A 57671-nucleotide genomic window follows, 5' to 3' on the forward strand; every position below is an offset into this window, starting at 1 on the left:
CGCAGGCTGCAAAGTGATCCGGGCGAGCGGTTCCACCGCCGCCGGATCGGCAAGCCGTACGCGGAAGCGGGGCACGAGGATCGCCAGGACGGTCAGGATTTCTTGCAGGGCAAAGCGCTGGCCGATGCAGATACGCGGCCCCAGCCCGAACGGCAGGAAGGCGCTGCGCGGGATCGTCTTGGCGGCCTCCGATAAGAAGCGCTCGGGACGGAACTGGTCCGGATCGTCCCACAGGAGCCGATGGCGATGGACAATCCAAGGCGAGATGACGAGCTGGCTGCCCTTGCGCACCTGGTGGCCGGCGACCTCGTCCGATGCCAGCGCCTCCCGGCCGATGAACGGGGCGGGCGGATACAGCCGCATCGCTTCGTCGATCACCGCCTTGGTGAAGGTGAGCCGGTCGAGCGCTTCGCGCGACACCGGGCCGTCGCCGATCACCTCGTCGATTTCCGTGCGCGTCCGCGCTTCGCTCGCCGGGTCCAGCCCCATCAGATAGAAGATCCAGGCCAGCGCGTTGCCCGTCGTTTCGTGGCCGGCGGCCAGAAAGGTCAAGACATTGTCGGCGATCGCGTCGGCATCAAGCTTGCGTCCGCTGGTCGGGTCGCTGGCGTGCATTAGCCGATCCAAAAGGTCCCCCGACACCGCACTTCCGTCCGACCCTTCGAGCCGGCCTTTGACGACGGTGTCGACCACGGAGCGAAAGGTGCGCAAGGAGGTCCGCGCTTTCACCTTCGTCGCACTCGGCCACCATTCCGGCAGATCGAAGAACGACGAAAGATCGATCCGTCCAAGGGTGTCGAAGTAGATCGCCATGTGGGCGTGGATCTGCGCCCGGTCCTGATCGAGGGCGCCGGAGAATATCGTGCGCGATACGATCTCGTAGGTCAGACGTTGAAATTCGGCGGCCAGATCGACCGCCTGGTCGGGCGCGATGGCGGTCTGCCAACGCATCGCCATCTGGCGAGTTGCCGCTGCCATGTCGTCGAATAGATGACCGACTGCGGCCGGGCTGAACAACGGCGCGGCAAGCCGGCGCGTGGAGCGCCAGACTTCGCCTTCGGAGGTGAGAAGGCCGCTCCCGAGGGCCGGCTGAAGCCGTCGTTGCTGCTGACGGCTCTTGCGATAGTTGCCGGCATTGTGAACCAGGATATGCTCGATCGCCTCGGGATCGCTCACGAGCAGGGCGCGGCCGGGCCGGATCAGGGAAACGATCGGCTCGTTATAGGCGCGCTCGGAAAAGGCGGTGATCGGGTTGCGGTTCAGCGCGCGGTAGGCCGCGATAAGGCCGGGACGCGATGTCCGTGGCGCCGGGGCTGAGGGCACGGGCCGGCCGATTGATGTAGGGTTCGCTGCGTCTGAGGCGGTGGACGACATGACGTCTTCCCAAAGCTTCGAATTCGTTTGCGAGAGCGTTTCCTGGCGAGATGGCAACCGGTTCCCCTCCGGAAACGCCCTTCGGTTCGCGCTGCGTCGCACCGGCACAGTGTGACGCGAGCATGTCAGCCCTCTGTGGTCGTGATACATCGCTCCGTCGCACACGGTCACGCGAACGTAACGGTGTGTCATCCGAGACGTTTCCACTTGCGCGCCCGACGGCGATCTCGGACAAGATCCTCATGAGCGCCGTCGGAACCACCCTCCTGATCGTCGAGGACGACCCGGAAATCCGGGGCATGGTCGTCGAGATGATGCGGCGCGAGGGCTATACGGTGGAAGAGGCGGAGGATGCCGCCGGGCTCGATGCCGTGATGTCGCGCTGCCGTCCGGATCTTCTGATCTTGGACATCATGCTGCCGGGAGAGGACGGGCTCTCGATCTGCCGGCGCATCCGCAATCGCGAAACGATGCCGATCCTGATGCTAACGGCCAAGAGCGACGAAATCGACCGGGTGGTCGGGTTGGAACTCGGTGCCGACGATTATCTCGTCAAGCCGTTCGGGCCGCGGGAGCTTCTGGCACGGGTGCGGGCGCTGTTGCGGCGCAATCAGAGCAACGGGCTTCAGCCGCAGAACCGTCGCTATGCTTTCGACGTGTTCGTGGTCGATCTGGATGCGCGCCAGCTTGCGCGCGAGGACGGACCTCCGGTGGTTTTGACGACCGCCGAGTTCGATCTGCTCGCCTGCTTCGTCCAGCGCCCGCGCCGGGTTCTGACCCGTGATCAGATCCTGGAATGGACCCATGGCCGGACCGCCGATCCCTACGATCGCACCGTCGACATGCTGGTTTCCCGGCTGCGTCGCAAGCTCGATGCGGAACATCCTGGCGCCGATCTGATCTCCACCGTGCGCAATGGCGGCTATCTGTTCGTCCCGCAGGTGAAGGCGGTGAGTTAGAGCGTTTCGGAGAAACGCGTCAAAACAAGAATTTGGAGCCGTCTAGAGGCTGTTACGAACTTCGAATAGCCTCGAGGGTTCTGCAGAACGGACGGGTTTTCACGGTGCGCCCCAGTCTTTCCGGCCGGATAACAGCCACGGTTCTGATCGCGCTTTTGATCAGTTGGATGGTGGCGGTCGCCTCCTACTACTACAACACCCGGGACTCGCGCCTTGAGTCCCTGATCGAGCCGGATGCCCTGGCGGCATTGATCGAGCTGGTGGAGACCGTTTCGTCCGACGAACGTGCACTGATTGTGCAGGCCATCGATACGCGCGGGCTGCAGGTCCATTTTCAGTCGCCGCGGGCAATCGGTTCCTCGACCGTCGCTCCGTCGATCGTGGCGCGCTACGAAGCCGCTTTGAAGGACTATCAATTCTCCATCGAACGGCGCCCGGCCGACGCGGTTGAAGTGCGCTTTCCGGCCATCTTCCTGGGTGCCATCAATGCGCTGCAGTTTCGGATCCGATTGAGCGACGGCGAAGTGCTCGTCGTCGATACGCGCAGTCCGCTCCTGGTTTCCCGTATCGGGCTTCCAATCGGGTTTGGGGCCGGAATGATCGGGTCGGTGATCGCTCTGATCGCGCTTTTGATCATGCATCGCGAAACGCGGCCTTTGAAACGACTGGCCGCTGCGGCCGATCGCATGGATCTCTCCGGAGATCCGATCGAGCTGCCCCAGGCGCGGTCGAGCGCGCCGGAAATCCGCTCGTTGATCGATTCCTTCGATCGCTTGCAGCGTCGTCTCTCCAACCTTCTGCGCGCGCGCATGGCCATGATGGGCGGCATCTCGCACGATGTGCGGACGTTTGCGACCCGGTTGCGTCTGCGGCTGGAGGACCTGCCGGAAGGGCCGCAACGCGAGCGGGCAATCGCCGACATCGCGGACATGATCCACCTGCTCGACGACGCGCTGCTCTCCAGTCGCGCGGGCGCGGGCGAACTATCGGAACAGCTTGTCGAGTTCGACGAGCTGGTGGTCGCCGAGGTGGACGACCGCAAGGCGACGGGGGCGCCGATCGACTTGGTGATTGCTCCAAACGCTGAGGGCGCGACGGTGCTCGGGGATCGGCTGGCGCTGCGCCGGATCGTCGCCAACCTGTCCGACAATGCGCTGCGCTATGGCTTCGTTGCGCATCTCCGCCTGGAGGTGGAGGGAGACCAAGTGGCATTACTGGTCGACGACGAGGGCACCGGGGTGCCGGAAAATCTCCGGGAAGTTCTGCTGGAACCGTTTGTGCGGATGGAGTCCTCCCGCAGCCGGCTGACCGGCGGCGCCGGGCTTGGCCTGGCCGTTGTCGTCAGTCTCGTCGGCGCGCACCGCGGGACCTTGGTGATCGGAGATGCGCCGTCGGGCGGCGCCCGGTTCGCCGTCCGTCTGCCCTTGTTTCGTGCTCGAAGCGGACCGGACGCCTGATCGAAGCGGCACAAAAAACGCCCCAGCCATGCAGACCGGGGCGCACTTTGGAAGGAAGGGCGGTTTGGCCGCCGCCACCGGCTATCGACACGAGATCGGAAGTCACCGATGACGGCGCCGTCAGGCTCCCCTCGGCCGACTGCTATTTTCCGAGCGCTTCGCTGAGCTTGGTCTTGCAGCCGCTCGACAGCTTGTCGGCGTTCTGCTGCAGGCATTGACCGACCCGGCCGCCGCCAGGCTGAACGCCGGAGCACAGGCTCTGAATGTCGGCCTTGCAGGCCTGGCCGACGGCGCGCATCTGGGACTGGCTGAGCTGCTGGGCCTGGGTGAGCCCGGCGCCGGCGATAAGGAGCGACCCGGCCAAAGCGGCGATGGCGGTGAACTTCAGGGTGGAAAGCTGCATGCTGTGTCTCCTTTGGGGTTATCCTCGGGGCATCCTGCCGCTCTGGCGCCGGCGAGCCTCGGTTCGGACAGACGGCGACGGGTCGGCTGGATTCGGGGGTGACTACCGGTGGAACGACCAGGACCGGCTTGCGCTGTTTCCGCGCGGTCCGGTGACGGTGCGGCTGCCGGAGCAGCCGTTGCGGCAGCCATAGTAGGGAGCTGGCGCCCGGTAGGCGCGCGGCGCGGGCCTATAGTAAGCGGGGCCGCGGGCGTACCACGGATAGGCCGTATAGTAGCGATTCCAATAGGTCGTCGGCGCGTAGGTGACCACCGGGAAGCCGACCGTCGGCGAGACGACGACCGTGGCGCCGCGCACGACGGTGGTGAGGTAGGACGCCGAGACCCATCCCCGAGCGCCGCCATATCCGACATCGCACCAGGAATAGTCGGCGACGCATCCATAGCTTGCCACGTTGGCGCCGGCCGGCACGATGCGAACGACCGGATAGGATGTGCTCGGACCGGCTCGCATGTTCACATTAGCGGTCGCGATAGCCGTGTTCGCTGCGCTGGCCGCGCCGGCAAAGCCGAGCGTTGCGATCGCAAGGGCAATGGCGGCGATAGACGATCGACGGGTCATCGCTGTTGCTCCAGGTACCATGGGACCCTGTTGCTCCCGCGCGCGCCAGGATCCGTCTGGGGCAACGGGTCCCGACGGCGCGCGGTCGATCGGTGCGTTGATCGTCACCGACGATGGAGAAGGTGGGCGATGAATGTCGCTGCGGTGTCGCTGCTGATTTTCGACGGGTCGCAGCTTGTCGGCGGCCTGTAACGAATTGTCGTCGACCTGCCGCGATTGCGGCCATCGGCCCCTCGGCAGCGGACCGGCTTTCGTCCTATAGAGGTGAACAACCGGTTCGACCGACAAAGGATTTGGAGGGGACGCAATGGAAGCGATCAGCGGAGGTGAGGCACTCGTTCGCGGGCTCGAGGCGCAAGGGGTTGATACCGTCTTTGGCTTGCCCGGGGCCCAGATCTACGGGCTGTTCGATGCGCTGGCGCGCTCCAACCGGATCCGGGTGATTGGCGCTCGCCATGAGCAGGCCTGCGGCTATATGGCCTTCGGCTATGCCCGGGCGAGCGGCCGCCCAGGCGTCTATTCGGTCGTGCCGGGCCCGGGCATCCTCAACACCGGGGCGGCGCTGATCACCGCGCTCGGTGGAAACGAGCCGGTGCTGTGCCTAACCGGGCAGGTGCCGAGCCCATTCCTGGGCAAGGGACGTGGCCATCTGCACGAAATGCCGGATCAGCTCGCCACCTTGCAGGGCCTGACGAAGTGGTCCGGCCGCGTCGATCACCCAAGCGCCGTACCCATGCAGATGGGCCGAGCCTTTCAGGAGATGATGTCGCTGAGGCGTGGTCCGGCCGCGCTGGAGATGCCTTGGGACCAGTTCACCGCCCGCGCGCCGGTCGCTTTCACCGAGCCGCCGGCCCTCTATCCGGAACCGCCGATAGATATCGACAAGGTCAAGGATGCCGCGGCGGCCATGGCGGCCGCCAAGGCGCCAATGATCTTCGTGGGCTCCGGCGCGATTGAAGCGGCCAAGGCCGTCCGGGCACTTGCCGAGCGGATCGGGGCGCCGGTGGTCGGCTTTCGCTCCGGCCGCGGCATCGTTTCCGAGCGCGAACCGCTGGGGCTCACCATCGCCGACGCCTACGAGCTGTGGGCGGAGACCGATCTGGTGATCGGAATCGGCACGCGGCTGGAGGTTCCGGGCTGGCGCTGGTCCTGGCGCCCCGATGGCCAGAAGACGATTCGAATCGAGATCGATGCTGCCGAGCTGCGCCGCGCGCCGGGCGACGCCGACATTCTCGGCGGCTCGGCGGCCGCGATTGCGGCGCTTCACGCCGAACTCGACCGGGTGGGGGCCGAAAGGGCGCGCCGGGACGACGCCATCGCGGCGGCCAAGGCAAAAGCGGCAAAGGAGATCCAGGAGATCCAGCCGCACTACGACTATCTGCGCGCGCTGCGCGATGTGCTTCCCGACGACGGCATCGTCACCGACGAGCTCTGTCAGACCGGTTTCGCGTCCTGGTACGCCTATCCCGTCTATAAGCCGCGCACCTTCCTCTCCTCCGGCTACCAAGGCACGCTCGGTTCGGGCTTTGCGACCGCGCTGGGCGCCAAGGTGGCCCAGCCGGATGCGCCGGTCGTGTCCATCTGTGGGGATGGCGGCTTCATGTTCGCCGTGCAGGAACTTTCGACCGCTGTCCAGTACGGTATCGCGGTAACGGTGCTGGTCTTCAACAACAGCTCCTACGGCAATGTGCGCCGGGACCAGCAGCAGCAATTCGAGGGTCGGGAGATCGCCTCGGCGCTAGAGAATCCGGACTTCATGAAGCTCGCCGAATCCTTCGGCGTGGACGGTGCGCGAGTCGAAACGCCGGATGCCCTTAAGCCGATCTTGGAGCGGGCGCTCGCGAGCGGGCGGCCAAACCTGATCGAAATCCCCCTCGATCTGAAGGACGAAGTGAGCCCTTGGCGGTTCATTCACCGCTGAGGTTCTGGTCCATCGAGAGGCTTGTGGAAATTTCCCACGATTAAAGTGGGAATCATTTTCTTTGACATTCCCACCGGCCGCGCGCTCAACTCAGCAAAACACTCCAGCCTGACGGGTCGCAAAATGCGCGCTATCTCGCGCCCCCAAAGGCTCAGGCGGCGCAGGGCGTGTGCCGCCCGCAAAGACGCTCGATCGGTGAGGAATGCGCTGAGGTGGACACGGACACCCTTGTCTCCGAGATCACCCGATTCTGCCGTGCCCACGAAATGGCGGAGTCCACGTTTGGCCGGGTCGTCGCCAACGACGGCAAGTTGGTCGCGCGCCTGCGCGGCGGAAAGAGCATCACCCTCAAGACGCTGAAGAAGGTCGAGGACTACATCACCGCGCACGATACGAGCGGTGACGTGATCGACTTTTCGGCGCTGAATGGCCTTCCACCCCGCTACAGCGAACGCATCACGGTTCATGCCCCGGCCGTCGATCCCCACGCCAGCGACCCGGCGCGCAATTTCCGCTTCTTCGACAACCGGCAGAAATATCTCCTGTTCGTAAACACTTGCAGTGAGAAATGGGTGGTCGCCAACCGCGTCTCGATGGAGCTCGCCAATATCCATCCCACGCCGCCGGCGATTCGCCTGTTCGATGCCGGCGTGGGCGACGGCACTGTGCTGACCCGGGTCATGCGGGCCATGCATGCGCGTTATCCCACCATGCCGCACCTGATTGCCGGCAAGGAAATCAGCCTGGAGGACATCCGGCTGACCATTGAGAAAATGCCGGACCGGTTCTACGAGCATCCGGCGAGCGTCGTCGTGCTCACCAACATGTTCTATTCCGAGGCACCTTGGCTACGGGTTCGCAATCCCGCGGCCGCCAACAGCCTGGTTTGGGAGGAGGTGGCGCTGCGCGGGTCGTCGGCCTTCGAGTTCGAGGAGCAGTTGACGGCGCTGCAGCCTTTCCTGGCGGAAAATTGGAAGGCGAAGGCGCATCCGGTCACCGGCAACCCGATCTATGAGCGTCCGGTCGTGCTGGTGCTCTACCGCGAAGACCACCGCTTCCTGCTGGATTCGGTGATCCCGCGCCAAGGCGCGATGCGGGCGGATTATGATCTGGTGCTCGCCTCGCAGCCCTATCGCTTGCGTGTTCCGGCCGCCTACAAGGCGGAAAAGGTGGTCGCGCCGCTTGCCCGGGCGCTCGGGCCCGGCGGGCGGCTGATCGGTATTCACTCCCATGGCGACGACCCCGGCCTGGAGATCATCCAGGGCGTTTGGCCGGGGGAGGTGCCGTTCGTAAACGACCGCCACGACATTCTGAAAGCGGCCAAGGAGATCCTCGGCCCGGCCGGGCGCGAGCTGAAGTTCAACGCCTACGCGGATTCACGCGCAATCTTCCGCTACGACATGCACACCCTGCCCAATGAGCTGGAAGGCCCGATTGGGACGTCGACATTGTTCGCTGCCTGGAACGCGGCGATCTATGTCAACCAGATCGAGGACGAACGGCTGAACGAAGCCGTGCGCTCGGGCGCCTATCTCGACGCCACCCGAGATGTTTTGAAGAAGCATGGCGGGCTCTGGTTCAACGACGAAAGCTACGTGATCTCCCGCAAGCTCGGGTAGCCTCCTCTCCGACGTAGCGATCTCCGCGTCATCGTAACGGAAGGGCAATCGCCCGCGTCTTTTCGCGAGCGCGAAGTGCTATGTCGCGGCGTGCACGTTAAAGATGTTTCTTTTTCAGGTTGTATGTTCTGAGCTTGTCGGGTTGAAATGGAAAGTCCACTGCGGCTGGGGGAATCTCGTTTGACCGCAGGCGCTTGTGCAATGGCCGTCGGCATTGGGGAGGCCGAAGCCAGGGTGGTGTGCCTGTCGTTTGGAGTGCCCACGAATGGTGCGGCTCAACATTCGAACCATGCTTTTGATCGGCGCCCTGGTGGTGACGGTCACGCCCGCCTTCATCGTCGGCTTGGGCTCCGGGCTCTCCATGCGCCGGCTTTTGCTCGAGGAGACGCTGGATCGATACCGCTCCGATGCCGATCAGCTAGCGCAGGCCTATGACGCCTTTCTCGGCGAACAAAGGCGTTTGATTTCGACTACCGCCCGCCAACTCGCCGCCATGAACTGGGACGACCGAGCCGCCGTTTCCGCGTTTCTTTCGCGCCAAAGTGCAGCCTACCCCGAACTCAACAACGGTCTTTGGGTGGTTTCGCCTGTAGGCCGACTGGTGGCGACCTCCGCGACCCGGCTTCAGCCGGCCTCGTTCGATGTTTCCAATCGCGCATGGTTCCATCGGGCGGTAAGGACGGGGGAGTCCGTTTGGGCGGACCGTCTCTATGCCTCGGTCGTCAATGGGGAACCGACCGTATCGGTCGCCGAGCCGATCCTGACACCACAAGGCGATCTCAGAGGGCTGGTGACGGCCGAGATCACGCTCGACACGCTGACCAAGCTTGCCGATCGGCTGGCCGCCTCCGGGCCTGGTTTCGTCATTGTGGCCTCGCGCAACGCTGGCGCGATCGTGGATCCGGAACGCAACCGGGCCTCTGAGAATTTCAACTACGGCTCCTCGGAGGTCTGGCAGGCCATGAGCGGGCGGACCTCCGGTACGGTGTCCGACTATGTCGGGACCGGCGGACGTCATCGACTTGCGGGTTTTGCCACGGTGGAGGCGACGGGATGGAAAGTGTGGGTCGGGCAGAACCGCTCGGACCTGGACGCCATTGTCGACCGGCCTTTCCGGATTTCGGCGATCTGGGCGGGCGTTGGGGTTCTCGGCGGTCTGGTGTTGGCCGTTCTGGCGTCGATTCAGTTGACGCGGCCGCTCGATCATGTCCGGCAGGTGGCGTTGGCTGTCGCCAACGGCGACTTCGGGCGGACGGCGAAGCCGTCTGGCCCGCGCGAACTCTCGGAGCTGGCAGGCGCGGTCAATCGCATGTCCGAGGCACTCCGCGTCCGCTTCGACAGGGAGCGGGCGGAGCGACAGGCTTTGAGCGACACGGTTGCCGAATTCGGCGAGCTTGCCCGTCGGGTCGCCGCCGGCGACCTGTCGGTTCGGGTCGAGCGGGCCGATGTTGCCGAACTCGACGTGCTGGGTGCCGCGCTCAACGAAATGACCGCTGCGTTGGAAGTGATGGTGCGCAACATTGCGGAAGCGTCGGCCGATCTCGATTCGGCGTCTTCCGAAATCCTGGCCGCGACCAGCGAGCAAGTGACGGCTACCTCCCAGGAGGCGTCTGCGGTTCGCGAAACCGTAGCGACAGTCTTCGAAGTGAAGCAGACGGGATCGCTGGCGATGGAAAAGGCGCGTTCGATGTCCGATGCCGCTTCTCATGCCTCGGAGGTTGCGCGCTCCGGACGCGAGGCGGTGGAGGCTACGATCGAGGGAACGCAAGAATCGAAGGAGCGCATGGAGACGCTTGCTCAGAAGATCCTGGGCTTCACTGAACAGGCGGAATCGATCGCGGAGATCAACGCCTCCGTCAACGATCTTGCGGAGCAATCGAACCTGTTGGCCGTCAACGCAAGCATCGAGGCGGCGCGAGCCGGCGAGGCGGGGCGCGGTTTTGCGGTGGTCGCAAGCGAGATCAGGGCGCTGGCGAGCCAGTCGAAGGCGGCGACCGCACGGGTACGGGAAATTCTGGCGGACATCCAGAAGGCCTCCCAAAGCGCGATGCTTGCTGCAGAACAGGGGGTGCGGGCCGCCGACGACGGCGTCGAGGTCGCCAATCGCTCCGGCGATGCCATTGCCAAGTTGGCCGCGAGCGTGACCGAGGCCACTCAGGTGGCGCAGCAGATCCTGGTGACGAGCCAGGAACAGCTCGCCGGCATGGATCAGATCGGCCAGGCGATGGAAAATATCGAACTGTCGTCGAACCAGACCGCAAGCGGCACACGGCAGGTGGAACGGGCGGCGCAGGATCTTAACGATCTTGCCAAACGGCTCGGGATGTTGGTCGATTTTTCCGGATCGTCGGAGATAGTCTGAGCGAGCAGGAAACGCGGGAGGGCGCGCTGCAGGAGATCGTATTCGGTATGGGAGGGGGGCAAGCGACATCTGATTACGGCTGCAGACCTTTGAGCGGTCCAGCCGGTTGGTGCGCATGATCGCCAGACAGCAAGGCCAGCCGATCACGGTTCTGGTTGCCGTTCGCGCGGACGCGGTTCGTGCCGAACTGGCGGATATGATCGATCGCGAGCCGGATATGCGGGTCGTGTGTCGCACTGGAGACGGATTGGCCGTGGTCGGGTTGGCGGAGGTGGAGCGTCCCGATGTGATCCTGATGGATGCCGCTTTGCCGGGCGTGGATGGGTTTCGCGCGACGCGCCGGATTATGGAGACGTGCCCGACTCGGATAATCATCATCCGCGACGCCTACGATCCGGCCGATCTGGAAACGACGATGTCGGCTCTTGCCGCCGGCGCTCTGACGGTCGTCGGCGATCCGACCAAGGCGGAAGCAAGCGCGCGCTCCGCCGCCAAAGCTTCGCTCGCCGGGCTGGTCCGGGCGTTGAGCGAGGTGGCCGTGGTCCGCCGCTGGGCCGCGCGCCCGACGATGACGGCTCGCGCGGAGCCTTCACGCCCTCCCGCCGACCGGATTCGTATGGTCGCGATCGCCGGTTCGACCGGAGCGCCAAAGGTGCTCGGCTCTCTTCTGGGGCGGCTCGGGGAGGGAATTTCGTGCCCGATACTGGTGGTCCAGCATATCAGTTCCGGGTTTGTGGAAGGGTTTGCCGCCTGGCTGTCGAGCCTGACACCGCTTCCGGTGACCGTTGCCCGTGATCGCGAACTCGCTCAGGCGGGCCACATCTATCTCGCGCCGGAAGGGCGGCATCTCAGGATCGATCGTGCCGGCCTGATCTGCTTGGGAAACGATCCGGCGGTCGGGGGCTTTCGTCCCTCGGCGGATTGCTTGTTCGAAAGCGTGGGAAACGCGTACGGTCGGTCTGCGGCCGGCGTGTTGCTGACAGGCATGGGACGCGACGGGGCGGAGGGGCTCGCCCGTCTGGGGGCAGAAGGGGGGACGACAATCGTTCAGGATCCGGCGACCTGTGTGGTGCCAGGCATGCCGATGGCCGCAATCAAGACGGGCTATGTTCAGCATATTCTAGCGGGAGATGCGCTCGGCGATTTTCTGATGGCATTGCTGAAGAGGCGAAGGGTGGAGATGCGCGATGACGCCGGACGATAGCGGTCGCGATGGCGTCCGGCGCATCCTGATTGCCGAGGATAGTCCGACGCAGCGTCAGCAGCTTGAGATCCTCCTGGAGGATGCGGGCTATCAGGTTTTCACGGCGGAAGACGGCACGGCCGCGATCGAAAAGGCCCGCAGCCTGCACCCGGATCTTCTGATCAGCGATGTCGTGATGCCCGGTCGCGACGGCTACGAGGTCTGTCAGACGCTGAAAGAGGATCCCGCGACGGCTTCGATCCCGATCATCCTGGTGACGGGACTGTCGAGTGCCGAGGATGTTTTCAGGGGGCTCAATTGCGGGGCCGACAACTTCATCACCAAGCCCTATGACGAACGCTATCTGATCTCGCGGATCAACTATCTCTTCACCAACCGCGTCTTGCGCGAAAGCGGCAAGCTCCAGGCTGGCGCGGAGATCGAACTCCACGGCAAGCGCCACTTCATCTCCGCCGATCGCCAGCAGATCCTGGATCTCCTGATCTCCACCTACGGCGAAGCGGTGCATCTGAATGGCGAGCTGCGCGAGCACCAGGAGATCCTGCAAGGCACTCTGGAATCGCTGAATGCGATCACGTCCGTCACCGAGGCGCTCAATCGCTGCACCACCCGCGATCAGGTGTTGAGCGAGGCGCTGGGCCAGGCCGCTGCGATCGTCCCGTCAGATGCGGCGTGGCTGTGTATGCGCCCTGCCTCGTTGGACGACGACGACATCGAATTTATCGATCTTCCGATGCTACAGCGTGGAGCGTCCGCTTCGCGGCCCCCGACGGAACAGTGCGCCTGCGGCGATCCCCAGCGGTGGTCGACCATCGAGGCGGCCACATTCGAGCCGAACTGCGAGCTTGCTCGCGAAATCCAAGATCGCGCCCCGAGCGGTCACGTGCTGGTGCCCTTGCGCGCCGACGAGGAGGTCCACGGCACGCTCGATCTCTTGTGGCAGAAAGCGGAGCCGCCGGAACCCAGCCTGTTGCGGCTTCTGACGGCGATCGGTCAGCAGGTCGGGATCGCGCTTGAACGGGCAGCGCTCCACCGGGAGCTGGAGCGCAAGGTGGCCAAGCGGACCGCCGCGCTGACGGAAGAAATCCGCCATCGCCAAATGGCCGAGACCGCATTGGAACACCGGCGCAGGGAACAGTCGGCGATCGCCCAGCTCGGTCAGGCCGCGCTGGAGAGTAGCGGAACGGAAGCGCTGTTCACGCAAGCCGTCGATCTTGTCCACGCCACCCTCAGGGTCGATACGACGACGCTTATCCTCAAGACCTTGGACGACGGCTTTCGCGTCGCGGCCGGGGCCGGGCTGATGGCCGGCCGGGAGGGCTCCTACGTCACGCGGGCCTATCAGGGCTCATTTCCCCAATTTGTCCTCGGTGTCGTGGAGCCCGTCCTGGTTCCCGACTGGCGGGTCGAGGATCGCTTCGACCCGACCCCGCGCATGCGCGAAGACGGCATCGTCAGCAGCCTCGCGATTGCGGTGCGCGGGGCGGATCGCATGATCGGAATGCTGTCGGTGCACACGGTCGCGCCGCGCACGTTCGATCCCGAAGAGATCGCGTTCGTGCGCGCAATCGCAACGACTTTGAGTGCCTCCAGGGCCCGCGAGGAAACCTTGAAACGGCTCAGGGAAAGCGAGGAGGAATTCCGCGCCACCTTCGAGCAGGCGGCCGTCGGGATCGTCCATGCGGAGCTGGACGGCTCTCTCTTGAGAGCCAACAGGCTGCTGTCGGAGATGCTGGGCTATAGCGACAGCGAACTGCTGGGCATGTTGCCCTCTCAAGTCACTCACCCGGACGAAATCGCCGCGGAAGCCCGCGGTATGGGTCGGCTCAAAGACGGGGAAATCGAAGTTTTTCGGCGCCAGAAGCGCTTCATTCGCAAAGACGGTTCGACCTTTTGGGCGCATGTGACGACCAGCCTCAAGTTCGATACCTCCGGGTCGGCGCAGTATATGATTAGCGTCGTTCAGGATATTACGGATCAGAAGCGCTCCGAGGAGCAGATCGGGCATCTGCAGAAACTGGAAGCCGTGGGGCGCCTGACGGGCGGGATCTCCCACGACTTCAACAATCTTCTTATGATCATCATCGGGAACCTGGAGTTGCTGGCGGAAAACGTCGAGAGCGATCCGGAGAACGCGGAATTGGTAGGTGCGGCCCTGTCTGCGGCAACGCGCGGATCTGAGCTGACCCGCAAGCTTCTGACCATGTCGCGCCGTCAACCGCTGGACCCGAAGGTGCTCAACCTCAATGAGCTGGTGGAAAGCCTTGCGAAGCTTTTGTCGCGCACGATCGGCTCGAGCATCCAGATCAAGATCGAACCGGTGAAGGGTTTGTGGCCCTGCCGGGCAGATCCCGGTCAGTTGGAATCTGCGATTGCCAATCTGGCGCTCAATGCCCGCGATGCGATGCCGAACGGTGGCACGCTCACCTTCGTGACGACGAATGTTCGTCACGAGGCCGAGGTCGATTCGGTGCGGCCGGGGCTTGCCTCGGGGGATTATGTCTGCCTTTCCGTCAGCGACACGGGCACTGGCATTCCGGCCAACGTGCTGCCGATGATTTTCGAACCCTATTTCACCACCAAGGAAAGCGGGAAGGGGACCGGCCTGGGACTCAGCACGGCCTATGGCTTCGTTCGCCAATCCGGTGGCGAAATTACCGTCTATTCGGAGGAGGGGTTGGGGACGACCTTCCACATCTACCTGCCGCGCGACAACGGCTCCGGCGACAGTGGCGCGAACGAAGAGGAACTCTCTGAGACGGCAGCGAATTTTACCGGACGGACGGCGCTTCTGGTCGACGACGACGCGGAGATTCGCCGCGTTATGCATCGTCACCTACAGGATCTCGGCTTCGAGGTCGTCGAGGAAGCCGATGGCGAATCGGCGCTTGCCGCGCTCGAACAACGGAGTTTCGACGTGGTTGTGACGGACTATTCTCTCGGCGGGGGTATCAGTGGCGCCGAATTGGTGACAAGATGTGAAGAAAATTGGCCTGGCATGGCCGAAGTAATGTGTTCTGGATTACCGGAAGTCGCTGGCCTAGGAGATGGCGCTCGCAGATCAAATTTTGCGTTCCTCCTAAAACCGGTCACACGTCAGAGCCTTGGGACGGCTCTGCAGCGGGTTCTGGATGGAGTCCGTTATGGTGACAAACCGTCTGCTGATCCTTGATGACGAAGCGGCGATCGGCACCTTGGTCGCCACAGTTGCACGCAAGGTCGGGTACGAGGCCGAGGCGACGACCGATTTCGGCTCCTTCAGGGAAGCTTTTGATCGGATCGAGCCGACCCATGTCGTTCTCGATCTGCAACTTCCCGATACCGATGGGGTCGAGGTCCTTTCCTATCTGACGGCGCGGGGGGCGAACGTTCGCGTTCTCCTGATGAGCGGGTTCGACGCGCGTGTCCTCGATATGGTTGGGCAGGTCGCCCGCGACCGTGGGTTCGATGTCATCGCAACGTGCCGCAAACCGCTCCGGGTGCCGGAACTCCGCGACATCCTGCGGCGCAACGCGCATGAGCAACCGCTCGCGCTGGAGCCGGAAGCGCTCGATCAGGCGCTCGACGAGGGCCAGATCTTCGTGAATTTCCAGCCGCAATGTCGTCTGTCCGACGGTGTCATCGTCGGGTTCGAGGCGCTGGCGCGATGGCGGCATCCCGATCTCGATCTGATTGCGCCGGACAAGTTCATTCCGCTTGCCGAGCGCAGTGGACGCATTGCCCGGCTGACGCACTATGTCTTCGATCAGGCGACCGATGCGGCGGTGCGGTTCGCCGCGTGCTCCCCGAATTGCGGAGTTGCCGTCAACGTCTCGCCGCTCGACCTGTCCGATCCGCACCTTGCCGACAAGTTCGCCCAGGTATGTCGCGACAAGGGTGTGGCGCCCGACAAGGTGACGTTGGAGATGACAGAGTCGGCGGCCATGTCCGATCCGGTATCGGCCAAGGAGGCGCTGGTCCGGCTGCGGCTGAAGGGCTTCCGTCTGTCGCTCGACGATTTCGGAACCGGCTATTCCTCGCTCGTCCTGCTTCGGCAAATGCCGCTGTCGGAGCTGAAGATCGACCGTAGTTTCGTGACCGATTGCACCACGTCGCACGATTCCGAAGCGATCATGGAGGCGGTCGTCGCAATGGCCCATGCGCTCGGGCTGAGTGTGGTCGCCGAAGGCGTGGAGACTCAGGAAGTCCTCGGCCGTCTGGCACAGGCGGATGCCGACCTTGCCCAGGGTTATCTGATGTCCCGTCCGGTCGGATTGGACGAGGCTTGTCGGATGCTGACGGGAAGCGGTCAGATGGCGCAAATTTCCTGACGTCATTTCAGGACTGGTGCGCCCTGGCGTCCGGTCCGATGCGGCGGGCGCGACCTGGGCGTTTGACCTGAAACCTAGGTGTTTGACCTGAAAAAGATGGCTGGGGCGCCAGGATTCGAACCTGGGATCACGGGACCAAAACCCGATGCCTTACCGCTTGGCCACGCCCCAACGAAGCTCGACGCGACGCCTTGCGATCCTGAATGATCGCAGACCGAACCGACGGACAATCGATCGGGCCGTGCATCGTCGAGTGGCGGCGTTCTAGCGCCTTGGCCGTCCGGCTGCAACGGGCGCACGCGGTGCTTGGCGGAAAGTTTCGCGCTTGTCCCCGGTTTGGCCGGATCGGACGCGCGCAGGTTTCCTCGAAAAATCGATCCGCGCTTTTTTGCGCGGTCCCTTATTCCCTCGCTGCCGCGCGCTTGGCGAGGGCGCGCTCCAGCGAGGGGGAGGCGTCGATCAGGGCGCGTGTATAGGAATGCCGGGGGCTGTGAAACACGGTCTCGGTCTCGCCATGTTCCACGATCTGCCCGTCTTTCATCACGTAGACCCGGTCGGTGGTGGCGCGGACCACGGCGAGGTCGTGGGAGATGAACAGGAGGGCGAGCCCCATGTCGCGTCGAAGCTCTGCGAATAGATCGAGGATCTGGCCGCGCAGGGTGACGTCGAGCGCCGAAACCGGCTCGTCGGCCACCACCAGCGCAGGGCGGGTCACGATCGCGCGGGCGATGGCGATCCGCTGGCGCTGGCCGCCGGAGAATTCGTGCGGATAGCGTAAGCCCGCGTTCGCAGGCAGTCCGACCCGCTCCAGGGCTTCCTCGACCCGGCGTTTGCGCTCTGCCGACGGGCAGCTCTCCGCCAGAAGATGGAGCGGCTCGGCCACGATCCGCGCGACCGTGTGGCGAGGATCGAAGCTTCCGTAGGGGTCCTGGAATACGGCCTGGATCTCCGCCCGGGTGCGGCGTAAATCGCCTGCGGAAAGGGCGAACAGGTCGCGGCCGCGAAAGCGGATCGTGCCTTCGTTCGGCCGGTCCAGGGCGAGTACCGCGCGCGCCAGCGTGCTTTTGCCCGCCCCCGATTCGCCCACGATGCCGATGCTTTCGCCAGCCCGGATTTCGACCGATACCGTATCCAACACGCGCGCCATCGGACGGGGCCGGAACAGCCCCGGTCGCGTCAGCCGGTGGGCACGCACGACATCATCTGCGGCGACCAGAACGGGCGTGTCGACCGTAGGCGAGGGGAGCCGTTCCGGCGTGTAGTCGCTCGCGGCGATCAATTCACGGGTTGCCGGTTGCCTTGGATGGCGAAACAGCTCCAGTGTGGGTGCCTCTTCGACCACGCGTCCGTCCCGCATGACGGCGATCCGTTCCGCCATGTCGGCGACGACCGCGAGATCATGGGTAATCAGCACCAGCGCTGCCCCTTCGGCCGCAGCCACCTCGCGCAGGAGCGTGAGGATCTGCGCCTGAACGGTAACGTCGAGCGCGGTGGTCGCCTCGTCGGCGATCACCAGCTTGGGGTCGGCCGCGATCGCGATCGCGATCACCACGCGCTGGCGCTGGCCGCCTGAGAGCTGATGGGGATAACGTTCCGGGCCAACCTTGGCGCGCGTGAGACCGACCCGGTCAAGGAGCCGCAGAACCCGCGCCTCGGTGTCGGCCCGGCTGAGCGGCAGATGCAGCCGCACGGCCTCGGCGATCTGATCGCCGATCGGGCGCACGGGATTGAGCGCGGTCATCGGTTCCTGGAAGACGAGCCCGACCGATCCGCCCCGGATGCGGCACATCTCCCGCTCCGACTTGGCGAACAGGTCCTCTCCCTGCAGTCGGATCGCACCTTTTGCGGTCATGCCCGGCGGCAGGAGCCGCATCACCGACAGCGCGGTCATCGACTTGCCGGAGCCGGATTCGCCAACGATGCCCAGCGTTGCGCCCGGCGCGACGGACAGGCTGACGTCGGAGAGGATCGGGTGGCCCCCGATCGAGACCGACAGGCGGTCGATTTCCAGAAGCGCCATCGCTCAGCGCCTCCGTTCCAGACGCGGATCGAGCACATCGCGCAAACCGTCGCCAAGCAGATTGAAGCCGAGCACCGCGAACACGATGGCAAGCCCCGGCGTCAGCGCCAGCCAAGGCGCGATCGCCGTCAGTGTCTGGGCGTCGTTCAGCATTTTGCCCCAGCTCGGCGCCGGCGGTTGGGTGCCGAGCCCGACATAAGAGAGTCCGGCTTCGGCAAGGATCGCGAGCGCAAACTGGATCGTGCCCTGCACCACGATCAGGCTCGCGACGTTCGGCAGGATGTGCTCCACGGTGATGCGCGCAGGCGTTTTGCCGGCGACACGGGCCGCAAGCACGAACTCTCGCGACCACAAGCCTCTCGCCGCGCCGCGCGTCACCCGCGCGAACACCGGGATATTGAAGATCCCGATCGCGATGATGGCGTTCACCGCGCCTGGCCCGAAGATCGCGGTGATCATGACGGCGGTGACGAGGGCGGGAAAGGCGAACACCAGGTCGCTTCCGCGCATCAGCACGTCGTCCAAGAGGCCGCCCTCCGCCGCCGAGGCGAGCCCGAGCGGGACGCCGATGCCGATCCCGATGGCAACCGCGATCACAGCGACACCCAGCGAGTTGCGGGTGCCGACCAGGATCATGGAGAACACGTCGCGACCGAACGCGTCGGTGCCGAGCCAATGCGCCAGGGTAGGTGGCTGCAGCCGATCCGAGACCACGACCTCTGCGACGGAGTAGGGCGTCCAGACCAGCGACAGCAGCGCGGCGGCAAGCAGGAGCGCGGCGATCGATACACCGATCAGGAAGGAGGGGTGCGCAAGTGCCCGCGCGAAAACGCTGCGACGGCCAGCATGCGCGGAACGGGGGCGCGCTTCGCTCATCGCCGGCCGTGCCTCAGCCGCGGGTCGACCCAGGCATAGGCCAGATCGACCAGAAAGTTCACGGTCACCACCGAGGCGACCAGCAGCACCACCAGGCTTTGGACCACGATCAAATCGCGTTGGGCGACCGCCTGGAAGATTAGGCGACCGAGACCGGGCAGATAGAACACGTTCTCGATGATGATGGTGCCGGCGATCAGAAAGGCGAACTGGAGCCCGAGGATGGTGAGCACCGGGATTAGCGCATTGCGCACTCCGTGGCGCCAGATGGTGGAGCCGGCGGTCAGACCCTTGGCACGGGCGGTGCGGATATAGTCTTCGTGCAGCACGTCCAGGAGCGCCGAGCGCATCACCCGCGCGAGAATCGCCGCCTGGGGCAGGGCGAGCGCGATTGCCGGCAATGCCAGCGAGGCGAAGGCCGGCCCCAATCCTGCGTCCCAACCGGCGAATCCGCCGGCCGGTAGCCAGCGCAGCGTGACGGCGAAGAGGTAGACCAGCAGGATGCCGAACCAGAAATTCGGCACCGCGACGCCGAGCTGGGCAAAGCTCATGATGGAGACGTCCGGCCAGCGATTGTGTCCGGCCGCCGCGAGCGTGCCCAGCGGAAGTGCGATCGCGGTCGACAGGATCAGCGCCATCAAGGCCAGTGGCAGGCTGACCATTGCCCGATCGGCAATCAGCTCCGCCACCGGGACGCGGTAGGTGTAGCTGATGCCGAAGTCGCCAACGAAAAAGCCGCCGACCCAGGAGAGGTAGCGGGCGGCGGCGGGCTGATCGAGGCCGAGTTCGCTACGCAGTGCCGCGATCGTGTCGGGTTGGGCGTTGACGCCCAGCATCAGGCTCGCCGGATCGCCGGGCAGAACCTCGAGCACGGCGAAGATCACGACCGACGCGACGACGAGGGTCGCGATCAGTCCGCCGAGCTTGCGGGCAACGAAGGTCAGCACCGGCGAGCGCGCCCCGGCTCACTGTTGCCAGGAGGCGTCGGTGAGGTCGTTGGCCTGGATCGGCGCGTTCGCCCATAGTCCTTTCAGGTTTTTGTCCCAAACGCCGGCCTTCGGAAGCTGGAACAGGAACGCGTTGACGGCATCTTCCGCGATCATGCGCTGGGCCTGCTCGTAGAGCGCGTTGCGCGCATCGGTATCGGCCTCCGACTGCAGCTTTTCGATGATCGCATCGAACTCGGGATTGTCGTAGCCGAAATAGTAGTCGTCGCGGGCGTAGATATCGATGTCGAGCGGTTCGGTGTGGGAAACGATCGTCATGTCGAAATCGCCGCCACGGAACACTTCCTCAAGCCATTGTGCCCATTCCACCGGGATAATCTCGACTTCGATACCGATCTTGCCGAGTTCGGAGGCGATGATTTCGCCGGAGCGGCGGGCATAGGTCGTCGGCGGGAGCTTCAGCGTCGCCTTGAAGCCGTCGCCGTCGCCCGCTTCGTCAAGCAATGCCTTCGCCTTGGCCGGATCGTAGGCGTAGAGGCCGGTTAGATCGACATAGGCGGGGTTGTGGGGCGCGAAGTGGGAACCGATCGGCGTGCCGTAGCCGAACATAGCTCCGTCGATCACGGCCTGGCGGTCGATGGCGTGGCTGATGGCCTGGCGCACCTTCTTGTTGTCGAAGGGCGGGCGCTTGTTGTTGAGGGCAAGGATGGTTTCGCCTTCGGTGGTGCCGACCACGACGTCGAAGCGCGGATCGGCTTCGAGTTGCGGCAAGTTTTCCGTGGCCGGGAAGTTCGGGAAGGCGTCGACATCGCCGGCAAGGACAGCCGCCAACGCGGCTGCCGGATCGCCGATGAACTTGAACGTGGCGCCGGTCAGTTTCGCCGACGTTCCCCAATAGTCGTCGAAGCTTGAAATCTCCACCCGGTCGCCCTTCACCCAACGGTCGAATTTGAAGGCACCGGTGCCGACCGGATCGGTCTTGTTGGTGTCTGCGCTTTCCGGCGCCACGATGACGGCGTCGCCCCAGCCCAGATCGAACAGGAAGCTACCAGCCGGCCGCGATAGTTTGATCTCGACCGTGGTTGGATCGACCGCGGTAATGCTCTCGATCGGCTCGAAGATCCGCTTCTGCGCGTTGGTGGAATCCTCCGCCTTGGCGCGCTCGAAAGAGAATTTCACATCCTCGGCGTCGAAGCTGGTGCCGTCGTGAAAGGTCACGCCGTCCCGGAGCTTGAAGGTGTAGGTCAGCCCGTCTTCGGAGATGGTCCAGCTCTCTGCGAGGTCCGGCTGAACCTGCCCGCTCTCGTCGATCTGAGTGAGGCCTTCGAAGATGTTCTGGTAGACGATTTCGTCGATTGCCGCTGCAGCCCCTGCCGTCGGGTCGAGATGAGGCGGCTCCAGCCGCATGCCGATGGTGGCGGTCGTCTTCGCGGCGACTGCCGATCCGACAAGACCGGTGGCGAGCGCCGCGCCCAAGACCAGGGCACGCAAATGTCGGTCCATCACAGCTCTTCCTCCCCAAAAGACGCCCAGCGTCCGGCGATCGCTCCCGTGCCGGACGCGCCTATCGTCGCTATCCGCCTGTTGCCGTCAACAGGCCATGTGCGGCCATCGCCATCACCTTCGCCGAATCGACCATGTCCTCGATGACCACGAACTCGTCGGGCTGGTGGGCGAGGTCGAGAATGCCGGGCCCGTAGGCAATGCAGTCGTGCAGGTGGCCGATGCGGGCGATATGTTTCTGGTCGTAGGTGCCAGGCGAGATCACGTAGTCGGGATCGCGGCCGAGCACGGCGCGGATCGCGTCCGCCACCCGCCGCACCACGGGCGCGTCCCGGTCCGTCATGGTCGGCAGAGCCTCGAACAGGTTGCGGATCTTGTAGCGGAATTCCGGTCGGGTCTGGGCCAGCCGGTCCAGCAGGCCGACGATCTCCGCCTTCACCTCGTCGATCGGCTCTTCGATCAGGAAGCGCCGGTCGATCACCATCCGGCAGGAATCGGGAACGCAGGCGCTCGGGAGGCCTTCATAAGTCTCGTCCAGGCCGCCGTGCAGCGCGTTGATGTTGAGGGTGGAGCGGCGTGCGCCTTCCGGCGCGATCGGCATCTCCGTGCGCCGCTGGGAAAGGGCCGGGAACAGCTCCGCCTCGAAGGCGGCGAGCACGGCGCCCATGTGCCGGACCGCGCAATCGCCGAGGAAGGGCATCGAGCCGTGGGCGATTCGCCCCTCCGTTTCGATCTCCGCCCACCAGACCCCGCGATGACCGAGGCAGATCCGATCCTTGTTGAGGGGTTCGGGAATGATGACGTGGTCGACGCGGGGCCGTGAGAACAGGCCGAGCCGGGCAAGATGGGCCACGCCGCCGAAGCCGCCGGACTCCTCGTCGACGGTGCCGGAGATCTCGATCGTGCCGGGCAGGTCCGGGATCGTCTCGATCAGCGCCTCCACCGCAATCACCGAGGCGGCGAGCCCGCCTTTCATGTCGCAGGTGCCGCGCCCGTAGACCCGTCCGTCGCGCACCACGGGCACGAACGGGTTGGTCGTCCAGCCATGGCCGGCGGCGACCACGTCGATATGGGAGTTGAAGTGGACGCACGGGCCCGGCCGCGTGCCTTCGCGGCGGGCAATCACGTTCACGCGCGGAAACCGGTCGCTGTCGCCGGGGCTGCCCTCCGCGCGAAAATAGGAAATCTCGAAGCCGCGTCGGCGCAGGCGCTCGCCGAGAAGTTCCGCACACGGGCGATAGGCGTCGCCCGGCGGGTTGACCGTGGGGATCGCGACCAGCGCGCAGGTCAGGTCGACGAGATCGTCGCGCTTGGTTTCGATGCGCGCATGGGGGTCGTCGAGCATGCGGTCTCCTCCGGCCCAGGGGGATCGGGGCCTGCGTTATCCGGTCTGTTCGCGCCGACGTCCGTGTCGACGGTTGCGATCTTAAGGACGTCTTCCGTCCGGTGGGAAGCGACCTGAGTACTCGCCGGCCCGCAGAACGACAGCCGCCGCCCGCGTTGTGTCTTCAGCGCAACAGCAAGGCATCGTTAACGAACCTAAACAGGATTTTTACGGGTTTGAGAGCCTTCACCGGGGGCTTGGTTAGACTTCGTTAACCATACCGGCGCGAGAAACGGGACATGGCTCATGTGTTCGATCGGTCGGCGGCAAAACGGCACGCCGGGCGAATGAGCCCAACAACAAATTGAGGCGCCAAGCGATCGATCTGGCAGCGGAAACCACTGTCTGCAACGACGAGCTTGGAGATTGACGATGAAGACCAATGCCATCCTGTTCGGCGTGGCAACGACGGTCGTGTGTGCGACCGGCGCCCGTGCCGCCGACATTCCGCTCGCTGCGGCTCCCGAGCCGATCGACTATGTGCGCGTCTGCGATGCGTACGGGGCGGGCTACTACTACATTCCGGGCACGGACACGTGCCTCAGCATGTCGGGACGTGTGCGCGCTGAATATCGCGTGTTCGCCTACGATCAGGCGTTCCGCGAAGGAAACGGCTTCGCGACCCAGGACCGCGACTTCAATTCGAGTCAGTTCCGGGCTCGTGGCTATCTCTATATGGACTCCCGCACCAACACCGAGTTCGGTCTGCTGCGCACCTACATGAACGTCTACTTCACGGCGGACGACAACGATCCGATCGACGTGACGCTGGACGACGCCTACATCCAGTTCGGCGGCTTCACCTTCGGTCGCGGCCAGTCGTTCTACGACTTCACCAACTACGCGACCTACGCTTCGGTGTTCACGCCGCAGCTCTCCGACCAGAAGACCAATCTGGCCGCCTACACCTTCGCCTTCGGCAACGGCTTCTCGACCTCGCTCTCGGTCGAAGACGCAGCGGCTCGGCGCACCGAGATCGGCGGCCCGTACTCCACGACTGTCAGCTATTTCTCCGGTGGCTACGATTCCAACGGCGGGCAGGTCTGGATCACCGAGCAGCAGGGCGTGGGCTACGGCGGCACCAAGTATCCCGATCTGGTCGCCAACATGCGCGTCGATCAGGGCTGGGGCTCCGCGCAGATCATGGGTGCCTTGCACCAGGTCTGGCCGGGTTACCGCGCGGAAGGCACCGCCTCCAGCAAGGTCGGCTTCGCCGTCGGTGGTGGCGTGGTCTTCAACCTGCCGTTCGGCGTCAACACGACCATGAACGTCACGGGTACCTACGCTAAGGGCGCGACCGACTACGCCTCGACCGACACCAGCGGGTTCTATTCGCCGCGCGGGTTCGTGGTGGAAGCCTATGACGCCACCTACAACCCCTCCACCGGTGACATCGAGATGGCCAATGCCTGGTCGGTCTCCGGTGGTGTCGGCACCCAGATCACCCCGGAATTCGGCTTCGCGCTGCAGGGCGGCTACTTCAATCTGGAAGACGAAGTCGACAGCCGTAACGGTTTCTCCAACATCGACGTTCAGGGCGATCTGACCTACTCGCCGGGGAACATCGACGGCTTCCAGATGGGTGTCGGCCTCGAATATCGTTATGTCGATCCGCACGAGGACGGGGCCGGAAACGGCGACGCTTACGCCGGCTACTTCCGCGCCGAGCGGACGTTCTAAACTTAGAACGAAAGGGAAGGCCGGGTTCCGGCCTTCCGGCTGTTCTCGCGAAATCTGACAGGCCCGGTACGCAGGATGCTGCGTGCCGGGCCTTTCGCATTCCGTCTCTCCATCCGGCGGCGCCGGAGGACGGTACCGGACGCCCTGGGAACCAACCGCAGTATTTGGCTACGCCGAGCTATTTGGCTTGACCGTGAAAATTCCGGGGGCGCGAAAGCGGTCGCGGTCCAGCATCCGGGCAAACCGCCAAGTAGCTGCAAAATATAATTGAACGACAGCGAATCGCGGAGCGGCGAGAACGGAGCGTTGTTGCTATGACGCAACAGCCCCGATCCGATCCTACCAATCGTGCAAAACGCGAAAGCGGAGCGCTTTCGGCCGCGCTATTCATAAAAGCAGACAAATGGCGCCGGGGTGGGCGCTGTTTATTCCTGGAAAGGGGCCGTAGGCGGTTTCTGTCGTCAGAATGCCGGGTTCAAGTTGGGGGTTGATAATGGACGTAACGAAAACCAGCGCCGTATTCGCTGTCGTGGCAGGTCTGGGGGCGAGCGCCGCCGCCGAGGCTGCTGATCTTCCGGTCGCCCCCGAGCCAGTGAACTATGTTCGGGTCTGTAACGCCTACGGCGACGCCTTCTACTATATTCCCGGCACCGACACGTGCCTGAGCATTTACGGTCGAGTTCGGATCGAGTATCGCGGCTTCAACTACGATCGCGGCTTCCGGATGGCGACCGGAGCTGCCGCGCATGCCCGCGACTTCGATACCAGCCAGTTCCGGGCGCGTGGCTACCTCTACACCGACTCGCGGACCGGCACGGAGTTCGGTCTGCTGAGAACCTACACCGAGATCTATGTGACGGACGACAGCCCCGGCGGATCGGTCCTCACCTTAGAGCACGGTTTCGTCCAGTTCGGCGGATTGACCGCCGGTCGTGGTCAGTCCTTCTACGACTTCGCGAACTATCCAACCTATGCGTCGATCTTCACGCCGCAGCTCTCCGACCAGAAGACCAATTTCGGCGCCTACACCTTTGCCTTCGGCAACGGCCTTTCCTCTACTGTCTCGTTGGAAAGCTCCGACACGCGGCGCTCCTCGATCGCCGGCTATGGACCGGACTATGGCGGCACCAAATATCCCGACCTGGTCGCCAACATGCGCGTCGACCAGGGGTGGGGCTCGGCCCAGCTCATGGGCGCGCTGCATCAGGTCTGGCCGGGCTACAACGCTCTCGGCGCGACACCAGACGGAACGCTTGGTTTCGCCGTCGGTGCGGGCGTGCAAATCAATGCTCCGTTCGGTCGGAACACGGTCTTCAATCTGACCGGCACCTACGCCCAAGGCGCGACCCAGTACGCGTCGAATGACACCACCGGCTACTATGTGCCATCGACCGGCGCGGTGGTTTCCACCTTCGACGCGACCTACGATCCGGCCACCGGCGAGCTGGAGAATGCCGTCACCTGGTCGGTGTCCGGCGGCTTCATCACCGACATCACGCCGGAGTTCCAGTTCGCGCTTCAGGCCGGCTACTCCTCCATCGAGGATCAGCTCAACAGCGACTACGGCTTCTCCAATATCGACGTGCAGGGCAACCTGACCTGGGCGCCGCCGTCCATGCCGGGCTTCTACCTTGGTCTGGGGCTCGAATATCGCAATGTCGATCCCGATGCTCCCGGGGCCGAAAGCGGCGACGCCTACGTGGGCTACTTCCGCGCCCAGCGCCAGTTCAATTAACGGCGGACGAACTTCCAACAATCGGATCACACGCTTTCCCCCGCGCCGGCTCGAACCGGCGCGGGTTTTTCGTTTGTCCAGGGACTTGCTCTTGGTTGGCGCAACAGTGCGTTTCCGACGGCGCAACGGTTCATCTGGAGCCAGCGGAAAGCAAGGCGCGGCTCAGCGTCGCGACGATCCTATCCTTGCCGGATTGCCACCTAAACAAGAATCCCCCGAGATTTTGGTGGCTTCGACCGAGTGTCATAAATCCGGCATGAAACAAGGTGTATGTTGGATCACTTGTAGGTTAAGTAAATTATCTAAAATCGTTGCCGATTTACCACGATTCTCGGTTAGATATTCTGATTTTCGTCTTTCGTCTTCTGCTCAGGACCGAGTCTGAGTTATTGCCTCCGCAGACGATCCGACGGCGGTGAGCACCACTGTTGGACGCGGCTCGTAAACGCATGTGCCGGCGCTTCGGCCGGCGGCAGCATCGGTCGGAAAATCCGGCCTAGTGGAGTGCACAAGATGACCATCACCAAATTCCTGTTCGGCGCCGCTGCCGGCGTCCTCGTGGCCGGTACGGCTCAGGCGGCCGACCTGCCGATCGCCCCGGAGCCGATCGACTATGTCCGCGTCTGCGACGCGTTCGGCGCGGGCTTCTATTACATCCCCGGCACCGACACCTGCCTGTCCGTTCGCGGCCGGGTTCGTGCCGAGTATCGCTACTATGACAGCGAGTTCTCCGATCACTGGCGCGACTACAACTCGTCCATGATGCGGGCCCGCGGCTATCTCTACATGGACGCCCGCACCAACACCGAGTTCGGCCTGCTGCGCGCCTACAACGAAATCTACGTGACGACCAACAGCCCGGGCTCGACCGGTGTCACGCTGGAGCACTCGTTCGTCCAGTTCGGCGGGTTCACCTTCGGTAAGACGCAGTCCTTCTACGACTTCGTCGAGTACTCCACCTTCGCCTTCGCCTGGAAGCCGGGCGTGTCGGACGAGAAGCTTCCGGTCGGCGCCTACACGCTTGCCTTTGGCAACGGCTTCTCCTCAACGCTGTCGCTGGAAGCGGCCGCCGAGCGCCGCATGGGCATCGACGGCTACAGCTACGGCGGTGCCAAATATCCCGATCTGGTCGCCAACATCCGTATCGACCAGGGCTGGGGCTCCGCGCAGATCATGGGTGCCTTGCACCAGGTCTGGCCAGCCTATGACGCCAGCTACACCCCGGAGAGCGAGCTTGGCTACGCCGTCGGTGCCGGCGTCGTCTTCAACCTGCCCTTTGCCGCCGGTGCGAGCGTCAACCTGACGGGCACCTACACACGCGGTGCCACCTCCTATGCCGGCTCAGACATCTACGGTCCGTTCGGCACCAATGGTGGCGGCGTGTACGATGCTGCGCTCGACGCCTCCGGCGATCTCGAGCTGTCGTCGGCCTGGTCGGTTTCGGGCGGCTTCGGCTTCGACTTCACGCCGACCGTCGGCGCCAACATCCAGGCCGGTTATCTGGACTACCAGAACGACGCGAGCTTCGGCGGCGACTTCAAGAACTACGACCTGCAGGGCAACATCACCTGGACCCCGGTGAAGGGCCTGCTCTTCGGCGTCGAGACGGACTACAAATATATCGACAACGAGTCGGTTGCCGGTCTCGACGACGGCAGCGTGTGGTCGGCGGAATTCCGCGCCCAGCGCACCTTCTAAACGGAGCAAGCGCAGGATCGGGGAACGGCGCAAACCGCTTTTCCCCCCGCATACCGCTCTCCGCCTCCAAGGCGACTTTCGCGACGGCCCGACGCTCCAGCGTCGGGCCGTTTCGATTCGTCCACGTCGTCCAGCGCCCAAATGCCCTGTCGAATCGCCGCTGCAGCGCGGCCGACTGGGCTCAAAAACGGATCAACCGACCGGTGTGTGATTCCCGCAGCCGGTTCGCCGGCTTCGGCCAGGGCCGAATTTTCACCGGTTGTTAAGGACGATAGGGGTGCACGCAGGGGTAAAAGGGCCGGGTGGAACCCCAAATTGTGTCGTCCTTGCAACAGCCCTTTCCAAATAAGGCGCTTGGACGGCTATGAACGCATCGCGGCGATTGAACCGGCAGGGCTAATCGATATGGTCACCCTGCAACCGGTCAACGACCGGGAGCGACTCGAGTGTCGATGAAGAACCAAAATGGTTTTGGCGCCGATACCTCGGGTCCGATCAGAGAAGGGCCGATTGAAACCAACGGCCTCAGTCTTTGGGTCAAATTGGTCAGTCTCTTATCTGACAAGCTTGGAGGTCAGGACATGAACATGAAGAGCCTTCTCCTCGGGTCGGCTGCCGGCGTGCTGGCAGTGACCGGGGCCCAGGCCGCGGACCTGCCGGTCGCTCCCGAGCCGATCGACTATGTCCGCGTCTGCGACGCGTTCGGCGCGGGCTACTACTACATCCCGGGCACCGACACCTGCCTTTCGGTTCGTGGCCGGGTCCGTGCTGAATACCGCTACTTCGATAGCGAGTATGTCACGCACTGGCGCGACTATGACTCGACGCAGTTCCGCGCCCGCGGTTACCTGTACATGGACTCGCGCACCAACACCGAGTTCGGCCTGCTGCGTGCCTACAACGAAGTGTGGGTGACCACGGATTCCCCGGGCGGCACCAACCTTTCGCTCTGGAACTCCTTCATCCAGTTCGGCGGGTTCACCTTCGGTAAGACGCAGTCCTTCTACGACTTCGTCGTCTACCCGACCTGGGCCTGGTACCTCACCCCGCAGGTGTCCGATCAGCGTCAGCTGATGGCTGCTTACACCTTCGCGTTCGGCAACGGCTTCTCCTCCTCGATCTCGCTTGAGAGCGCGGACGAGCGTCGCACCGACATCGTGGGTTACGGCTACGGTTACGGCGGCACGAAGTACCCGGATCTGGTTGCGAACCTTCGCATCGACCAGGGTTGGGGTTCCGCTCAGCTGTCGGGTGCTCTGCACCAGGTTTGGCCGGGCTACAATCCGGCTGCCTCGACGCCGGGTAGCGAAGTTGGTTGGGCCATCAACGGTGGTGTGAAGTTCAACCTGCCGTTCGCTGCTGGCGCCACGGCCAACCTGTCGGGTGCTTACACCCAGGGTGCCGTCGCCTACGCTTCGAGCAGCGTCTCCGTTCCGCTGTTCGCCGGCGATGCCTCGTTCAACCCGGTTTCGGGTGATCTCGATCTGTCGACCGCTTGGAGCGTGTCGGGTGGCCTCGGCTTCTCCTTCACCCCGACCGTCGGCGCCGCGATCCAGGCTGGTTACCTCAGCTACGAGGACGGCTACTACGACGTGAACGACTTCCAGAACATCGACGTGCAGGGCAACATCACCTGGACGCCGGTCTCCGGTCTCCTGATCGGTACGGAAGTTGACTACCGTTACGTCGACGCCGACTCCGGCTCGGGTGTGGACGACGGTTCGATCTGGGGCGCTGCCTTCCGCGTTCAGCGCACCTTCTAATTCGACAGATCTCCGGATCTTTCGAAGGGAGCCCGGCGGGAAACCGCCGGGCTCTTTTTTGTGCGGCGAAGAGCAATTCGCCGCGCCCGGGATGCGCATGACAATTCCCTGGTCTTTGAAAATGCTCTAGTGTCCCGCTCGTATTCCGGCAGCGACGAGGTTGGGGAGTTGACCGCATGTTTCGTTGGATAAGCGCGGCAGTTGTGACGATCGTGATCCTCCTGATCGTCGGGTCCGTGGGAAACAAGGCCGAGACCGATGCGGAGCTTGCGGCTCGGGTCGCTGATCGTCTGGTTGACGAGGGGATCGGCTGGGTCGAAACCAAGGTGGAAGGCCGCCGGGTCGAAATCGTCGGAGGCACGGCCTCGGAGGACGAGCGGTCGAAAGCGGTCCGCACGATTGCGTCGATCCCTGGTGTGGCCGGTGTGATCGATCGCACCGAGGTGCTTCCTGTCGCCAAACCCTACGAATTTACGGTGACGGTTGCCGCTGACGGCGCGCAGGCGTCCGGGTCGCTGCCCAATTCCGCAGCGGTCGCCAATATTTCGGCATCGCTCCGGGCCACCTTCGGCGACAACGTGGACGTGAGCCAGCTTGCAGCGGCGAGCGGCGCGCCGCAGGATTTCCGGCTTGCGGCGGAAGCTGCGGTGAGCGCGGCCGAACTGTTGGCGACGGGAACGGTTTCCGTGGACGCGACGGCGGTCCGCATTAGCGGTACCGCGAAAGATTCCCAGGCCTATGATGCACTGACGGGGGGCGGAGCGATCGCCGCGCCCGATGGCTACCAGGTCGTGACAGATTCGGTGGTCCAGCCGGCGACAGAGTCCTGAGCCCGGCTGCACCAGGCGATTTGAGCGTTCCTGGGCGATGTCTAAATTGGTTCGTCGTCTGGAGGCGTGTTAATCGGCGAGGCGTGGCGGCCAGCGGCCTTCGTCGGTAGCGTCGAGAAACTCGCCGATCCGCTCCTTCGTGGGACGGTCCCACAGCAGCGGCGCATGTCCCTGGTCGGAGATGAGCACGGTCGCAAGGCGGGGATGGGCTTGGCGCATCGCTTCAAGGGTCGCGGTCGACAGAATGTCTGAGATCGCGCCGCGAATCACCAAGGTCGGGATCTTCGTAAGCGCATAAAAGGCGGGCCAGAGGTCCGGCAGCGGAGCGTCGGGGCTAAAGGCTTCGAACGCTTCTTTTAGCGCCGGGTCGTAGTCGTAGATCGGACGACCGTCCTCTTCGCGAAAAATCTGGCGCGCAAGCCGCATCCACTCGCCATCGTCGAGGTCGGGAAAGGCGGCACCCTGGGTGCGTTTTAGCTCTGCGATCGCATCATCCCAGGTTACCGGGCTTTCCGAGCCGACATAGCCGGAGATGCGCTGCAAGCCTTCGCGGGAAATGCGGGGGCCAATGTCGTTCAGAACAACGGCAGAGATACGCTCCGGCGCGCGCGCGGCCATGGCCATGGCGACCATGCCGCCGCGAGAGGTGCCCACGAGGGCCGCCTTGTCGATCCCGGCGGCATCGAGGCCGCGCAGGACGTCGTCGAGTTCCGTCGCCGGAGTGTAGGTTTCCCACGGTGCATAGCCGGACCGGCCCCGACCACGGAAGTCGACCGCAACGACACGGCGCGTCTTTGGCGCGATCTGGCTCAGATAGCGGGCCAGCGCCTCGAAATCCCGGCTGTTGCGGGTCACGCCGGGAAGGCAGACGACCGGTGTCCCGGCAGCTTTCGCCGGGCGATAGTCACGGCCAAAAAGCGGGATGGCATCCGCGCCCGACCAGGTGAGCGGGGTCCATCGTTCCTCCGCAGTGTCGGCCGCCATGCTTTGCCCCTCATTTCGGAAAGATCTGTCGCCGCCCACACTGGTGGCGGAAATGCGTGCTGAATTCAACGGCGATTGCGCTCTCAACGAATGGTGATCAGCCGGGTGTGCCTCGGCTCAGATCCTCGCTGATGGTCAGTTGGCCGGAGCCGAGACGTTCGCGGTAGACCTGCATGTTTTCCATCACGCGCTGGACGTAGTTCCGGGTCTCGGTGAACGGGATCGATTCGACCCAGTCGATGGCGTCGACATTGGGGTCGCGCGGATCGCCAAAACGTTGGATCCATTCGTACGCTCGGCTGCGTCCGGCATTGTAGGCGGCAAAGGTCAGGACATAGGAGCCGTTGAACTCGTCAATCAGCTCCTTCAGATGGGCCGCGCCGAGGGTGGCGTTGTAGGAGGCATCGCTGGTCAGCCGTGCCTGCTGATAGGCGAGTCCGAGGTTGCGCGCGGTGGCGCGCGCGGTGCCCGGCATAAGCTGCAGCAGGCCGCGTGCGCCGGCCGGGCTGATAGCGCCGGGATTAAAGGTGCTTTCCTGGCGCGCAATGGCGTAGACGACGGCACGGTCGAGACCGGCGGGCATCCGCGTCGAGGGCGGAATACCTTCGATCGGGAAAGCGAGTCCGTTCACCGCCAGACCGCGATTCTGTCCTTCCTTGGCGACCAGAAGCGCGAAATGGGGCAGTCCGGCGCGGTCGGCGAGCTCGGCCAGCAGCGCGATCTGCCCCGGGCTCGGCAACGTTTCCGACAGGTGATCGAACAGCGGCCAGGTACGATAGCCGTGACCGGCGGCCACCAGCCGATTGATCGCCATCACCAGCTCGTTGCGGGTAAAGGCGGCAGTGTCGGTGGTGCCGGCACCGGCCGGACGCCCAACGCCGGCGCTGCGCTGGCCCAGTTTTTCGCGCGCAAGCTGGCCATAGTAGGTCATGCCGTAGCGCGCGGCGTTGCGATAGTCGGATCGTGCCCGGCCGGAATTGCCGGCCGCCTCCGCGGCGCGTCCCTGCCAGTAATAGGCCCGCGATAGGGTGATCGGCGTGGTTCCGAGGTCTTCGATACGCTGGAAGTGCTTCTGGGCGCGTCCGGGATCGTTCAGATAGCGAAGCGCGTACCAGCCGGCGTGGAACTCCGCTTCCGCCTCGTGGCGCGGCGATTCGGCGGAGTGGGCGGCGGCGATCTGGTAGGCAAGCCGCGGATCGCCTTCCTCGATCAGGCCGCGCGAGACGATGCGCCGTTCCACCCACCACTCGTCGGGATCGACCAGATCCCGGGCGTTGCGCGGCGCCTTCTGCAGCAGGGCGGCCGCTTCGCGGTAGTTTTCCTGGCGGCGGTTGTAGGCGATTTGCGCGAACAGGTAGCCTGGGCGATTGCGCGCCGCCGCAGGCACGCGGGCAATCTTGGCCGGCGCGTCGCCAGCGTTGTGCACGACGGCCGCGCGCGCGTCGATATAGGCCTGATCCGCGCCCGAGACATAGGGTTTCAGCCGCTCGGCGTCGCTGACGCGGTCGCGATAGAGCATGGTCTCTGCGCGCTGCATGTGGTCCTGGGACCGCAGCAGGCTGCCGAACTCCTTCAGGATCTGTTGCTGCTGGCTGGTCTCCATGGACCGGTCGACCCACACCGAGCGGATTGCGTCGGCCGCTCGGCTGCGATTGCCGGTGGCCACCAGCGCGCGCGCATAGAGAATCGAGCCGTCGACGGAAACAGGGGCTGCCGACGAGAACGCCTGCACAACGTCGCGAGCGGGTGGGCTTTCCCGATAGAGCGCCTCTTCGGCGGCTGCCCGCGTTTCTTGCGGATCCGGCCAGCCGGGGGCGGAAGCCGCGAATGCGGTGATCATCGCCGAGCTCACCTTCGGGGAGCCGGAGCGCGACAGCGCCCAGTCAACGATCTTGCGATCGAGGGGATCGCTCAAATTGTTGCGGAGCGCGAAGGTGGTCTCGTAGTCGTCACGCCGAAGCGCGTCGAGCGCATCCTTCAAGTCGCCGGAGCGGCGGCCATAGTCGGCAAAGGACGGGCTCGCCTGCGTTGTCGGCATGGCGGCGCCGCTCGCGCCGATCCCGAGATTCGCCGGGGGCGGAGCCGCCGGCGTCACGGATGATGCCGCGGGGGCCGTTACCGGTGCGCTGGCAACGGCCGCACCAGTCTGTGTCGATCGGAACGGGCGCGCCCGTGGCACCGGCGCATCCGCCACCACGATCGGCCTGTCGCTTTCGGATGACTGTGTGGTCGGGGTCGGCGCGTCGTCTGTTCTAACCGGGTTGGGCTGGGGAAGAACGTTGGCAAGCACGATGATCCGCTCTTCGGCGACCGGGAGGACGCCAGTCTGCGCCGTGGCCGTCGAGCCGCCGATTGCCGCCATCGCCGCCGCGAGCGAAATGCGCAAGGTGTGGGTGTGCTGCATGCCGCGCCTATCCGTTCGAACCCGACTGGGACGCTGGTCCCCGAAACTGGTTGTCCTCAACATATGGGGCGGGAGGTGAAGATTGGGTATCTCCACGGCAAGACACGCGCTTGTGAGGTTGCAATGGCGCGACTATTCTCCGCCGCGGCCGGCCAGACGGCCGGTCTCCGTCCCAATACGTCGCGGTGCGATTTGCGCCGGACAACGACACCGAAGGGTGCAATTATGTTTCAAGGCTCTATTGTCGCGCTCGTAACGCCGGTCCGGGACGGAGCCGTCGACGAGAAAGCGTTTCAGAATCTCGTCGAGTGGCAGATCGCGGAAGGAACCCACGGCCTGGTGCCGGTGGGAACGACCGGCGAATCGCCGACCCTGACCCACGCCGAGCACAAGCGGGTGGTCGATCTCTGCATCGAGGCGAATGCCGGCCGCGTGCCGGTGATCGCCGGCGCCGGCTCCAACAACACCGCCGAGGCGATCGAGCTTGCGCGCCATGCGGAAGAGTCGGGCGCGGATGCGCTGCTGGTCGTGACGCCCTACTACAACAAGCCGAACCAGGAAGGGCTCTATCAGCACTTCATGGCGATCGACCGGAAGGTCGGCATTCCGATCTTCATCTACAACATTCCCGGTCGCTCGGTGATCGACATGACGCCGGAGACGATGGCCCGGCTGTTCAAGGATGGCCGCAACATTGTCGGCGTGAAAGATGCCACTGCCAGCATGGTGCGCGCGAGCCAGCAGCGTGCCGTGGTGGGCAAGGAGTTCATCCAGCTCTCCGGCGAGGATGCGACCGCGCTGGGCTTCAACGCTCATGGCGGACGCGGCTGCATCTCGGTGACGGCGAACGTCGCGCCGAAGCTCTGCTCCGACTTCCAGACGGCGTGCGTGACGGGAGATTATGCTCGGGCCCTCGAACTTCAGGACGCGCTGATGCCGTTGCATCAGGCCTTGTTCCTTGAACCGAACCCGACCGGGGCCAAATACGCTCTTTCGGTCCTCGGCCGGTGTCCCAACGAGGTGCGGTTGCCGCTGGTGCCGGTCGCCAAGGCGACGGCCTCGGCCATCGAAAGCGCCATGGCGCACGCCGGGATCGTCTGAACGGGCTTAAGTTCCTGACCGCAACGACATCGCCCGGGGCGCGTCTCGTGCCCCCGGCAAGGAGTGTTTCGCCATGAATACCAAGAAGAAGGGGCAGGACCCGACCACGCGGCCAGTGGCGGAGAACCGCAAAGCTCGCTTCAACTACGAGATCCTCGATACCTTCGAAGCCGGAATCCAGCTTTTCGGCACGGAGGTGAAGTCGTTGCGCCAAGGCCGCAGCAATATCGCCGATGCTTACGCGGCGGAGCACGGTGGCGAACTCTATCTCTACAATGCCTATATCCCGGAATATCTCCAGGCGAACCGTTTCAATCACGAGACGCGGCGACCGCGAAAGCTCTTGATGCACAAAAAGGAGATCGCGAGGTTGGCCGGTTCGGTCGACAAGGAGGGCATGACCCTCGTTCCGCTCCGGGTCTATTTCAACAAGCGCGGAATCGCCAAGGTGCTGATTGGACTGGCGCGCGGCAAGAAGACCCACGACAAGCGCGAGACGGAAAAAGAGCGGAGCTGGAACCGCGAGAAGGCCCGTCTTCTACGGGAGAAGGGGTGAGTTGAGGTCGAGCCGTTCGGCTTCCAGATCCCGGCGCCAGGGAAACACGGCGCCGGGACGGCGGCAGACATAGGCCGCCAGATCCAGCGCCAGGTCGAGCGCGTCGTTCAGGTGTTCCGCAGACAAGGCGCTGAGGGCGTTGGTATCGAGGGCGTCGAATTCCGATAGCCTGGCCAACAGCCCGGTCATGAAGGCGTCGCCGGCGCCAACGGGGTCCTTTAGTGCGACGGGCCGTGCCGGGCGTTGGACCATCTGGTCGCGGGTGGCGAGCATTACCCCCTTTTCCGCAAGTGTGACGATGGCGAGCGGCACACCGGCCGACCGCCAGCGCGAAAGGATTGTCTCCGGCGCCGTTTCCGGTTCCAGAATGGCAAGGTCCGCCGCGCTCGCCTTGACGATGGTGGCCGATGCAACCAGGCGCTCCAGGCGCGCCCGATAGGCGTCGAGATCCGCGATGCTCGGTGGGCGCACGTTGAAGTCCAGCGAGACCGGTACCGTTTTGGAGACCTCATGGACGAAGCGCTCGATTGCCGTGCCGCCGGGCTCCAACGACAGAATGGCCGAGCCGGTGTGGAACAGGCGCGCGCCGGCCGGTAGTCCGCCCAGGGAGGCCGGATCGAGGGTGCTCATGGTTTGGCCGGCATCGATGATCTGGTAGTGCGGCTCGGGGCCCGAGAGATCGACGAAGGCGAGTGTGCTGGGGCGAACGCCGCGGGTGAGGTGAGCGAGTTCCACGCCTGCATTGGCAAGCTCAGCGGCGAGCCAGTCGCCGAACGGGTCGGTCGATAGCTCCCAATAATAGGCTGACGGCACACCAAGGCGGCCGAGGCCCAGCGCAACATTGTAGAGTGAGCCGCCGAGGATGGGGCGATAGAGCGGATGGCCGTCGCTGTCCGTCTCCGGCAGGAAATCCACCACCGCCTCGCCGCAGGTCACGATCATCGCGTTGCTGTTCGCTCCTCAGGCACTTCCAAGCCAAGGGGAAATCGGTTGGCCGTCGGGAAGCGCGTCAAAACAAGTCGTCCGATCCGTCTCCTCCCCCGTCGCCGTCGCTGGCCGACGTTGCGTGGGGCGTGTCGGCGAGCTTATAGACCGCGGTGATGACCGCCAACGACAGCACCGATGCAATTTCCCCGTTGATCGAGGCATTTCATGCCCGCTCGCCGATCCGCGCCTGGTCGCTGATCGTGACCATCTATGGCGACGCCGTGGTACCGCGGGGCGGGGAGTTGTGGCTCGGCACGTTGACCAGTCTCCTCGGTGCGATCGGAATCGATGAGCGACTGGTACGCACCGCGATGTCGCGGCTGGCGAGCGAAGGCTGGTTGGAGCGCACCAAGGTTGGCCGCAAGAGCTACTACCGGCTCTCCGACGGCGGTCGTCAGGCCTTCGCGGACGCTACGAGGCGGATCTATTTCGCCGCACCGCCCGACTGGGAGGGCGACTGGCGGATCGCGGTGCTGACGGCCTCGGGCGAAATCCGAGCCGCCCAGCGCGAGCTGTTGAAGGGGCAGGGGTTCGGCCAGCTCGCCGCGACGGTGTTCCTGGCGCCGACCACGGCGGCAGGCGATCTCTTCTCCGGCAACACGGCCGACTATTCCGGTATCGTTTGGCTGGATGCGGCCGGCAGTGCCGCTGATGCGGCGGTGCTTGCCGGCGAGGCGTTCCAACTTAACGACGTGGCGGACGGCTATCGCCGGTTCATCGCCGCCTTCGCAGGCCTTGACGCCGCTCTCGCCAGCGACGTGCCGCTTTCCGATCGCGACCGGCTCGTCGCCCGCATCCTGCTGGTCCACGAATATCGCCGAGTCGTCTTGCGCGACCCGCTGTTGCCTGATGACCTGCTTCCGCAAGGCTGGCCGGGCCATGGCGCGCGGGCGCTTGCGGCAGCGATCTATCATCGGCTGGTGGAGGGCTCGGAGCGCTGGCTCGATGCGCACGGCGAATGCTCGGCCGGCGCGTTGCCGCAGCCGGATGCATCCTTCTATCGGCGGTTTCAGGACCTGAGGGACTGAGGGACGCCGGAGGCTCGTGGCTTTCGTGGCCGCCTATCCTTTCGCCGCATGCCGAAATGCGGACGAGAGCGCACGAAGCGCGTTGCGGGGCCGTTCGTCCGTCACTCGCGAATGCAAAATGATCGGCATCTGCGGCAGTTCGGGAAGGCCGAGCCGAGACCCGACGTCGATGGCGCCAAGCGGCAGCATGCGCCGCGCCAGAGCGGCCACGCCCAATCCCGCCATGACGGCTGCTGAAACGGTCGCGACACCGCCGCCCACGAACGCCTCGATCCACGGCACGCCGGATTGATCGAGGAGTGTCCCCGCCATGATCCGCACGCCGCAAGGTTCCGGCATGGTGGCCACCGGCAGCGACTCCCCCTGCCGATGCTGCCAATTCGGCGCGGCGAACCAGCCGAAGGGTTCGTGGGCAAGGACTTCGCCGTCGCTGCGTCCGGCGTGTTCGCGCACCAGCACGGCATCGAACTCGCGGCGGTCGAAGCGTTGCAGCAGCTCGCCCGAGGATCCGATCCGGATCTCGATCAGAAGCTGAGGGTCCTGCGCATTCATGCGCGCAATCAGCGCGGGAAGGTCAGGTCCAGCGACATGGTCGCTGATGGCGAGCACGAGCCGTTGACGCACGTTGGTGAGCGATGCGCAGGCGCGGTCATGGGCCTTTAGCAGCTCGCGTGCGTGTTCCAGGAAGACGGCCCCGCGCGCCGACAGCTCCACATGGCGCGGGGTTCGCTCGACAAGTCGGCATCCAAGCCGGTCTTCCAGCCGTTTCAGCTTCAGGCTGATCGCCGATTGCGTGGTCTGGAGTGCGTCGGCCGCGCGGGTGAAGCTACCGTATTCCGCCACCCGGACGAATGCCTGGACGGTGTCGAGATCGAGAGGACGTTCTATCATTTGAATTTACAATTATTGAAATACATTTTGATCTCATATCAAAATGGATAGGTGACCGCTAGGGTTAAGGTCCATCAACTCGGAAAGGACTTTCCCATGCCGCTTGTCCACATCCACATGCAGACCGGGAAACCCGACGCCTACCGGCAGGCGATCTTCGACGGCGTCTACGATGCGTTGCGGGCAACGTTCAATGTACCGGAGGACGACCAGTTCATGACGATCACGGAGCACGAGGCGTCCAATTTTCGCTATGGCGCGACCTATTTCGACGTCGCCCGTAGCGACGATCTCGTGTTCATCCAACTGACCGTGAGCAACACCCGCACGAGCGATCAGAAGAAAGCGCTGTTCCGCCGCATCACGGATCTTCTGGTCGAAAAGCCGGGTCTCAGGCCGGAAGACGTCTTCGTAAGCCTGGTCGAGGTGGACAAGGTGAATTGGTCGTTTGGTTACGGCTTGGCGCAATACGCCTGAAGCGAGGCGCCAAAACCGTTTGGGGTCAATTTGATGTGCCGACATGGGAGCCGGCGGGGCGATCTCTCGATCTCCGTCGGCGCTTGGTTCGCGCTAAAACGTTACAGAAAATAGATTGACGATTGAACTTTTCGTCACATATAAGCGTTCTAGACAAGAATTCTGAAATCGACCTTTTGACCCCTCGGAGATCCAGACGTCGAGGGCGGGACGGTCAGGGGAGGTGTTGGTCATGTACACGCAGGCGCTGAACAACCTCGACATTGAGTCCGGTGCGGATGACGAGCGCGAAGGCCGCTTCCAGGCACGGATCGATGAGGAGACCCGCATCGAGCCAAACGACTGGATGCCGGAGGGCTATCGCAAGACGCTGACCCGACAGATCGCTCAGCACGCCCACTCCGAGATCGTCGGCATGCTGCCGGAAGGCAACTGGATCACCCGTGCGCCAACGCTGCGTCGCAAGGCCGCGCTGCTCGCCAAGGTGCAGGACGAGGGCGGGCACGGCCTCTATCTCTATGCCGCCGCCGAAACCCTCGGGAAAAGCCGCGAGGAGCTGGTCGACGAGCTTCATTCCGGCAAGGCGAAATATTCCTCCATCTTTAACTATCCGACGCTGACCTGGGCGGACATTGGCGCCATCGGCTGGCTTGTGGACGGTGCGGCGATCATGAACCAGATCCCGCTCTGCCGCTGCTCCTACGGGCCCTATGCCCGGGCGATGATCCGGATCTGCAAGGAAGAGAGCTTCCATCAGCGCCAGGGCTACGAGCTGATGCTGGCGCTCGCTAAGGGCACGCCGGAGCAGAAGGAGATGGCTCAGGACGCGCTGAACCGCTGGTGGTGGCCGTCCTTGATGATGTTCGGTCCGCCGGACGGGGAGTCGGTCCATTCCGGCAAGTCGATGGCCTGGAAGATCAAGCGTTTCTCCAACGACGACCTGCGCCAGAAGTTCATCGATGCGACCGTGCCTCAGGGTCACTATCTCGGTCTGGAATTCCCGGACCCGGATCTAAAATTCAACGAGGAAACCGGGCACTGGGAGATCGGCGAGATCGACTGGACCGAGTTTCAGCAGGTGGTCGCCGGAAACGGCCCCTGCAACCGCGACCGCATCAAGCAGCGTCGGGCAGCCCACGATAACGGCGCCTGGGTGCGGGAAGCGGCGGTTGCGCACGCGGAAAAGCGCAAGGCCCGAAAGGCCGCGGCCGCGGCAGGCGAGAAGCAGGCGGCCTGAGCCGACCGCACGGCAAGTTTGTTGATTTCCCTTTCTGAACGACCGGTCCGCCTTCGATGCGGACAGACGGGAGACGTGTATCATGACTGAGAAGAAGATCCCGCTCTGGGAAGTGTTCATCCGCTCGCGCAACGGCATGGCTCACCGCCATGTCGGCTCCGTTCATGCCGCAGATGCAGAGATGGCGTTGCAGGCCGCCCGCGACGTTTACACGCGCCGCGGCGAAGGGCTTTCCATCTGGGTGGTGCCGTCGGCGGAGATCATCGCCTCGGACCCGGACGAGAAGGGCATGCTGTTCGAGCCGACCGGCTCCAAGATCTATCGCCACCCGACCTTCTACGAGATCCCCGAGGAAGTCGGGAACATGTAAGCGGCGTCCGTCCGGTGCGACAACAAGATGGCCGGACGGGGAGGAAGCAGCCGAAAGAGGGATCCGATGACCACGCTTCATATCGACGACGCTTCGCCGCTCGTCCTCTACACGCTCCGCCTTGCTGACAACGCGCTGGTGCTCGGCCACCGCATCTCGGAATGGTGCGGGCATGCGCCGATGATCGAAGAGGACATCTCGTTGACGAATGTGGCGCTCGACCTGATCGGCCAGGCCCGCATGCTCTATGCCTATGCCGGCGAAGCCGAGGGCAAGGGCCACGACGAGGACGCCTTTCCCTATCTGCGCGATGCCGAAGGCTTTCGGAACGTGCTCTTGGTGGAGCAGCCGAACGGCGACTTCGCCGTCACCATCCTGCGGCAGTTCTTCTATTCGGCGTTCATGCTGCCCTATTGGCGGGCGCTAATGGCCTCCGAGGACGAGACCCTGGCGGCGATCGCGGCCAAGGCGGAGAAGGAGGCTGCCTACCACGTTCGCCATTCGGCGGAATGGGTGATCCGGCTTGGCGACGGCACGGAGGAGAGTAGGCGTCGGATCGAGGAGGCGCTGGCCGATCTGTGGATGTACACCGGTGAGCTGTTCGAGGTGGACGATACCGAGCGGGCACTGATCGAGCGTGGCATCGCCGTCGACCCTGCGACGGTGCGCGGCGACTGGGAACGCACCGTCGACCAGGTGTTCGCCGAGGCGGGGCTGACCCGTCCCGACGACGGCTGGATGCAGACCGGCGGGCGCGGCGGCCGGCACACCGAGCATCTCGGCCATATGCTTTCCGAACTGCAATATCTCCAGCGCGCCTATCCGGGCGCGACCTGGTAGGCGGAGGCGGAAATGGTGAACGAAGCCACGGTCGCCGAGCCGGGCGTGCTGGAGCAGCGCGCCTGGAAGGCCGCTGCAACCGTCACGGATCCGGAGATCCCGGTGCTGACGATCGAGGATCTCGGCGTCCTGCGCGATATCCGTGTCGACGAGGCGAGCGGCGCGGTGACGGCCGACATCACGCCGACCTACACCGGCTGTCCGGCAATGAACATGATCGCCGTCGCCGTCGATGTCGCGCTCAGGAATGCCGGCTTCACGGATGTGAAGATCAACACCGTGCTGTCGCCGGCTTGGACGACGGACTGGCTGACGACGGAAGGTCGCGCCAAGTTGAAGGAGTATGGCATCGCGCCGCCTTCCGGCCAGACGGGCCGGCACGCGCTGTTCGGCCAGGACGAGGTGGACTGTCCGCATTGCGGCTCCGCCGACACCGAGCGGCTTGCCGAGTTCGGGTCGACAGCCTGCAAGGCGCTGTGGCGCTGCCGCTCCTGCGGCGAGCCGTTCGACTACTTCAAGTGTCACTAATTTCCGGACAAGCCTGACACATCCGGAGGGCCGTAGCCGGTCGCGAAAAGTCGAGAACCCGTCCGGAAAGCGGACCGGGCAGGGAGGACAGAGAATGTCGCCGCGCTTTCACACCCTCACCATCAAGGATATCCGCCGGGAAACCCCGGACGCTGTGTCGATCGCCTTCGACGTGCCGGCCGATCTTCAGGACGCTTACCACTACGAGCCCGGCCAGTATCTGACGTTGAAGACGGACATCGAGGGCGAGGAGGTGCGCCGCTCCTACTCGATCTGTTCTGGCGTCGACGACGGCGAGATCCGGGTGGCCGTGAAGAAGGTCGACGGCGGGCTGTTTTCCACTTTTGCCAACGAGACGCTCGGGCCGGGCACGCCGCTCGACGTCATGACGCCGATGGGCCGCTTCGTCGTTCCGGTCGAGCCGGAGGCGGAGAAAGTCTATGTGGCGCTTGCCGCCGGCTCCGGCATCACGCCCATTATGGCGCAGATCAAGACCATCCTGGCGCGCGAGCCGAAGAGCCATTTCTTCCTGTTCTATGGCAACCGCACCGCCCAGAGCATCCTGTTCAAGGACGAGATCGAGGACCTGAAGGACCGCTTCCTCGATCGGCTGTCCGTTGTCCACGTGCTTTCCGGCGAAACCCAGGACGTGCCGATTCTCTCAGGCCGTCTCGACCCGGAGAAGGTGAAGGCCTTCCTTACCCATGTGATGCCGGCCTCCGACGTGGACCATTTCCTGGTCTGCGGCCCCGGCCTGATGATCGAGGGTGCCCGCAAGGTTCTGGCCGATCTGGGTGTGCCGGAGGAGAAGCTGCACGTGGAGCTGTTCACGCCCGCCGGTAGCGAGATCGCGCGCCGGCCGCCGGTGCGCAGCCGGCCGGCCGAATCAATCACTGGAGGCCGAACAGCGGAGGTCATTCTCGATGGCGCGGCCACTTCGGTCACCGTGCAAGACGGTGAAACGATAATTGATGCCTCAATTCGGGCAGGACTCGACCTCCCTTATTCCTGCAAAGGCGGGATGTGCTGCACCTGCCGGGCCAAGGTTTTGGACGGCGCCGTGACCATGGATGTGAACTATTCGCTAGAGCCATGGGAGCTTGAGGCAGGGTTTGTGCTCACCTGCCAGTCGCACCCCATCACCGACAAGGTCGTGCTCGACTACGACGCTGCCTGAGCAATCGTGGCGGAAAGGCGGCGAAATCGGGGCGGAGGGTCTGTCGCCGCCTCTCCCCGTCGGCAACGGGCTGTGTTAGGCAGCGCAGCATGTCTAGTCAGCTCCGCGCCGGCGTGGTGGGTGTCGGCTATTTCGGCCGATTTCACGCACGCCACTACGCCCTCAATCCTGATGTCGAGCTCGTTGCGATCGTCGATGCCGACGAGGCACGCGCCCATGCGCTCGCCAAGGAACATGGGGCGACCGCCTTCACCGATCCGGCCGATCTGATCGGTCGCGTCGATCTGGTCTCGGTCGCGGTTCCGACCGCGCTCCATCATGAAACGGCGAAGCGTCTTCTTGCAGCCGGTATCCATTGCTTGATCGAAAAGCCGATCGCCTCGACGTTGGAGGAGGCCGACGATTTGATCGCCACGGCCGATGCCGGCGGTCTGGTGCTTCAGGTCGGCCATATCGAGCGCTTCTCTGCCGTCTACCGGGCGCTTGCCGGACAGGTGCGGGCGCCGCGTTTCATCGATGTGGTCCGCGCCGGGCCCATGCGCGAACGCGCCAATGATGTCGATGTCGTGCTCGACCTGATGATCCACGATATCGATATCGTCGCGGGCTTTGCCGATAGCCCGGTGGCGGAGATCGAGGCCATCGGCCTCTCGATGGTCAACGCTACATCGGATTTCGCCAACGCCCGGCTCTCCTTTGAGAACGGGCTGGTCGCGACCCTGACCGCCAATCGCATCGCGGAAGGTGTGGAGCGCGTCACCAAGGTTTACGAGGCCGATCGTTACACCGTCTGTGATTTCGCCAATTCCCGCATTGCCACCTTTGAACGGGTTGGCGACGTGGCGACTCACGGCCAGGACGCGGCGCGGACGGACAGCCATGAGATCGCGCGAGAGGACAGTCTTGCCAACGAGATCGCGCATTTCGTCGAGTGTGTTCGGACCGGATCCCGCCCACTGGTGGACGGACGGGCCGGGCGCGAAGCGTTGAAGATCGCCCAGGGCGTGATGGATCGGATCGGCGCACGAGCGCCGGACGGATCGAAAGGCGGGGGCGAACCTGCGCTCGCCGTGCTCTGAAACCGCCTCTGCCGAACGGGGCGATACCGGTTCGGCAGCGGGGCAGGGGATGTTTGGCCGGTGTCCATTCGGGGCACTGTGCAAAGGAGGTAAGATTGTTGCGTAGCAGTGAAGCACTCGCGCCGGCGGCGCCCGCCATCCAGTCGGTTCCGCTGTTTGACCTGAAGCGCCAGCAGGCGCGGCTTCGGGCCGATATCGATGGCCGGATCGCGCATGTTCTCGACCACGGTCAGTTTATCCTCGGACCCGAGGTGGAAGCGCTGGAGCGCGATCTCGCCGCCTTTGCCGATGCGCGTCACTGTATTGCGGTCTCCTCGGGCCGCGATGCGTTGATCATGGCGCTGATGGCGGTTGGAGCCGGGCCCGGTGATGCGGTGTTCGTGCCGGCGTTCACCTTCTCCGCGACGGCCGGCGTGGTCGCCTCGGTGGGGGCTTCCCCGGTGTTCGTCGATGTGGACGCGGCCACGTTCAATATGGATCCGATGGCATTCGAGCACGCGCTGGACGGTGTTGTGGCCGAGGGCAAGCTTCGTCCCGTTGCCGTGATGCCCGTCGATCTTTATGGCCTCCCGGCCGACTATCCGGCGATCTCCGCGATCGCCGAGGCGCGCGGCTTACAGGTGATCGCCGACGCGGCCCAAAGCTTCGGCGGCAAGCTGGGAGACCGCTCCGTCGGCGCGCTGGCACCGATCTCGTGCACCAGCTTCTATCCGACCAAGCCGCTCGGCGCGTTCGGCGATGGCGGCGGCGTCTTCACGGAGGACGGCCGGCTGGCCGAAGCCGTCCGCCAGATCCGCACCCACGGCCGTCAGGGCGACGGCGACGAGGCGTTGCGGTTGGGCATGACCGGCCGGCTCGACACCATCCAGGCGGCCGTCCTGCAGGCCAAGCTTTCCGTGTTCGCCGGCGAACTTGTCTGGCGAGAGGAAGTGGCGGCTCGCTACGACGCCGCGCTGGAAGGCCGGGTCACCATTCCCCACCGTCCGGATTGGGCTCGCTCGGCCTGGGCGCTCTACACCGTCCGCGTGCCCAATCGCGACCGCGTGCGCGAGCAATTGAGCGCCGAGGGGATCGGGACCGGCCTGTTTTACCGGATCCCCCTGCACCGCCATCCTGCGTTCGCGACCTATCTTACGGGTCGGGAGGATCTGCCGGTGTCCGATCGGCTAGCGGACGAGGTCCTGAGCCTCCCGATGGGGCCGGATCTCACCGACGCGGAAATCGACCACGTCGTCGAGCGACTGTTGGCGGTTTTGGGCTGACCTTAAAGGCGTCAGTGAACCGGCGGCTAGAGCGCTTCCAGGCCACGGTTGGCCGTCCGGAAACGCGTCGAAACAATAACGGAGACCCGCTCCGTGAATCCGAGAAAAGCGGAACGGGTCTATTGCGAGAATTCAGACCGGGCCATCGTCGGTCTGCCGACACAACGCGGGCCTGAAACGGGAAGCGGCGTCACGTTCGCTCCCATTTCCCGTCGCTTAGATGTTTCCACCGATCGACGCTCGGCGCTTCCGGCCGAGCGTCCGCTGAACCGACCTTCATAAGTTGTGTTTTGCTATTTTGGACTGATCGGCCCAAAATATCGTGATCGGACATGGTCAGAGCGCTGATTGCCGGTTCCAGATATCGCAATTATGTGTATCGGCACGCGATTTCACGGGCCGTGAAGGGGTGATCTGCGTTCCGGCCCGCCTTTTCTCCCACATCCGGAGACGTTTCATGGCACAGACACAGACCGCCCCGATCGAGCTGCATTACTGGCCGACGCCGAACGGCTGGAAGGTGACCATCCTCTTGGAGGAGCTCGGCGTTCCCTATCATGTGAACTTTGTGAACATTGGCGCCGGCGACCAGTTCAAACCGGAGTTTCTGGCGATTTCGCCGAACAACCGGATGCCGGCGATTGTCGATCCCGAGGGTCCGGACGGTAAGCCGATCTCGGTGTTCGAGTCCGGCGCGATCCTGATGTATCTCGGACGCAAGTTCGGAAAGTTCTATCCCGTCGAGGACGAGCGCAGCCGCGTTGCGGTGGAAGAGTGGCTGATGTGGCAGATGGGCGGCTTCGGTCCGATGCTGGGGCAGAACCACCACTTCTCCAACTATGCGCCGGAGAAGCTGCCTTACGCCATCAAGCGCTACCAGGACGAGACGCATCGCCTCTACGGCGTTTTGAACAAGCGCCTTGAAGGCCGCGATTTCGTGGCCGACGACTACTCCATCGCCGACATGGCGATCGTCGGCTGGGCGCGTTCCTGGGAGCGCCAGTCGATCGACATCAACGAGTTCCCCAACGTGAAGCGCTGGTTCGAGGCGATCATGGCGCGCCCGGCGGTCGAGCGCGCCCTGATCGTCGGCAAGGAGGAACGCGAGAAGTTCAACCTTTCCTCCAGCAAGGATGCGCAGTCGGTTCTGTTCGGGCAGCGCGCGCGTTAAAACGTTTCCTGCCTCTGATCCCAGTTCAAATGCCGGCGCATGCGCCGGCATTTTTCTTTGTCGACCGAGAGGGCCAATCAACGGCGGAAGCCGCCACCTCGGAACCCGCCGCCGTGGAACCCACCGCCGTGGAAACCGCCTCCACGGAAACCTCCGCCCCGGAATTCGCCGCCCCGGAATTCGCCGCCCCGGAATTCGCCGCCATGAAACCCACCGGCGGGTGGATGGAAGCCGCGCGCGGCCGCGATGCTGCGGACGTTGCCGAGCTGTCGTCCGCGCAAATCGTGGTTGAGATGCGCGGGGAGGTGTCCGTCGGCGCGTGCAGTCCGGATCCGATTGCGGGCGGCGTCGACGTTGGCCTGGTTGAAATGATGGTCGACCGGGGCCCAGTTGCCGCCCGAGCGACGCTCCCAACCGTTGGCCGAATGGCGGTAGATGTTGCCGTCGCGCCCGGCGAAGACGTCGCCGTTCGCGCCGCGTGCGGCAAAGCCGCCACCCGGGCCCCGCCAGCGCCATGCGCCGCCATTCGGACCCACGCCGGCGCGCATTCGTGCCCATTGCGGGCCGGTGTGAATGCCGCCCGCCGTGCCCCAGGCGCCGTAGATCCCGCGACCGCCGGCCACGAAGCCGCCGCGCCCGGTCCAGGGGTTGTAGGCGCCGACGAACCCGGCTTCCCCGAGCGGACCGGCAACCCCGACGGCCCGGACATAGCGGCCGGTCGCGGGATTGTAGCCAAAGCCGCCTGCGATCCCGCGATAGGGGCCATAAGCATAGCCGTAGCGGCCATAGCCACCCCAGACGGGATTATAGTAGGCGCCGATTCCGTAGGTGACTGGTCGCGCGAAATAGGCGGGCCAGGCGGCGGGGCCGGGGCCCCAATAGGGCGGATAGTACCAACCGGTCCCGTAGACATAGGTGTTCCACGCCAGAAGCCCGGTCAGGTAGCCGGCGGTGTAGCCGAACCAGACCGCACCGGGTTCGGTGTCGTACACGCTGACGTAGGTGGCGGGGTAGACGGGCGAGGACGGCGGGATCGTGTAGATCACGTCGGGCACGCTGTCGGCGACCACGAACGGCCCGGTCGCCGACCCGGCGGAAAACCACACCCCGTTCTCCAGCGCATAGTAGCTGTCGTCGGCGACTTCGATGACGTCGGAGTTGGTGTTGACGGCGTAGGACAGGCTGGTCCCGTCGATGGTGGCGAACTTCGGGTCGCCATCATAGGAGACCGTTGGCTTGACCGATCCGACCTCCACGCGGGCGGTGTGCGGGATCGAAGCCTTCAAACGCGCTTCGTCGCTCTCGGACGTGCCCGGAACCGAATAGCGGACGCTATAATAGGGTTGGCCGGCCGGCAGATTGTGGAAGTCGTCGGGCAGATTCGGCGTGGCGAAAGTCCAGGGTCCGTCGAGCGAGGCGGCGGAGAACCATCGACCCGAGACGAGCACATACCAGGTGCTGTTCTTGGTATCGAAGAAGACGTCGCTGTCGGTATTGGAGATCCATTCCAGGCTCGTCCCCGGCACGGCTTCCTTCTTGGGTGCGCCGTCAAACACGATCAGTTCGGCGGGGGTGTCGGAGTAGAAGACCTTGGGTGTCCCCTTGGAAAACGGCTTGGGGGGTATGGCCGCCCGCGTCGCTTTCCAAGTGTCGTTGTCCGGCAGCTTCGAGAAGGTGTCGGGCAGCGTGTCTACGGTCGCCCAAGTTCCAGACAGAGCCGGGGCGCTTAGCCAGGAGTCGCCGTCCCTGAGATAAAAGGCGGCGTCGCCTTTCGTTTGCAGGATGTCCCAGTTGGTGTTGACGACGAAGCTGAGGCCGGTGGCGTCCTCGACAGGGGCGAGTGTGGGTTTGCCGTTGGTCTGAACCAGGATGGCCGGGCTTTCCGACTGGAAAATGGGCGGCGGATCGGATTTCAGCCCTTGAACGTCCTTTAGTTTCTCGGACTGGGAAAGGCTTGCCGCGAGCCGGGTCTTGGAAACGGTGATCGGCCCGGTCGGCAGCGCTTTGCCCACGTCGATGTCGAGCGCGTTGAGGGCGTCGCGATCAAGGGCGGAGAAATTGAGTTCAGTGACGCTGATATCGCTGAGGACGACATCGTTGCTCTTGTCGTCGGCCGCTGTTTTCGCCGAAACCGCGATGACGCCGTAGACTGGCGAGGCGTCCTTGGATGTCTGATACTCCGCCGCGATGCGAGCCTTCAGCGTGTGGAAGTCGTTCCAGGCATCGACCTGCGGCTGGTAGAGCGTGATGGTGCCGCCTCCTTGCGTGTCGAAGCTCCGCGGCCAGCCGTCGGCGTCCTTTTCCTGCTGCAGATAGCGGCCGCTGACGAAGCCCGAGGTGCCGTTTTCCGTGACCGAGCACCAGCCGTCGCCGGGCGAGCAGGCCCCGATATCCACCTGCTGTCCGGCCGAGAGCGTGGCGATCACGCTGTAAGTCGTGCCCGGGCCGGAGCGCAGATGAACGTCCGTGGTGGTGGTTCCCGGATCTGCGAGTGCCGGTGCGGTGACGAGGAGGAGGGCGAGTGAAATAGGTGCGTGTTCTTTCATGGGGACGGGGTCCGGTCGCTGGCCAATGCCGACCGTTTAGGGAGATGCTCTCTCTAGGCCTCGTCGGCAGTCCACGATAGCACTGTGGTCTCCACCGGATTTGGCATTTTGTGTCATGCCGGGCCGAAAACGCCGGAGCCGATCGGGGCAAGGAAAAGCCGGCAATTTCCTTCCCCCCGACGTTGTTTTGCTGCGGGAGGAACCGGACGCAGCGTCCGGGCAAATCGCCTCCGCCCGGAACGTCCGGTTTTATGAGTCCATGACCTAACGCGTCTTGGCCGCGCTGCCGCGCCGCTCCAGCCAAGCCACGACCCGGACCATCGGCCACAGAATGATCAGGTAGATGATTGCGGCGGCGATCAGCGGGCTCGGATTGGCCATCAGCGCCTGGGCGTCGGTCGCCTGTTTCAAGAGGTCGGGCATAGCCACGACGGAGGCGAGCGAAGTGTCCTTGGCGATGGCGATGCAGTTGGACGTCTGGGGCGGGATCGCCACCCTGAGCGCTTGCGGAATGATCACCTTGTAGAGCGTGACCGGAAAGGGCAGGCCGAGCGCGCGGGCGGCCTCGAACTGGCCGTCGGGGATGGCGGAGATCCCGGCGCGGAACACCTCTGCCGTGAAGGCCGACAGCACGATGGAGAGCGCGACCGTCGCCGAGGTGAAGGAATCGAAGCGAACGCCGACGAACGGCAGCGCATAGTAGATGACGATCAGCACCACCAGCACCGGCAGTGCCCGGAAGATATCGATGAAGCCGATGGCCAAATAGCGCAGCGGCTTGGGCCCGTAGAGCCGGCCGATGCAGATCAGGATGCCGGCCAGCGTTCCGATCACGATGGCCGTGCCGGCGAGCATCAGCGTGTTGATGAGGCCCAGCCACAGCATCGGCAGGGCGCGCATCATCACGTCCGCATTGAAGAAAGTGTCAAGCAGGCTCGGCACGGAGACCTCTGGCGCAACCTGTCGAATAGGGCCCGGACATCGGCCGGTCGCTCAAGCAAGGATCGCCGCGTGGCGGGTGACCGGCCACACGGCGGGTCGGCGGCGAGCTACTGCGCCTTCGGGATCTCCAGGACGGTGACCGTCGCGGTTCCCGGATCGGCCTCGACACCCAGCCATTTCTTGTGGAGCGCGGCCATGGTGCCATCCTCCTTGATCCGGGTGATCGCACCGTTGACCTTCTCCAGCAGCGGCGAGCCCTTGCGCATCATGATGGCGAAACGATCGCCGGTACCGATGCGCTCGACCACGTGCATGGCCGGCATGTGCTGGAAGGCGAACTGGAAGCCGGCGATGTCGCCCACCGCACCGGCGACGCGGCCGGCCTGGGTGTCCAGCAGCAGGTTCTGTTGGGTATTGTAGCTCTTGTAGTCGCCGAAGCCGTACTTTTCGGCGTTCTCTTTGATCCACGCCTCGCCGGTGGAGGTCGAGATCGCACCGATCGGCTTGCCCTTCATGTCGGCAAGGTCGGTGATTCCGGAGTTCTTGTTGGAGACCAGCGCCAGGTCGGAATCGTAGTAGCCCTGGGTGAAGTCCTGGTTTTGCAGCCGATCGTTGGTGATGGTGATCGACGAGATCGCCATGTCGATGCGCCCGGAGCTGGTGGCGGCGAACAGGGCCTGAAAGCCGAGATCCTGGAACTCCACCGTGTCGCCGAGACGCTTCCCGATTTCGTTGGCGAGATCGACCTCGAAGCCCTCGAACGAGCCGTCTTCCGTCTTGTTCTCCCATGGCGGGTTCGCCGGATAGGCGCCGACCACGAGCGTATCCGCCTTGGCGGCGGTCAGCGTGCCAGCTGCCAGAACGGCGGCGAGCGCGGCCCATGCGATCGTCTTGAAGTTCATACCCCTCTCCTTGTTTGGGCCCACGCGGCGCCGGGCTCTGCCGGCGCGGTCGGGCCGAAGGCGCTCAGGCGCCGAGCGTGCGCGCGATGCGTCCCGCCGCCTCCTCGATCTGGCGGGTGTCGCGGCAAATACACATGCGCAGAAACGCGTTGGAGGCCTCGCCGAACAGCCAGCCCGGTGCGAGCCCCACCCGCGCCTCCTCCAGAAGGCGGGTACAGGCCTGGCGCGAATCCGATTCGTCGGCGAGCGCGAAGGTCACGTACATGCCGGCCTTGGGCTTTGTCGGCAGCACCACGCTGTTGAGTCCCGACAGAGCTTCATAGGCGGCATCCACCCCGGCGCGGCAGCGCTCGCGGATCTCGCGCACCACCGGTTCGCCCCGAGTGATAGCGGCAAGCCCGCCGGCTTGGACGAAGGCGGCAGTGCCGCTGTTGATATACTGGGTCATGGCCGAAAGCGGCCCTCCGACGGAGACAGGATGGGTCAGCCAGCCGAGCCGCCAGCCGGTCATCGCCCAAGCCTTGGAGAAGCCGTTGATGCTGATCACCAGGTCCTCGTCCTCGGCGAATTGGAGCACCGAGGGCGCGCGGTCGGCGGAATAGTGCAGGCGGTTGTAGATCTCGTCGCTGATGATCCAGATGCCGGTCCGGCGGCTGAAGTCGATCAGCGCCTGAAGCTCCTCCGCGCTGGCGGTCCAGCCAAGCGGATTGGAGGGCGTGGAGAACATGATCGCTTTGGTGCGGGCATCGCAACGGGCAAACAGCGCGTCGAGATCCAGCCGCCAGTCGTCGTTCTCATAGCGCAGCGCCACCGGTCGCGGCTCGCCGCCGACCACGTGGATGGCGTGGCGGATGTTCGGCCATTGCGGTTCGACATAGACCACGTTCTCGCCACGCTCGACCAGGAGATCGAGAGCCAGGAACACCGCCTGCATGCCGCCCGGCGTCACGGTGGAGCGCCCGGTGGAGATCGGCCGACCGTGCAGAGCGGTTTGATAGCTCGACAGCGCTTCGGTGAGGGCGGGCAGGCCGCGCATGTCGGGTACGTAGAAGGTGTGGCCGGTGTCGAGGGCCTCTTTGGCGGCGTCGCGAATAAAGGCCGGGGTCACCAGGTCGCCTTCGCCGTACCAGAGCGTGATGACGTCCTGAAGCGTGCCGGCACGCACCGCCAGCTCGGCGATGTTTTCCGTTTCCAGATCCATGATCTGGGGACGAATGCGGTCGTAGGCCCGCGGCACTGCCGCACGATCGAATACCGGCATGATGACCTTGTTTCGTTGCGGAAATTCGACCCCGTCGCCCGCGAGCTGAAGCCGGACATCCGAGGATCTATCCCGCGCGCTTGCTCCTGGATCTGGACGATTTCGGGTTGTGGAGCCCCGAAATCACGAACGTGATTGCTCCTCATAAAGTGTAGCGGGATGCAGGCGGAAAACCGGTTTCCACTTTTCCTTATCCCGCTCGCCCGACAACCGAAGGGTAGCTTTCCGTAAAACTGTATCCATTTCAAGATTGAAATTTCTTCGCTGGCGCTCGACCATGAGAGAGAAGGCCGGCCAGAAGAAATCCGCCGGATGGCCGACTGCGCCGGGAGACGTCGTGGCAGAAAAAGCGGATCCGAAAACCAAAACCCAACTCTACGCCGGCATGTCGCCGTCGAGCCTTAGAACGCAGATCTATGCCGATCTCAGGCGGCGTCTGCAGCGGGCGGAGCTGATGCCGGGGCATCGGTTGGTGGACACCGCGGTGGCCACGCAATATCGAGCCTCGAGGATGCCGGCGCGCGAAGCCTTGATGGTGCTCGCCTCGCAGGGCTTCCTGCAGCAGACGACACGCGGCTTCGTGGTGCCGGAACTGTCGGCTGCCGACGTTCGCGACATTTTCGTCGTGCGCAAGTTGTTGGAACCGGAAGCGGCGGCGACGGCGGCCCGGAACCTGGACGACGATGGGCTGTCGGCTTTGGCGGCGGCGCGCGATCTGGCCCTCGAAACATTTGCCGACAACGACGTCGAAGGGCTGATGGAAGCCAACATCGCGTTTCGCCGGCTATGGCTTTCGGCGGTCGGCAATCCGCGTCTGGTGGAAACGATCGAGAGCTTTCGCGATCACATCCAGGTCGTGCGGATCGCCACCCTCAGACAGGCGGAGACCCGAGCGGTCGTCATCAAGGGGATCGAGACGCTCGCGGCGGCCTTCGCAGCGCGCGACGAGGCCGCCGTGCGGGCCGGCATGCGCGCCTTCATGGATGCGGCGGAGGCGGAATTCTTCAATGCCGTCCGACCGTCGCTGCCCTAATGGCGCACCTATGACCTTCCTCAGAACGAGTTTGGGTCGAAGCGCCCCAAACTCGTTCCGGCCGATGTACCGTCTTTGCGCGGAATGCGCTCCGCCGAGATCAGGCGATCTCGAAAATCGCCTCGATTTCGACGGCCACGCCGAAGGGAAGGGCCGCCACGCCAACGGCCGAGCGCGAATGCTTGCCGCGGTCGCCAAGCACCTCCACCAGGAAGTCCGACGCACCGTTGACGACCTTGGGCTGGTCGCCGAAATCGCCGGTTGAATTGACGAAGGCGGTGAGCTTCACGAGCTGGCCGATCGCCTCCAGATCGCCGAGCGCGGCCTTCGCCTGGGCGAGGATGTTGATCGCGCACAGGCGAGCGGCTTCCTGGCCCTTGGCCACGTCATAGTCGGCGCCGAGCTTGCCGATGTGCTCGATGCCGTTGTCGCCCATCGGGATCTGCCCGGAGACGAACAGAAGCGAGCCGGTGCGGACGAACGGCACGTAGTTTGCCGCCGGCGCGGCCGGCGTCGGCAGCGTGATTCCGAGGTCGGCGAGGCGGTTCTCGATGGTCTGAGCCATGATCGTCCCTTTTTTCTGGTCCATGCCAATTTGATGGACCCTTTCATGTCGAATGGCCGTCTGCGCGGCAAGGGGCGACACGAAATATCGAGCACGCGTCGAGAGCGCTTGCATCCTGGCGCCGGGCTCGGCCACTGTGTTGCGGTCCTTTCGGCGGTCGTGGGAGCGGCGAGGGAGCGAGAGCATCGCGGCAATATGCGAGGAGACGACATGCGTTCATGGTTTGCCGTCGTGGTTGCGGCGGTGGGGCTTACGGGCATTCACGGCGTGGCTGCGGCAGACCCCGCATCACCGGAAGCGATCGCCGGCGGATTGTTGCCTCATCGCGCCGTCTACGACATCTCGCTGAACGCGGCCGCCTCTTCCTCCGACATCACGGCGGTGTCGGGCCGTCTCGTGTTCGAGGTGACCGGCGCGCCCTGCGAGGGTTTCACCGTCAACAGCCGCTTCGTGACGGAGGTGGACAACCAGGACGGCGACCGGCGCGTCACCGATCTGCGCTCCAGCACGTACGAATCCGGAGATGGCAACAGCTTCGACTTTCTCAGCCGGACCTTCACCGGCCAGCGCCTGCAGCAGGAAGCGAAAGGCTCTGCGCGGCGTGGCGACGACGGCAACGTCACCGTGGAGCTCACCGAACCGGAGCAGGCGACCTTTTCTTTGCCCGGCAACGCGCTGTTTCCGACGCAGCAGCTCATCGAGCTGATCGCGAAGGCGGAAGCGGGCGCGCAGATCGTGCAATCCGATCTCTATGATGGCTCCGATGTCGGCCGCACGGTCTATACCACCACGGCCGTGATCGGGCGGATCTCCGACGAGCCTATTACCGGTGGCGACCCGCGTCTTGCCGACGCGGTCGGCACTACACGTCACTGGCCGGTCAGCCTCGCCTATTTCGATCTCTCCGATGGCGAGAGCGGTGAGCTCACGCCGGTCTACACGCTCAAATTCCTGGTCTACGAGAACGGGGTCAGTCGGGCGCTAACGCTCGACTATGGCAATTTCAGCCTGAGCGGCAAACTGGTCGAGCTCGACCGGCTGCCGAAGGCTTCCTGCAGCAGGTAGAGCGATCAACCCGTCTCGTCCGGCTTCCGCCGGCCAGGCCGACCCTTTCCGAAGGTGAGACCGAGCTCAACAGAGCCATCGCCGTAGCGCCCGCGCAGCCGGTCGATGGCAAGCTCCGCCTGGGCCCGCTTGGTCCGCGCCGGCTCCAGCAGGTCCACCGGGTCGGCATTCTCCAACGGCTCCAGGTCGGAGACGCCGATTCCGATTAGCCGAAAGGCGCGCCCATCGGCCTCTTTGGCGAAGAGATCGGCGCCGGCCCGGTAGATCCGATCGGCGAGGCGGGTGGCATCGGAGAGCTGGCGGCTGCGGGTGATCAGCCGGAAGGCCGGTGTCTTTAGCTTCAGTGTGACGGTACGGCCCGCGATCTCCTGAGCTTTTAGCCGAGCCGACACCTTTTCCGACAGTCGCCTGAGTACCGGCAGCAGTTCCGATGGGTCGGAAATGTCGGTGTCGAAGGTGGTCTCGGACGAAACGCTCTTGCGCCCGTCGGACGGGTCGACCCGACGCACGTCGATGCCGTTTGCGAGCCGTCCCAAGCGCTGGCCCTGGGCACCGAGCCGGCGTAGCAGCGTCTCCTCGCTGGCCGCCTGCAGGTCTCCCACCAGGCGGAAGCCCGCGGCATGCAGCGTGCGCTCCAGCGCCGGACCGACACCCGGCAGCCGGTTGACCGGCTCTCCGGCGAGGTGCTCCACGGCCTCTTCGGCGTCGATCACCACGAAGCCGCGCGGTTTATCGAAATCCGAGGCATATTTGGCGAGAAACTTATTGGCCGACAATCCGACGGAAATGGTGATGCCGATTTCCTCTTCCACCCGGCTCGCCAGCCGCGCCAGCACGGCCGCCGGCGGCGCGCCATGGAGCCGCTCGGTGCCGGTCAGGTCCAGGAACGCCTCGTCGATGGAGATCGGCTGCACCAGCGGTGTCAGTTCGCCCATCATAGCCCGGATCTCTCGGGCCACGGCGGCATATTTCTCCATGTTGGGGCGAATCACGATCGCGTCGGGACAGGCTTCCAGCGCCTTGAACATCGGCATGGCCGAGCGCACGCCGGAAATGCGCGCAATATAACAGGCGGTGGACACCACCCCCCGCTTGCCGCCACCGATGATGAGAGGCCGATCGCGCAGGGAAGGATCGTCGCGCTTTTCGATCGAGGCGTAGAACGCGTCGCAATCGACGTGGGCGATCGCGAGCCGGGTCAGCGAGCGATGGGTGATCACGCGCGGGCTGCGGCAGCGCGGACAGCGCCGCGTCTCGGCCGTTGCCTCAAACAGGGTGTGGCAGTCGCGGCATAGGCCTTTCATCGTCACGGCATCCGAAAGCCACGGGCGATCAAACAAGCACGGTGGGCGAGGCCGAGGTTCACATCCGCCGCCGGGTCTCTATCATGCGCCGGTCAAGCTGCGATTCGAAAGCGCCGGATCGGGTCGACAGTCACTATAATCTACCGCGTGCCGCCGCTCGGGGGATAAATGGCCAAACGGGTCCTCATCGTGGAAGACAACGAGCTCAACATGAAGCTCTTCCACGACCTTTTGGAGGCGAGCGGCTACGAGGTTGTGGAGAGCCGGACCGGCACCACGGCCATGGATCTTGCTCGATCCGAGCGGCCGGACCTGATCATCATGGACATCCAGCTTCCGGAGGTCTCCGGACTGGAGGTCACGCGGTCGATCAAGCAGGACGACGAGCTCAAGTCGATCCCGATCATCGCCGTCACTGCGTTCGCCATGAAGGGCGACGAGGAACGCATCCGCCAGGGTGGTTGCGAGGCCTATCTGTCGAAGCCGATCTCGGTCGACAAGTTCCTGGAAACTGTCAAGATCTATATCGGCGACGAATAGGGTGCGTTCAGGCGAAGCGGAAACCGGTTGGCCGTTCGGAAACGCGTTGAAACAATAACTTAGACCCACTCCGGGATTCAGAGGAAAGCGGGACGGGTTTCGTCAACGCTGACCGAATCTAACGCCTTCCAAGCCGCTTTTGCGAGGCCTGCGAAGGGGAGCGGCGAACGCAAAAAGCGCCGGACGGCTGGGCCGTTCGGCGCCTGCGACGGCAAAGAGCCGTGTCGAAAGCTACTTGATCTTCGCTTCGCGGAAGTCGACGTGCTTCTTGGCGACCGGGTCGTACTTCTTCTTCACCATTTTCTCGGTCATGGTGCGCGAGTTCTTCTTGGTGACGTAGAAGTAGCCGGTGTCGGCGCTCGACACGAGGCGGATCTTGATGGTCGTGGCCTTGGCCATTCTCGGCAGTCCTTAGGACGAAATGTGTGGATCGAAAGCGGCCCGGACCGCGGTCGGCTCCGTGGGCGCGAAATCACGAAGCGCGAAACCTAGTCACCGCGGCAGCAAAGTCAAGTCTGAGCTGCGCGTTCGGGTGCGCGGTCAGAGCACTTCGCGCACGAAGCCCTTGCCGCGCCAATGATAGAACGGCACGGGTGCGGCGTGTTTCAGTTCCGGATCCTCGCTCAGCCGCTCAAGGAGCTCGTCGATCACCACCTGGGTCACCGTCGGCATGTCGAGATGAGCGACATCGGCAAGCGGCACCCAGTGCAGTTCCTCCAGCTCGCCCGACGGTCCGACATTGTCGGGCAACCGAT

General features: G+C 64.4%; 48 protein-coding genes and 1 tRNA gene (2 of these 49 cut by a window edge). 28 read left to right on the forward strand and 21 right to left on the reverse strand.

What is annotated here, in order from left to right:
• Window positions 1–1374, reverse strand: the 5' portion of a protein-coding gene (locus HNS03_RS08740; protein WP_367194584.1) for a cytochrome P450. The gene continues 108 nt to the left of window position 1, outside the view; only the first 1374 of its 1482 coding nucleotides appear in the window; it begins with the start codon at window positions 1372–1374; its stop codon lies off the left edge, out of view.
• A gap of 242 nt (window positions 1375–1616) precedes the next feature.
• Here HNS03_RS08740 and HNS03_RS08745 point away from each other — a divergent pair, with 242 nt between their 5' ends.
• Window positions 1617–2333 carry a response regulator gene (locus HNS03_RS08745; RefSeq protein ID WP_367194586.1) on the forward strand — a complete coding sequence of 239 codons (717 nt, stop codon included), beginning with the start codon at window positions 1617–1619 and terminating at the stop codon, window positions 2331–2333.
• A 104-nt stretch (window positions 2334–2437) separates the two neighbouring features.
• The gene (locus tag HNS03_RS08750) at window positions 2438–3790 is read left to right on the forward strand and encodes an ATP-binding protein (RefSeq protein ID WP_367194588.1); all 1353 of its coding nucleotides are present in this window, start codon (window positions 2438–2440) and stop codon (window positions 3788–3790) included.
• Between the two features lie 142 nt (window positions 3791–3932).
• Here the strand turns inward: HNS03_RS08750 and HNS03_RS08755 are convergent, their stop codons facing one another.
• Window positions 3933–4193 (reverse strand): cysteine rich repeat-containing protein, encoded by a 261-nt coding sequence (locus tag HNS03_RS08755; protein ID WP_367194590.1) that lies wholly within the window; start codon window positions 4191–4193, stop codon window positions 3933–3935.
• A 102-nt stretch (window positions 4194–4295) separates the two neighbouring features.
• Window positions 4296–4814 (reverse strand): SH3 domain-containing protein, encoded by a 519-nt coding sequence (locus HNS03_RS08760; RefSeq protein ID WP_367194591.1) that lies wholly within the window; start codon window positions 4812–4814, stop codon window positions 4296–4298.
• A gap of 307 nt (window positions 4815–5121) precedes the next feature.
• Here HNS03_RS08760 and HNS03_RS08765 point away from each other — a divergent pair, with 307 nt between their 5' ends.
• The 6 genes from HNS03_RS08765 (at window position 5122) to HNS03_RS08790 (ending at window position 16230) form a co-directional block, all read left to right on the forward strand.
• A complete protein-coding gene (locus HNS03_RS08765; RefSeq protein ID WP_367194593.1) occupies window positions 5122–6735 on the forward strand; it encodes a thiamine pyrophosphate-dependent enzyme in 1614 nt (537 codons plus the stop codon).
• A 212-nt stretch (window positions 6736–6947) separates the two neighbouring features.
• Window positions 6948–8354 (forward strand): hypothetical protein, encoded by a 1407-nt coding sequence (locus HNS03_RS08770; RefSeq protein WP_367194595.1) that lies wholly within the window; start codon window positions 6948–6950, stop codon window positions 8352–8354.
• Window positions 8355–8619: 265 nt separating this feature from the next.
• Window positions 8620–10716 carry a methyl-accepting chemotaxis protein gene (locus HNS03_RS08775; RefSeq protein ID WP_367194597.1) on the forward strand — a complete coding sequence of 699 codons (2097 nt, stop codon included), beginning with the start codon at window positions 8620–8622 and terminating at the stop codon, window positions 10714–10716.
• A gap of 115 nt (window positions 10717–10831) precedes the next feature.
• Window positions 10832–11920: a chemotaxis protein CheB gene (locus tag HNS03_RS08780; RefSeq protein WP_367194598.1), complete on the forward strand. Its 1089-nt coding sequence runs from the start codon at window positions 10832–10834 to the stop codon at window positions 11918–11920.
• The gene (locus HNS03_RS08785) at window positions 11904–15092 is read left to right on the forward strand and encodes a response regulator (protein WP_367194600.1); all 3189 of its coding nucleotides are present in this window, start codon (window positions 11904–11906) and stop codon (window positions 15090–15092) included. The genes HNS03_RS08780 and HNS03_RS08785 overlap by 17 nt, the downstream gene beginning before the upstream one ends.
• Entirely contained in the window at window positions 15064–16230 is a 1167-nt protein-coding gene (locus HNS03_RS08790; RefSeq protein WP_367194602.1) for an EAL domain-containing protein, read from the forward strand. The genes HNS03_RS08785 and HNS03_RS08790 overlap by 29 nt, the downstream gene beginning before the upstream one ends.
• A 97-nt stretch (window positions 16231–16327) precedes the next feature.
• On the opposite strand, the gene HNS03_RS08795 is transcribed toward HNS03_RS08790, so the two are convergent.
• The 6 genes from HNS03_RS08795 to HNS03_RS08820 form a co-directional block, all read right to left on the reverse strand.
• Window positions 16328–16401, reverse strand: a tRNA-Gln gene (locus HNS03_RS08795).
• 229 nt (window positions 16402–16630) lie between these two features.
• A complete protein-coding gene (locus HNS03_RS08800; protein ID WP_367194603.1) occupies window positions 16631–18250 on the reverse strand; it encodes an ABC transporter ATP-binding protein in 1620 nt (539 codons plus the stop codon).
• 3 nt (window positions 18251–18253) lie between these two features.
• Window positions 18254–19126: an ABC transporter permease gene (locus HNS03_RS08805; protein WP_367194604.1), complete on the reverse strand. Its 873-nt coding sequence runs from the start codon at window positions 19124–19126 to the stop codon at window positions 18254–18256.
• Window positions 19123–20073, reverse strand: coding sequence for an ABC transporter permease (locus HNS03_RS08810; protein ID WP_367194606.1), 951 nt, complete (start codon window positions 20071–20073; stop codon window positions 19123–19125). The genes HNS03_RS08805 and HNS03_RS08810 overlap by 4 nt, the downstream gene beginning before the upstream one ends.
• Window positions 20074–20091: 18 nt before the next feature.
• Window positions 20092–21576 carry an ABC transporter substrate-binding protein gene (locus HNS03_RS08815; RefSeq protein ID WP_367194607.1) on the reverse strand — a complete coding sequence of 495 codons (1485 nt, stop codon included), beginning with the start codon at window positions 21574–21576 and terminating at the stop codon, window positions 20092–20094.
• Window positions 21577–21646: 70 nt separating this feature from the next.
• A complete protein-coding gene (locus HNS03_RS08820; RefSeq protein ID WP_367194609.1) occupies window positions 21647–22921 on the reverse strand; it encodes an acetylornithine deacetylase/succinyl-diaminopimelate desuccinylase family protein in 1275 nt (424 codons plus the stop codon).
• A gap of 411 nt (window positions 22922–23332) precedes the next feature.
• On the opposite strand from HNS03_RS08820, the gene HNS03_RS08825 reads away from it, so the two are divergent.
• From HNS03_RS08825 to HNS03_RS08845, 5 genes are all read left to right on the forward strand, one after another.
• Window positions 23333–24640, forward strand: coding sequence for a porin (locus HNS03_RS08825; RefSeq protein WP_367194611.1), 1308 nt, complete (start codon window positions 23333–23335; stop codon window positions 24638–24640).
• A 493-nt stretch (window positions 24641–25133) separates the two neighbouring features.
• Window positions 25134–26375 carry a porin gene (locus HNS03_RS08830; RefSeq protein WP_367194612.1) on the forward strand — a complete coding sequence of 414 codons (1242 nt, stop codon included), beginning with the start codon at window positions 25134–25136 and terminating at the stop codon, window positions 26373–26375.
• A 513-nt stretch (window positions 26376–26888) separates the two neighbouring features.
• Window positions 26889–28073 carry a porin gene (locus tag HNS03_RS08835; protein WP_367194614.1) on the forward strand — a complete coding sequence of 395 codons (1185 nt, stop codon included), beginning with the start codon at window positions 26889–26891 and terminating at the stop codon, window positions 28071–28073.
• 587 nt (window positions 28074–28660) lie between these two features.
• Window positions 28661–29836, forward strand: a complete 1176-nt coding sequence (locus HNS03_RS08840; RefSeq protein ID WP_367194616.1) for a porin — start codon at window positions 28661–28663, stop codon at window positions 29834–29836.
• Window positions 29837–30012: 176 nt separating this feature from the next.
• Entirely contained in the window at window positions 30013–30666 is a 654-nt protein-coding gene (locus HNS03_RS08845; protein ID WP_367194618.1) for a BON domain-containing protein, read from the forward strand.
• A 69-nt stretch (window positions 30667–30735) separates the two neighbouring features.
• On the opposite strand, the gene HNS03_RS08850 is transcribed toward HNS03_RS08845, so the two are convergent.
• Together HNS03_RS08850 and HNS03_RS08855 are read right to left on the reverse strand one after the other, a co-directional pair.
• Window positions 30736–31650: an alpha/beta fold hydrolase gene (locus HNS03_RS08850; protein WP_367194619.1), complete on the reverse strand. Its 915-nt coding sequence runs from the start codon at window positions 31648–31650 to the stop codon at window positions 30736–30738.
• Between the two features lie 97 nt (window positions 31651–31747).
• The gene (locus tag HNS03_RS08855; RefSeq protein WP_367194620.1) at window positions 31748–34054 is read right to left on the reverse strand and encodes a transglycosylase SLT domain-containing protein; all 2307 of its coding nucleotides are present in this window, start codon (window positions 34052–34054) and stop codon (window positions 31748–31750) included.
• A 225-nt stretch (window positions 34055–34279) separates the two neighbouring features.
• On the opposite strand from HNS03_RS08855, the gene dapA reads away from it, so the two are divergent.
• Window positions 34280–35155 (forward strand): 4-hydroxy-tetrahydrodipicolinate synthase, encoded by an 876-nt coding sequence (gene dapA, locus HNS03_RS08860; protein WP_367194622.1) that lies wholly within the window; start codon window positions 34280–34282, stop codon window positions 35153–35155.
• Between the two features lie 73 nt (window positions 35156–35228).
• Entirely contained in the window at window positions 35229–35711 is a 483-nt protein-coding gene (gene smpB / locus HNS03_RS08865) for an SsrA-binding protein SmpB (protein WP_367194624.1), read from the forward strand.
• Here the strand turns inward: smpB and HNS03_RS08870 are convergent.
• Window positions 35694–36653 (reverse strand): carbohydrate kinase, encoded by a 960-nt coding sequence (locus HNS03_RS08870; protein ID WP_367194626.1) that lies wholly within the window; start codon window positions 36651–36653, stop codon window positions 35694–35696. The two genes, smpB and HNS03_RS08870, sit on opposite strands and share 18 nt — an antisense overlap.
• Before the next feature lie 158 nt (window positions 36654–36811).
• On the opposite strand from HNS03_RS08870, the gene paaX reads away from it, so the two are divergent.
• On the forward strand, window positions 36812–37726 hold the full coding sequence (paaX, locus tag HNS03_RS08875; protein ID WP_367194627.1) for a phenylacetic acid degradation operon negative regulatory protein PaaX: 915 nt from the start codon (window positions 36812–36814) through the stop codon (window positions 37724–37726).
• A 33-nt stretch (window positions 37727–37759) separates the two neighbouring features.
• Here paaX and HNS03_RS08880 read toward each other — a convergent pair whose 3' ends face one another.
• Window positions 37760–38617 carry a LysR family transcriptional regulator gene (locus tag HNS03_RS08880; protein ID WP_367194629.1) on the reverse strand — a complete coding sequence of 286 codons (858 nt, stop codon included), beginning with the start codon at window positions 38615–38617 and terminating at the stop codon, window positions 37760–37762.
• 96 nt (window positions 38618–38713) lie between these two features.
• On the opposite strand from HNS03_RS08880, the gene HNS03_RS08885 reads away from it, so the two are divergent.
• The 9 genes from HNS03_RS08885 to HNS03_RS08925 all read left to right on the forward strand — a co-directional run bounded on the left by HNS03_RS08885 (window position 38714) and on the right by HNS03_RS08925 (window position 46758).
• Window positions 38714–39094: a tautomerase family protein gene (locus HNS03_RS08885; RefSeq protein WP_367194631.1), complete on the forward strand. Its 381-nt coding sequence runs from the start codon at window positions 38714–38716 to the stop codon at window positions 39092–39094.
• 232 nt (window positions 39095–39326) lie between these two features.
• Entirely contained in the window at window positions 39327–40331 is a 1005-nt protein-coding gene (gene paaA, locus HNS03_RS08890; RefSeq protein ID WP_367194632.1) for a 1,2-phenylacetyl-CoA epoxidase subunit PaaA, read from the forward strand.
• 82 nt (window positions 40332–40413) lie between these two features.
• Window positions 40414–40701, forward strand: a complete 288-nt coding sequence (gene paaB, locus HNS03_RS08895; protein ID WP_367194634.1) for a 1,2-phenylacetyl-CoA epoxidase subunit PaaB — start codon at window positions 40414–40416, stop codon at window positions 40699–40701.
• A gap of 66 nt (window positions 40702–40767) precedes the next feature.
• Window positions 40768–41541, forward strand: coding sequence for a 1,2-phenylacetyl-CoA epoxidase subunit PaaC (gene paaC / locus HNS03_RS08900; protein ID WP_367194635.1), 774 nt, complete (start codon window positions 40768–40770; stop codon window positions 41539–41541).
• A 12-nt stretch (window positions 41542–41553) separates the two neighbouring features.
• The gene (paaD, locus tag HNS03_RS08905; protein WP_367194636.1) at window positions 41554–42069 is read left to right on the forward strand and encodes a 1,2-phenylacetyl-CoA epoxidase subunit PaaD; all 516 of its coding nucleotides are present in this window, start codon (window positions 41554–41556) and stop codon (window positions 42067–42069) included.
• Window positions 42070–42163: 94 nt separating this feature from the next.
• Window positions 42164–43246, forward strand: coding sequence for a 1,2-phenylacetyl-CoA epoxidase subunit PaaE (paaE, locus tag HNS03_RS08910; RefSeq protein ID WP_367194638.1), 1083 nt, complete (start codon window positions 42164–42166; stop codon window positions 43244–43246).
• An 89-nt stretch (window positions 43247–43335) separates the two neighbouring features.
• The gene (locus tag HNS03_RS08915; protein WP_367194639.1) at window positions 43336–44325 is read left to right on the forward strand and encodes a Gfo/Idh/MocA family oxidoreductase; all 990 of its coding nucleotides are present in this window, start codon (window positions 43336–43338) and stop codon (window positions 44323–44325) included.
• A 98-nt stretch (window positions 44326–44423) separates the two neighbouring features.
• On the forward strand, window positions 44424–45587 hold the full coding sequence (locus HNS03_RS08920; RefSeq protein ID WP_367194641.1) for a DegT/DnrJ/EryC1/StrS family aminotransferase: 1164 nt from the start codon (window positions 44424–44426) through the stop codon (window positions 45585–45587).
• Between the two features lie 457 nt (window positions 45588–46044).
• The gene (locus tag HNS03_RS08925; RefSeq protein ID WP_367194642.1) at window positions 46045–46758 is read left to right on the forward strand and encodes a glutathione S-transferase N-terminal domain-containing protein; all 714 of its coding nucleotides are present in this window, start codon (window positions 46045–46047) and stop codon (window positions 46756–46758) included.
• A 77-nt stretch (window positions 46759–46835) separates the two neighbouring features.
• Here HNS03_RS08925 and HNS03_RS08930 read toward each other — a convergent pair whose 3' ends face one another.
• The 4 genes from HNS03_RS08930 to HNS03_RS08945 form a co-directional block, all read right to left on the reverse strand.
• Window positions 46836–49304 (reverse strand): SH3 domain-containing protein, encoded by a 2469-nt coding sequence (locus HNS03_RS08930; RefSeq protein ID WP_367194644.1) that lies wholly within the window; start codon window positions 49302–49304, stop codon window positions 46836–46838.
• 264 nt (window positions 49305–49568) lie between these two features.
• Window positions 49569–50207 carry an amino acid ABC transporter permease gene (locus HNS03_RS08935; RefSeq protein WP_367194771.1) on the reverse strand — a complete coding sequence of 213 codons (639 nt, stop codon included), beginning with the start codon at window positions 50205–50207 and terminating at the stop codon, window positions 49569–49571.
• A 146-nt stretch (window positions 50208–50353) separates the two neighbouring features.
• Window positions 50354–51148: an ABC transporter substrate-binding protein gene (locus HNS03_RS08940; RefSeq protein WP_367194645.1), complete on the reverse strand. Its 795-nt coding sequence runs from the start codon at window positions 51146–51148 to the stop codon at window positions 50354–50356.
• Between the two features lie 64 nt (window positions 51149–51212).
• Complete coding sequence (locus HNS03_RS08945) at window positions 51213–52409, reverse strand: pyridoxal phosphate-dependent aminotransferase (RefSeq protein ID WP_367194647.1); 1197 nt, start codon at window positions 52407–52409, stop codon at window positions 51213–51215.
• Between the two features lie 337 nt (window positions 52410–52746).
• Here HNS03_RS08945 and HNS03_RS08950 point away from each other — a divergent pair, with 337 nt between their 5' ends.
• The gene (locus tag HNS03_RS08950) at window positions 52747–53442 is read left to right on the forward strand and encodes a GntR family transcriptional regulator (RefSeq protein ID WP_367194649.1); all 696 of its coding nucleotides are present in this window, start codon (window positions 52747–52749) and stop codon (window positions 53440–53442) included.
• 100 nt (window positions 53443–53542) lie between these two features.
• Here the strand turns inward: HNS03_RS08950 and HNS03_RS08955 are convergent, their stop codons facing one another.
• Window positions 53543–54007: a RidA family protein gene (locus tag HNS03_RS08955; protein WP_367194651.1), complete on the reverse strand. Its 465-nt coding sequence runs from the start codon at window positions 54005–54007 to the stop codon at window positions 53543–53545.
• Between the two features lie 210 nt (window positions 54008–54217).
• Between HNS03_RS08955 and HNS03_RS08960 the strand changes: the two genes are divergently transcribed.
• Entirely contained in the window at window positions 54218–55072 is an 855-nt protein-coding gene (locus tag HNS03_RS08960) for a cell envelope integrity EipB family protein (RefSeq protein WP_367194652.1), read from the forward strand.
• Window positions 55073–55077: 5 nt separating this feature from the next.
• On the opposite strand, the gene HNS03_RS08965 is transcribed toward HNS03_RS08960, so the two are convergent.
• Entirely contained in the window at window positions 55078–56376 is a 1299-nt protein-coding gene (locus tag HNS03_RS08965) for a DNA polymerase IV (protein WP_367194653.1), read from the reverse strand.
• A gap of 168 nt (window positions 56377–56544) precedes the next feature.
• On the opposite strand from HNS03_RS08965, the gene HNS03_RS08970 reads away from it, so the two are divergent.
• Entirely contained in the window at window positions 56545–56916 is a 372-nt protein-coding gene (locus tag HNS03_RS08970) for a response regulator (RefSeq protein ID WP_367194655.1), read from the forward strand.
• A gap of 231 nt (window positions 56917–57147) precedes the next feature.
• Here HNS03_RS08970 and rpmG read toward each other — a convergent pair whose 3' ends face one another.
• Together rpmG and HNS03_RS08980 are read right to left on the reverse strand one after the other, a co-directional pair.
• Window positions 57148–57315, reverse strand: a complete 168-nt coding sequence (gene rpmG / locus HNS03_RS08975; RefSeq protein WP_367194657.1) for a 50S ribosomal protein L33 — start codon at window positions 57313–57315, stop codon at window positions 57148–57150.
• A 141-nt stretch (window positions 57316–57456) separates the two neighbouring features.
• On the reverse strand, window positions 57457–57671 hold the final stretch of the coding sequence (locus HNS03_RS08980) for an NUDIX hydrolase (protein WP_367194658.1). 520 nt of this gene lie beyond the right edge of the window; 215 of the gene's 735 nt are visible here — the last part of the coding sequence; its start codon lies beyond the right edge, outside the window; its stop codon occupies window positions 57457–57459.

The sequence above is a fragment of the Amorphus sp. 3PC139-8 genome, from assembly GCF_040750475.1.
Taxonomy (GTDB): Bacteria; Pseudomonadota; Alphaproteobacteria; order Rhizobiales; family Amorphaceae; genus Amorphus.

Bases quoted from the DNA above. Each gene is read 5' to 3' on its own strand.
- rpmG (WP_367194657.1), bottom strand. From the start codon at position 57,315: ATGGCCAAGGCCACGACCATCAAGATCCGCCTCGTGTCGAGCGCCGAC.
- HNS03_RS08870 (WP_367194626.1), bottom strand. From the start codon at position 36,653: ATGATCGTGACCTGCGGCGAGGCGGTGGTGGATTTCCTGCCGGAGACG.
- HNS03_RS08885 (WP_367194631.1), top strand. From the start codon at position 38,714: ATGCCGCTTGTCCACATCCACATGCAGACCGGGAAACCCGACGCCTAC.
- HNS03_RS08965 (WP_367194653.1), bottom strand. From the start codon at position 56,376: ATGAAAGGCCTATGCCGCGACTGCCACACCCTGTTTGAGGCAACGGCC.
- HNS03_RS08880 (WP_367194629.1), bottom strand. From the start codon at position 38,617: ATGATAGAACGTCCTCTCGATCTCGACACCGTCCAGGCATTCGTCCGG.
- HNS03_RS08800 (WP_367194603.1), bottom strand. From the start codon at position 18,250: ATGGCGCTTCTGGAAATCGACCGCCTGTCGGTCTCGATCGGGGGCCAC.
- HNS03_RS08815 (WP_367194607.1), bottom strand. From the start codon at position 21,576: ATGGACCGACATTTGCGTGCCCTGGTCTTGGGCGCGGCGCTCGCCACC.
- smpB (WP_367194624.1), top strand. From the start codon at position 35,229: ATGAATACCAAGAAGAAGGGGCAGGACCCGACCACGCGGCCAGTGGCG.
- HNS03_RS08760 (WP_367194591.1), bottom strand. From the start codon at position 4,814: ATGACCCGTCGATCGTCTATCGCCGCCATTGCCCTTGCGATCGCAACG.
- HNS03_RS08765 (WP_367194593.1), top strand. From the start codon at position 5,122: ATGGAAGCGATCAGCGGAGGTGAGGCACTCGTTCGCGGGCTCGAGGCG.
- paaB (WP_367194634.1), top strand. From the start codon at position 40,414: ATGACTGAGAAGAAGATCCCGCTCTGGGAAGTGTTCATCCGCTCGCGC.
- HNS03_RS08930 (WP_367194644.1), bottom strand. From the start codon at position 49,304: ATGAAAGAACACGCACCTATTTCACTCGCCCTCCTCCTCGTCACCGCA.
- HNS03_RS08820 (WP_367194609.1), bottom strand. From the start codon at position 22,921: ATGCTCGACGACCCCCATGCGCGCATCGAAACCAAGCGCGACGATCTC.
- HNS03_RS08855 (WP_367194620.1), bottom strand. From the start codon at position 34,054: ATGCAGCACACCCACACCTTGCGCATTTCGCTCGCGGCGGCGATGGCG.
- HNS03_RS08935 (WP_367194771.1), bottom strand. From the start codon at position 50,207: ATGATGCGCGCCCTGCCGATGCTGTGGCTGGGCCTCATCAACACGCTG.
- HNS03_RS08970 (WP_367194655.1), top strand. From the start codon at position 56,545: ATGGCCAAACGGGTCCTCATCGTGGAAGACAACGAGCTCAACATGAAG.
- HNS03_RS08755 (WP_367194590.1), bottom strand. From the start codon at position 4,193: ATGCAGCTTTCCACCCTGAAGTTCACCGCCATCGCCGCTTTGGCCGGG.
- HNS03_RS08915 (WP_367194639.1), top strand. From the start codon at position 43,336: ATGTCTAGTCAGCTCCGCGCCGGCGTGGTGGGTGTCGGCTATTTCGGC.
- paaA (WP_367194632.1), top strand. From the start codon at position 39,327: ATGTACACGCAGGCGCTGAACAACCTCGACATTGAGTCCGGTGCGGAT.
- HNS03_RS08830 (WP_367194612.1), top strand. From the start codon at position 25,134: ATGGACGTAACGAAAACCAGCGCCGTATTCGCTGTCGTGGCAGGTCTG.
- paaX (WP_367194627.1), top strand. From the start codon at position 36,812: ATGACCGCCAACGACAGCACCGATGCAATTTCCCCGTTGATCGAGGCA.
- paaD (WP_367194636.1), top strand. From the start codon at position 41,554: ATGGTGAACGAAGCCACGGTCGCCGAGCCGGGCGTGCTGGAGCAGCGC.
- HNS03_RS08840 (WP_367194616.1), top strand. From the start codon at position 28,661: ATGAAGAGCCTTCTCCTCGGGTCGGCTGCCGGCGTGCTGGCAGTGACC.
- dapA (WP_367194622.1), top strand. From the start codon at position 34,280: ATGTTTCAAGGCTCTATTGTCGCGCTCGTAACGCCGGTCCGGGACGGA.
- HNS03_RS08945 (WP_367194647.1), bottom strand. From the start codon at position 52,409: ATGCCGGTATTCGATCGTGCGGCAGTGCCGCGGGCCTACGACCGCATT.
- HNS03_RS08745 (WP_367194586.1), top strand. From the start codon at position 1,617: ATGAGCGCCGTCGGAACCACCCTCCTGATCGTCGAGGACGACCCGGAA.
- HNS03_RS08790 (WP_367194602.1), top strand. From the start codon at position 15,064: ATGGTGACAAACCGTCTGCTGATCCTTGATGACGAAGCGGCGATCGGC.
- HNS03_RS08775 (WP_367194597.1), top strand. From the start codon at position 8,620: ATGGTGCGGCTCAACATTCGAACCATGCTTTTGATCGGCGCCCTGGTG.
- HNS03_RS08845 (WP_367194618.1), top strand. From the start codon at position 30,013: ATGTTTCGTTGGATAAGCGCGGCAGTTGTGACGATCGTGATCCTCCTG.
- paaC (WP_367194635.1), top strand. From the start codon at position 40,768: ATGACCACGCTTCATATCGACGACGCTTCGCCGCTCGTCCTCTACACG.
- HNS03_RS08785 (WP_367194600.1), top strand. From the start codon at position 11,904: ATGACGCCGGACGATAGCGGTCGCGATGGCGTCCGGCGCATCCTGATT.
- HNS03_RS08850 (WP_367194619.1), bottom strand. From the start codon at position 31,650: ATGGCGGCCGACACTGCGGAGGAACGATGGACCCCGCTCACCTGGTCG.
- HNS03_RS08940 (WP_367194645.1), bottom strand. From the start codon at position 51,148: ATGAACTTCAAGACGATCGCATGGGCCGCGCTCGCCGCCGTTCTGGCA.
- paaE (WP_367194638.1), top strand. From the start codon at position 42,164: ATGTCGCCGCGCTTTCACACCCTCACCATCAAGGATATCCGCCGGGAA.
- HNS03_RS08955 (WP_367194651.1), bottom strand. From the start codon at position 54,007: ATGGCTCAGACCATCGAGAACCGCCTCGCCGACCTCGGAATCACGCTG.
- HNS03_RS08835 (WP_367194614.1), top strand. From the start codon at position 26,889: ATGACCATCACCAAATTCCTGTTCGGCGCCGCTGCCGGCGTCCTCGTG.
- HNS03_RS08925 (WP_367194642.1), top strand. From the start codon at position 46,045: ATGGCACAGACACAGACCGCCCCGATCGAGCTGCATTACTGGCCGACG.
- HNS03_RS08825 (WP_367194611.1), top strand. From the start codon at position 23,333: ATGAAGACCAATGCCATCCTGTTCGGCGTGGCAACGACGGTCGTGTGT.
- HNS03_RS08780 (WP_367194598.1), top strand. From the start codon at position 10,832: ATGATCGCCAGACAGCAAGGCCAGCCGATCACGGTTCTGGTTGCCGTT.
- HNS03_RS08960 (WP_367194652.1), top strand. From the start codon at position 54,218: ATGCGTTCATGGTTTGCCGTCGTGGTTGCGGCGGTGGGGCTTACGGGC.
- HNS03_RS08805 (WP_367194604.1), bottom strand. From the start codon at position 19,126: ATGAGCGAAGCGCGCCCCCGTTCCGCGCATGCTGGCCGTCGCAGCGTT.